At 71.5% G+C, this 50,254-nt stretch carries 54 protein-coding genes; 20 read left to right on the forward strand and 34 right to left on the reverse strand.

The window, feature by feature from the left end; translation table 11 throughout:
* Positions 1-78 precede the first annotated feature (78 nt).
* The 5 genes from MFF61_RS07780 to MFF61_RS07800 all read right to left on the reverse strand — a co-directional run bounded on the left by MFF61_RS07780 (position 79) and on the right by MFF61_RS07800 (position 6,214).
* The gene (locus tag MFF61_RS07780; protein ID WP_238234517.1) at positions 79-318 is read right to left on the reverse strand and encodes a hypothetical protein; all 240 of its coding nucleotides are present in this window, start codon (positions 316-318) and stop codon (positions 79-81) included.
* Between the two features lie 240 nt (positions 319-558).
* Entirely contained in the window at positions 559-3,321 is a 2,763-nt protein-coding gene (locus MFF61_RS07785) for an RHS repeat-associated core domain-containing protein (RefSeq protein ID WP_238234518.1), read from the reverse strand.
* A 98-nt stretch (positions 3,322-3,419) separates the two neighbouring features.
* On the reverse strand, positions 3,420-4,496 hold the full coding sequence (locus MFF61_RS07790) for an IS630 family transposase (RefSeq protein WP_238234519.1): 1,077 nt from the start codon (positions 4,494-4,496) through the stop codon (positions 3,420-3,422).
* 174 nt (positions 4,497-4,670) lie between these two features.
* The gene (locus MFF61_RS07795) at positions 4,671-5,423 is read right to left on the reverse strand and encodes an IS6 family transposase (RefSeq protein ID WP_238234520.1); all 753 of its coding nucleotides are present in this window, start codon (positions 5,421-5,423) and stop codon (positions 4,671-4,673) included.
* Positions 5,424-5,464: 41 nt separating this feature from the next.
* On the reverse strand, positions 5,465-6,214 hold the full coding sequence (locus tag MFF61_RS07800; RefSeq protein WP_238234521.1) for a GntR family transcriptional regulator: 750 nt from the start codon (positions 6,212-6,214) through the stop codon (positions 5,465-5,467).
* Between the two features lie 243 nt (positions 6,215-6,457).
* On the opposite strand from MFF61_RS07800, the gene MFF61_RS07805 reads away from it, so the two are divergent.
* From MFF61_RS07805 to MFF61_RS07815, 3 genes are all read left to right on the forward strand, one after another.
* Positions 6,458-7,219: a CDP-diacylglycerol diphosphatase gene (locus MFF61_RS07805; protein ID WP_238234522.1), complete on the forward strand. Its 762-nt coding sequence runs from the start codon at positions 6,458-6,460 to the stop codon at positions 7,217-7,219.
* 100 nt (positions 7,220-7,319) lie between these two features.
* On the forward strand, positions 7,320-7,595 hold the full coding sequence (locus tag MFF61_RS07810) for a hypothetical protein (protein ID WP_238234523.1): 276 nt from the start codon (positions 7,320-7,322) through the stop codon (positions 7,593-7,595).
* A gap of 249 nt (positions 7,596-7,844) precedes the next feature.
* Positions 7,845-8,108: a hypothetical protein gene (locus tag MFF61_RS07815; RefSeq protein WP_238234524.1), complete on the forward strand. Its 264-nt coding sequence runs from the start codon at positions 7,845-7,847 to the stop codon at positions 8,106-8,108.
* Between the two features lie 189 nt (positions 8,109-8,297).
* Here MFF61_RS07815 and MFF61_RS07820 read toward each other — a convergent pair whose 3' ends face one another.
* Together MFF61_RS07820 and MFF61_RS07825 are read right to left on the reverse strand one after the other, a co-directional pair.
* Positions 8,298-8,618, reverse strand: a complete 321-nt coding sequence (locus MFF61_RS07820; protein ID WP_238234525.1) for a GYD domain-containing protein — start codon at positions 8,616-8,618, stop codon at positions 8,298-8,300.
* Positions 8,619-8,736: 118 nt separating this feature from the next.
* The gene (locus MFF61_RS07825; RefSeq protein ID WP_238234526.1) at positions 8,737-9,186 is read right to left on the reverse strand and encodes a DUF1476 domain-containing protein; all 450 of its coding nucleotides are present in this window, start codon (positions 9,184-9,186) and stop codon (positions 8,737-8,739) included.
* 95 nt (positions 9,187-9,281) lie between these two features.
* Here MFF61_RS07825 and MFF61_RS07830 point away from each other — a divergent pair, with 95 nt between their 5' ends.
* On the forward strand, positions 9,282-9,554 hold the full coding sequence (locus MFF61_RS07830) for a DUF2312 domain-containing protein (protein WP_238234527.1): 273 nt from the start codon (positions 9,282-9,284) through the stop codon (positions 9,552-9,554).
* A gap of 25 nt (positions 9,555-9,579) precedes the next feature.
* Here MFF61_RS07830 and MFF61_RS07835 read toward each other — a convergent pair whose 3' ends face one another.
* A complete protein-coding gene (locus tag MFF61_RS07835; protein ID WP_238234528.1) occupies positions 9,580-10,323 on the reverse strand; it encodes a helix-turn-helix domain-containing protein in 744 nt (247 codons plus the stop codon).
* Between the two features lie 144 nt (positions 10,324-10,467).
* Between MFF61_RS07835 and MFF61_RS07840 the strand changes: the two genes are divergently transcribed.
* The gene (locus tag MFF61_RS07840) at positions 10,468-11,667 is read left to right on the forward strand and encodes an MFS transporter (protein WP_238234529.1); all 1,200 of its coding nucleotides are present in this window, start codon (positions 10,468-10,470) and stop codon (positions 11,665-11,667) included.
* Positions 11,668-11,683: 16 nt separating this feature from the next.
* On the opposite strand, the gene MFF61_RS07845 is transcribed toward MFF61_RS07840, so the two are convergent.
* The 3 genes from MFF61_RS07845 to hmpA all read right to left on the reverse strand — a co-directional run bounded on the left by MFF61_RS07845 (position 11,684) and on the right by hmpA (position 14,283).
* Positions 11,684-12,034, reverse strand: coding sequence for a cupin domain-containing protein (locus MFF61_RS07845; protein ID WP_238234530.1), 351 nt, complete (start codon positions 12,032-12,034; stop codon positions 11,684-11,686).
* Positions 12,035-12,094: 60 nt separating this feature from the next.
* Positions 12,095-12,934 (reverse strand): 3-hydroxyacyl-CoA dehydrogenase family protein, encoded by an 840-nt coding sequence (locus MFF61_RS07850; protein ID WP_238234531.1) that lies wholly within the window; start codon positions 12,932-12,934, stop codon positions 12,095-12,097.
* A gap of 107 nt (positions 12,935-13,041) precedes the next feature.
* Positions 13,042-14,283, reverse strand: a complete 1,242-nt coding sequence (gene hmpA, locus MFF61_RS07855) for an NO-inducible flavohemoprotein (protein ID WP_238234532.1) — start codon at positions 14,281-14,283, stop codon at positions 13,042-13,044.
* Positions 14,284-14,378: 95 nt separating this feature from the next.
* Here hmpA and MFF61_RS07860 point away from each other — a divergent pair, with 95 nt between their 5' ends.
* The gene (locus MFF61_RS07860; RefSeq protein ID WP_238234533.1) at positions 14,379-14,882 is read left to right on the forward strand and encodes an Rrf2 family transcriptional regulator; all 504 of its coding nucleotides are present in this window, start codon (positions 14,379-14,381) and stop codon (positions 14,880-14,882) included.
* A 3-nt stretch (positions 14,883-14,885) separates the two neighbouring features.
* Here MFF61_RS07860 and MFF61_RS07865 read toward each other — a convergent pair whose 3' ends face one another.
* Complete coding sequence (locus MFF61_RS07865; RefSeq protein ID WP_238234534.1) at positions 14,886-15,953, reverse strand: tlde1 domain-containing protein; 1,068 nt, start codon at positions 15,951-15,953, stop codon at positions 14,886-14,888.
* A 403-nt stretch (positions 15,954-16,356) separates the two neighbouring features.
* On the opposite strand from MFF61_RS07865, the gene MFF61_RS07870 reads away from it, so the two are divergent.
* Entirely contained in the window at positions 16,357-17,529 is a 1,173-nt protein-coding gene (locus MFF61_RS07870) for an alpha-hydroxy acid oxidase (RefSeq protein WP_238234567.1), read from the forward strand.
* 49 nt (positions 17,530-17,578) lie between these two features.
* Here the strand turns inward: MFF61_RS07870 and MFF61_RS07875 are convergent, their stop codons facing one another.
* Positions 17,579-17,818: a hypothetical protein gene (locus MFF61_RS07875; protein WP_238234535.1), complete on the reverse strand. Its 240-nt coding sequence runs from the start codon at positions 17,816-17,818 to the stop codon at positions 17,579-17,581.
* Between the two features lie 227 nt (positions 17,819-18,045).
* On the opposite strand from MFF61_RS07875, the gene MFF61_RS07880 reads away from it, so the two are divergent.
* Positions 18,046-18,189 (forward strand): hypothetical protein, encoded by a 144-nt coding sequence (locus MFF61_RS07880; protein ID WP_238234536.1) that lies wholly within the window; start codon positions 18,046-18,048, stop codon positions 18,187-18,189.
* A 211-nt stretch (positions 18,190-18,400) separates the two neighbouring features.
* On the opposite strand, the gene MFF61_RS07885 is transcribed toward MFF61_RS07880, so the two are convergent.
* From MFF61_RS07885 to MFF61_RS07900, 4 genes are all read right to left on the reverse strand, one after another.
* A complete protein-coding gene (locus MFF61_RS07885) occupies positions 18,401-18,928 on the reverse strand; it encodes a DUF4142 domain-containing protein (RefSeq protein ID WP_238234537.1) in 528 nt (175 codons plus the stop codon).
* 120 nt (positions 18,929-19,048) lie between these two features.
* Positions 19,049-19,432, reverse strand: a complete 384-nt coding sequence (locus tag MFF61_RS07890; protein WP_238234538.1) for a response regulator — start codon at positions 19,430-19,432, stop codon at positions 19,049-19,051.
* 82 nt (positions 19,433-19,514) lie between these two features.
* Entirely contained in the window at positions 19,515-20,111 is a 597-nt protein-coding gene (gene hpt, locus MFF61_RS07895) for a hypoxanthine phosphoribosyltransferase (protein WP_238234539.1), read from the reverse strand.
* Complete coding sequence (locus tag MFF61_RS07900) at positions 20,108-20,851, reverse strand: zinc-ribbon domain-containing protein (protein ID WP_238234540.1); 744 nt, start codon at positions 20,849-20,851, stop codon at positions 20,108-20,110. Before MFF61_RS07900 ends, hpt begins: the two co-directional genes overlap by 4 nt.
* Before the next feature lie 143 nt (positions 20,852-20,994).
* Between MFF61_RS07900 and ftsE the strand changes: the two genes are divergently transcribed.
* From ftsE to MFF61_RS07915, 3 genes are all read left to right on the forward strand, one after another.
* Entirely contained in the window at positions 20,995-21,714 is a 720-nt protein-coding gene (gene ftsE / locus MFF61_RS07905) for a cell division ATP-binding protein FtsE (protein WP_238234541.1), read from the forward strand.
* A 5-nt stretch (positions 21,715-21,719) separates the two neighbouring features.
* Positions 21,720-22,682: a cell division protein FtsX gene (locus tag MFF61_RS07910; RefSeq protein WP_238234568.1), complete on the forward strand. Its 963-nt coding sequence runs from the start codon at positions 21,720-21,722 to the stop codon at positions 22,680-22,682.
* Positions 22,683-22,837: 155 nt separating this feature from the next.
* Positions 22,838-23,584 (forward strand): YdcF family protein, encoded by a 747-nt coding sequence (locus tag MFF61_RS07915; protein WP_238234542.1) that lies wholly within the window; start codon positions 22,838-22,840, stop codon positions 23,582-23,584.
* A gap of 9 nt (positions 23,585-23,593) precedes the next feature.
* On the opposite strand, the gene MFF61_RS07920 is transcribed toward MFF61_RS07915, so the two are convergent.
* From MFF61_RS07920 to MFF61_RS07950, 7 genes are all read right to left on the reverse strand, one after another.
* On the reverse strand, positions 23,594-23,908 hold the full coding sequence (locus MFF61_RS07920) for a hypothetical protein (RefSeq protein WP_238234543.1): 315 nt from the start codon (positions 23,906-23,908) through the stop codon (positions 23,594-23,596).
* An 8-nt stretch (positions 23,909-23,916) separates the two neighbouring features.
* Positions 23,917-24,384 carry a PTS IIA-like nitrogen regulatory protein PtsN gene (ptsN, locus tag MFF61_RS07925; protein WP_238234544.1) on the reverse strand — a complete coding sequence of 156 codons (468 nt, stop codon included), beginning with the start codon at positions 24,382-24,384 and terminating at the stop codon, positions 23,917-23,919.
* Positions 24,385-24,468: 84 nt separating this feature from the next.
* Positions 24,469-25,056, reverse strand: coding sequence for a ribosome hibernation-promoting factor, HPF/YfiA family (gene hpf / locus MFF61_RS07930; protein ID WP_238234545.1), 588 nt, complete (start codon positions 25,054-25,056; stop codon positions 24,469-24,471).
* A 128-nt stretch (positions 25,057-25,184) separates the two neighbouring features.
* Positions 25,185-26,723, reverse strand: coding sequence for an RNA polymerase factor sigma-54 (gene rpoN / locus MFF61_RS07935; RefSeq protein WP_238234546.1), 1,539 nt, complete (start codon positions 26,721-26,723; stop codon positions 25,185-25,187).
* Positions 26,724-27,172: 449 nt separating this feature from the next.
* Positions 27,173-28,030: an LPS export ABC transporter ATP-binding protein gene (gene lptB, locus MFF61_RS07940; protein ID WP_238234547.1), complete on the reverse strand. Its 858-nt coding sequence runs from the start codon at positions 28,028-28,030 to the stop codon at positions 27,173-27,175.
* Between the two features lie 126 nt (positions 28,031-28,156).
* The gene (gene grpE / locus MFF61_RS07945) at positions 28,157-28,768 is read right to left on the reverse strand and encodes a nucleotide exchange factor GrpE (RefSeq protein WP_238234548.1); all 612 of its coding nucleotides are present in this window, start codon (positions 28,766-28,768) and stop codon (positions 28,157-28,159) included.
* Between the two features lie 95 nt (positions 28,769-28,863).
* Complete coding sequence (locus MFF61_RS07950; protein WP_238234549.1) at positions 28,864-31,626, reverse strand: [protein-PII] uridylyltransferase; 2,763 nt, start codon at positions 31,624-31,626, stop codon at positions 28,864-28,866.
* A 192-nt stretch (positions 31,627-31,818) separates the two neighbouring features.
* Here MFF61_RS07950 and MFF61_RS07955 point away from each other — a divergent pair, with 192 nt between their 5' ends.
* The 4 genes from MFF61_RS07955 to MFF61_RS07970 are packed head-to-tail and all read left to right on the forward strand — an operon-like array spanning position 31,819 to position 35,018.
* The gene (locus tag MFF61_RS07955; protein ID WP_238234550.1) at positions 31,819-32,793 is read left to right on the forward strand and encodes an aliphatic sulfonate ABC transporter substrate-binding protein; all 975 of its coding nucleotides are present in this window, start codon (positions 31,819-31,821) and stop codon (positions 32,791-32,793) included.
* Positions 32,794-32,848: 55 nt separating this feature from the next.
* Positions 32,849-33,679, forward strand: a complete 831-nt coding sequence (locus MFF61_RS07960) for an ABC transporter permease (RefSeq protein WP_238234551.1) — start codon at positions 32,849-32,851, stop codon at positions 33,677-33,679.
* Positions 33,679-34,455 (forward strand): ABC transporter ATP-binding protein, encoded by a 777-nt coding sequence (locus MFF61_RS07965; protein WP_238234552.1) that lies wholly within the window; start codon positions 33,679-33,681, stop codon positions 34,453-34,455. Before MFF61_RS07960 ends, MFF61_RS07965 begins: the two co-directional genes overlap by 1 nt.
* 53 nt (positions 34,456-34,508) lie before the next feature.
* Complete coding sequence (locus MFF61_RS07970) at positions 34,509-35,018, forward strand: OsmC family protein (RefSeq protein WP_238234553.1); 510 nt, start codon at positions 34,509-34,511, stop codon at positions 35,016-35,018.
* Here MFF61_RS07970 and MFF61_RS07975 read toward each other — a convergent pair.
* From MFF61_RS07975 to MFF61_RS07985, 3 genes are read right to left on the reverse strand one after another with little or no spacing between them, the layout of a single operon-like run.
* The gene (locus MFF61_RS07975) at positions 34,975-35,613 is read right to left on the reverse strand and encodes a GDSL-type esterase/lipase family protein (protein ID WP_238234554.1); all 639 of its coding nucleotides are present in this window, start codon (positions 35,611-35,613) and stop codon (positions 34,975-34,977) included. The two genes, MFF61_RS07970 and MFF61_RS07975, sit on opposite strands and share 44 nt — an antisense overlap.
* A complete protein-coding gene (locus tag MFF61_RS07980; protein ID WP_238234555.1) occupies positions 35,610-36,608 on the reverse strand; it encodes a hypothetical protein in 999 nt (332 codons plus the stop codon). The genes MFF61_RS07975 and MFF61_RS07980 overlap by 4 nt, the downstream gene beginning before the upstream one ends.
* Positions 36,595-37,968 carry an MBOAT family O-acyltransferase gene (locus MFF61_RS07985; RefSeq protein ID WP_238234556.1) on the reverse strand — a complete coding sequence of 458 codons (1,374 nt, stop codon included), beginning with the start codon at positions 37,966-37,968 and terminating at the stop codon, positions 36,595-36,597. Before MFF61_RS07985 ends, MFF61_RS07980 begins: the two co-directional genes overlap by 14 nt.
* 220 nt (positions 37,969-38,188) lie before the next feature.
* Between MFF61_RS07985 and MFF61_RS07990 the strand changes: the two genes are divergently transcribed.
* Together MFF61_RS07990 and MFF61_RS07995 are read left to right on the forward strand one after the other, a co-directional pair.
* Entirely contained in the window at positions 38,189-38,788 is a 600-nt protein-coding gene (locus tag MFF61_RS07990; protein WP_238234557.1) for a histidine phosphatase family protein, read from the forward strand.
* Entirely contained in the window at positions 38,785-39,540 is a 756-nt protein-coding gene (locus tag MFF61_RS07995; RefSeq protein ID WP_238234558.1) for a TIGR04290 family methyltransferase, read from the forward strand. Before MFF61_RS07990 ends, MFF61_RS07995 begins: the two co-directional genes overlap by 4 nt.
* 16 nt (positions 39,541-39,556) lie before the next feature.
* On the opposite strand, the gene ureG is transcribed toward MFF61_RS07995, so the two are convergent.
* The 7 genes from ureG to MFF61_RS08030 all read right to left on the reverse strand — a co-directional run bounded on the left by ureG (position 39,557) and on the right by MFF61_RS08030 (position 45,783).
* A complete protein-coding gene (gene ureG / locus MFF61_RS08000; RefSeq protein WP_238234559.1) occupies positions 39,557-40,171 on the reverse strand; it encodes an urease accessory protein UreG in 615 nt (204 codons plus the stop codon).
* 98 nt (positions 40,172-40,269) lie between these two features.
* Positions 40,270-40,995: an urease accessory protein UreF gene (locus MFF61_RS08005; RefSeq protein ID WP_238234569.1), complete on the reverse strand. Its 726-nt coding sequence runs from the start codon at positions 40,993-40,995 to the stop codon at positions 40,270-40,272.
* Entirely contained in the window at positions 40,988-41,524 is a 537-nt protein-coding gene (locus MFF61_RS08010; protein ID WP_238234570.1) for an urease accessory protein UreE, read from the reverse strand. The genes MFF61_RS08005 and MFF61_RS08010 overlap by 8 nt, the downstream gene beginning before the upstream one ends.
* A 123-nt stretch (positions 41,525-41,647) precedes the next feature.
* Positions 41,648-42,931: an amidase gene (locus MFF61_RS08015; RefSeq protein WP_238234560.1), complete on the reverse strand. Its 1,284-nt coding sequence runs from the start codon at positions 42,929-42,931 to the stop codon at positions 41,648-41,650.
* Positions 42,928-43,758, reverse strand: coding sequence for a hypothetical protein (locus MFF61_RS08020; RefSeq protein WP_238234561.1), 831 nt, complete (start codon positions 43,756-43,758; stop codon positions 42,928-42,930). Before MFF61_RS08020 ends, MFF61_RS08015 begins: the two co-directional genes overlap by 4 nt.
* A gap of 4 nt (positions 43,759-43,762) precedes the next feature.
* Entirely contained in the window at positions 43,763-44,443 is a 681-nt protein-coding gene (locus MFF61_RS08025) for a DUF2848 domain-containing protein (protein ID WP_238234562.1), read from the reverse strand.
* A 14-nt stretch (positions 44,444-44,457) separates the two neighbouring features.
* The gene (locus MFF61_RS08030; RefSeq protein ID WP_238234563.1) at positions 44,458-45,783 is read right to left on the reverse strand and encodes an MFS transporter; all 1,326 of its coding nucleotides are present in this window, start codon (positions 45,781-45,783) and stop codon (positions 44,458-44,460) included.
* A 139-nt stretch (positions 45,784-45,922) separates the two neighbouring features.
* Here MFF61_RS08030 and MFF61_RS08035 point away from each other — a divergent pair, with 139 nt between their 5' ends.
* The 3 genes from MFF61_RS08035 (at position 45,923) to MFF61_RS08045 (ending at position 49,788) form a co-directional block, all read left to right on the forward strand.
* Positions 45,923-46,579 (forward strand): GntR family transcriptional regulator, encoded by a 657-nt coding sequence (locus tag MFF61_RS08035; protein WP_238234564.1) that lies wholly within the window; start codon positions 45,923-45,925, stop codon positions 46,577-46,579.
* Between the two features lie 173 nt (positions 46,580-46,752).
* Complete coding sequence (locus MFF61_RS08040) at positions 46,753-47,676, forward strand: pseudouridine-5'-phosphate glycosidase (protein ID WP_238234565.1); 924 nt, start codon at positions 46,753-46,755, stop codon at positions 47,674-47,676.
* 312 nt (positions 47,677-47,988) lie between these two features.
* Complete coding sequence (locus MFF61_RS08045) at positions 47,989-49,788, forward strand: NAD(P)/FAD-dependent oxidoreductase (protein WP_238234566.1); 1,800 nt, start codon at positions 47,989-47,991, stop codon at positions 49,786-49,788.
* The last annotated feature ends 466 nt before the right edge of the window (positions 49,789-50,254 follow it).

Raw genomic sequence — 50,254 nt, forward strand, 5'->3', positions numbered from 1 at the left:
CGCCTATTATCAGACCGTTGCCGAAGATATCCCTTTGCAACGGTCTGATAATAGGCGATATTACATTTTTATAGAAATCTATTTATTTAACATTGGTTTTATTTCATAATCTATTTTTCCAATTATATCGGCAGAAAGTTCTCCGATTGCCAATTTTATTTTTAAATCATCAATCTGGCTAGCGATTTTCATTGGCTCTTCAAGTGCTTCGATTAGTTTTTGGAGAGAAATGTTAAGTTTTTCATATTCAGATTTTATGTTTTTCACTTTATTTCTCCTAATAATAACCGCCGCAACCAAAAGATTCCATGCATTCACGAATGCAGGCTCGCATTGCTCCTGGTGTACTAAACAATCCGTTCGCAAAAGACATTGCACATCCCTTCTGACATCCACGAAGCCTTTCCTTGCATTCCTTCTCAGACGGATCATGTAGACACTTGTTGTTATCTCGTGGGAGCGGCGTAAAGGGACCGCTAACCATGAGACCGTTTTTATCTTTATTTTGAATAGGATTTTGATTTGCATAAATATAAAAATTATTTCCGCTTCTTTTATTTACCGACAAGAAATTTTTTGACGTATTTTTTTTGGTAAAATAAATGTATTTCCCATTTCATGATCCTCGTATATTTTAGATAAATATCTTAAAAACCCCGTATTGTACGAGCCATCAATCGAAATTGAATTATCTTTCTTTTTCATTTCTAGATCAATTTTTTCATAAAAGCTTACCAATTGAGGCCCTTGACTCAGCCCGAATGGATCTGCCTGAGTGTACCGTCCTATCGTAGCATCGTAATGCCTGTTCCAATTGTAGGCTAATCCCGCCTCGAGCTGGAACCACTGCCCCGGGAAGCGCATCTGCAGCGCCGCGGGCCCCGTGACCGACGCCACCGTTCCGAACGGCTCGTACGCCGCTCGCCACTTCACCGCCTGCGTCGCATCCGTCATCAGCTCCGGACGGCCCAGGTGGTCCACGTGGACCCACAGCAAGGTCGGGTTCGTGCCGCCGGCCGAGTTGTCCACCACCGCCACTGGGATGTCGCCCACCCAGACGTACTCCCGGACCGCCGCGCCCGCACCGTTCGTCTCCACCAGCACCCGATCCCACACGTCGTGGATCAGGTGCGTCGTGCCCGACGGCGTCAGGTTCAGCGTCTGCCGCACCGACAGGCGGTTCCTGCCGTCGTAGGCGTAGTTCGCCCTCACCACGCCTCCGACCTGCACCTGCGCGATCCGCCCGGCGCCGCTGATCGTGTAGCTGTAGGCCGTGCCTGCGCGCGTGTCGCTCGTCAGGTTCCCGGCCGCGTCGTACAGGAACGAGCGCAGGGCCGTCCCGCCCTGGCTGACCGATCTCAGCCGGTTCGAACTGGTCGGATACGCGTAACTCTGGGTCGTGGTCGTGCCCGCGAGCGTCCTGGCTTCGCTCAGGCGGTTGCCGACCTTGTCGTAGCTCCAGCCCAGGGAGCCGTACGGACCCGTCGCGGTCAGCAGGCGGCCCGCGTCGTAGGCGAAGCGCTGGGTCTGGTTCGGATCGACGCTGTCGTTGTTCAGCGCCATCAGGTTGAGCCCGTCGCCGAACCAGTGATAGCGCGTGATCAAGCTCGGCCCGCCGGCCGCCGGGTCGAGGTACAGTGCGTCGAGCTTGTACTCCAGGCTCATCGTCGACCACGCGTTCAGGCCGTTGCCGAAGGCGAAGCCGCGCAGGGAGCCGAACGGGTAGTAGCCCACGTAGGAGGCGATCACCTGCTCGGGCGCGCTCCACGAGGCCTTCAGCGCCACGTAGGTGACCCGTCCCATGGCATCGTAGCCGTACGCGACGATCCGTCCCGACGGATAGGTCAGGAACCGCAGCCGGCCGGACCCGCTTTCCTCGTAGGAGTAGGCCACGGAGTGCGCATAGCTGCCGATCGTGCGCACCTCGCCCGTCACCCGGCCAACCGCGTCGTAGTAGAAGACGGAGGTGCCGGCCGCGTCCTGCATGCTGGTCAGCCGTCCCTTGGCGAGGGCTCCGGCGGAGGGCTCGTCGTAGCCGAAGCTCTCGTTCAGAGCCGCGGTGGGGTAGGAGCGGCTCTTTAGGCGGCCGGCATTGTCGTAGGTATAGGAGGTGGTGACGTTTCGCGCGTCCTTCCTAGAGATCATCAACCCGCGCGCGTCGTAGTCGTAGACGGTGATGCCGCGATCGGGCGAGGTCTCCTGGATCACCTCGCCGAAACCATTACGCACGTAAGTGGTCGCGAGGCTGCGTGGATCGGTGTAGGAGGTCTCCTCGTCCTTGCCGTTGTAGGCGTGCTGCACCACGCCGCCGTCGCGCTCGCTCTCGGTGGCGAGGCGGCCGAGCGCGTCGTACCCGTAAGCGAGAGTTTTGCTGCGCGGATCGGTGATCCCGGTGAGATTGCCGGTCTTGTCGTAGGCATACCTCCAGGTGCGCCCCTCGCCACCCACCTGCTTGATGAGGCGGCCGAGCTCGTCGAAGGTATTGGTCAGGCTGAACATCTCGGTAGTGCCGTCGGAGGCCGTGATGGTCTTGGCCGTGACGCCGCCCATGGCGTCACGGGTGTAGCCGACCGCTTCACCGAGATTGTTGGTGACCTTGGTGAGACGGCGGCTGTCGTCCCAGGTCAGCGTGTAGGCCGCGCCCGCGGGCTCGGTATAGGAGGCAAGGTCGCCCGCTGGGGTGTACGTCATGCTCCAGGTGGCTTGGGATGAGCCTGGATTGATGGTGATCGCGGTGAGGCGGCCCATGCCGTCGTAGGCGTAGGCGGTGACCACACCGTCGATGCCCGTGACTGCGGTGGGCTGACCGCGCGAGTTCCAGGCGGTGACGGTGGTCATCTGCCCCAGCTCGTTGGTGGAGGTCTGAAGGTATCCCGAGGCGTTGTAGGTATAGGAAGTGGTGTCTCCGGCTCCCGCGAGCGGTCCATCGGCGGAGGCTAGGAGGCCCCCTACGCCGTAGGCGTAGGTCCAGATGCGAGTGCGCCCGTTGGTGGAGAACGGGACGGTATAAGAAGTCGTGTCGGTCTGCTTCACTTGGGTGAGCTGACCGCTGCCGTTGTAGGTGAAGTCCGTCGTCAGGCCTGGCTCCACGGTCTGTGACGGAGCGTTGAAGGTCGGATGCCAAGTGATCGTCGTGGTGGAGGCCTGAGCCGTTCCCGAGCCGCGGGTGATCGAGGTCGGACGGCCGCTGACATCGCGCACGTAGGCGGTTACGCGTCCTTCTTCGTCTGTCTCCGACGCGATGAACTTGTTCGCGTCATAAGTCAAACCGCGCGCACCGGCGACACAGTTCGCGCTCGGTTGCCCATCAATCGATACCAATCGCACATCAGACTGTGTGTTTCGGCTAAAGCGGTACACCGCCGCCTTGCCTAGTGTCCTGCGCCTGAAGTTTATGACAAAGACAGATATTCTGTGTCTTAGTCGAGCGTTCGCAAGCAGAAGCGTTTGACGCTGGCCAGGATGGCGTCAGCTGACTTCACCCACCGGAACGGCTTCGGGTCGGCGTTCGTGGCCGCGATGAAGGCGCGGATGTCGCGTTCAAGATCCTCCACCGAGCAGTGCACCCCACGCCGGGTCGCCCGCTCCGTCAAAAGCCCGAACCACTGCTCGACCTGGTTGATCCACGAGGCGGAGGTCGGGGTGAAGTGCACGTGGTAGCGCGGGCGCTGCGCCAGCCAGTCCCGGATCAGCTTGGTCTTGTGCGTGGCCGAGTTGTCGAGCACCAGATGCACGTCGAGGTCGGCCGGCACCGCCGCCTCGATCTCGTCAAGGAAGTGGCGGAACACGCTGGCGCGGTGACGCGGGTAGCACTGCCCGATCACCGTGCCGGCCTTCACGTCGAGGGCGGCAAACAAGCTGGCGGTGCCGTGCCGGGCGTAGTCGTGGGTGCGCCGCTCCGCCTGGCCGGGCCGCAGCGGCAGCAGCGGCTGCGTGCGGTCGAGAGCCTGGACCTGGGACTTCTCGTCCACGCAGAGAACCAGGGCACGGGCGGGTGGAGCCAAGTAGAGCCCGACGATGTCGCGCACCTTCTCGGCAAACAGCGGGTCGGTCGAGAGCTTGAAGGTCTCGGACCGGTGCGGCTGCAGGCCGAACGCCCGCCACACACGCCCGACCGTGCTGCCCGACACCCCGCTGGCCTTGGCCATGCTGCGCCGGCTCCAGTGAGTGGCGCCCGCTGGCCGCTCGGACAGCGTGCGGTCGACGAGTTCGGCGACCTGTTCGTCGCCGATCCGGCGCGGTGCCCCTGACCGCGGCTCGTCGAGCAGCCCGTCCGTGCGTTCGCGGGCGAACCGTTCACGCCACTTGCCGACCGTGTGCTTGCCGGTGTTCAGCTCGGCCGCGATGATGGTGTTGCTCAGCCCGTCGGCGGCCCGCAGCACGATCCTGGCGCGCAGGGCGAGACCCTGTACTGTCTTGCGGCGGCGCGCCCAGCTCTCAAGCTCGGCTCGTTCCGCGGCGCTCAGGTCGACAGGGGTGGGCACGCGGTAGGCCATCGGCACCTCCCAGCATACCCACACTTTGTCACAAACTTCAGACGCAGGACACTAGAGCGTCTCTGCAAAGGGGTTCACAGGTGCGGGGCCAGCGCCCATGTGAGCGGGATGCGACGCTTTGGGGCTTGTCGCAAACTCGGCTGCAGGCCGCAGAAGGGCCTCTGCGATCCACTTTCATGCTTTGTTCGCGACGGGAAGTCCAAAGCGGGTGGCGAGGAGTTGGTTCTGCTCCCGGACGGTCCACGCCCCTGAGAACCCGAAGCCCTTGCGCAGCCACAGCATGGCCTCGAACCCCTGGATCGTGCGCCGTGCTGTGTGGAAGGAGCGGAACCCGCCCACCCGCGGCATCGCCCGCTTCACGCGGAAGTGGTCGCTCTCGATCCCTTGCTGCAGGTGCTTGGTGACGTGGTGGATCGGAGCGCGCGGCAGCAGGTCCTCCTTGCGGCTCTCAGCGATCGCCGGCGGGTAGGGGCCAGCGCCGTCGGTGCCGATGCGGTCGGGCGCGAGAAGCGGCTGATCCTGCAGCATCTTGCGGAAGAAGCGTTTGGCCGCGTCCAGGTCGCGGTTGGCCGTGAGCAGGAAGTCGACCGTCTGCCCGTGCTTGTCGATGGCCCGGTACAGGTAGCGCCACTGGCTCCGCACCTTGATATAGGTCTCGTCCACGCGCACGGACCCGCAGTGCGGCTTGCGGAACCGGCGCAGGCAGCGCTCGATGGCCGGCGCATAGGCGAGCACCCAGCGGTTGATGGTGGAGTGGTCCATCTCCATGCCCCTCTCCAGGAGCATCTCCTCGATGTCGCGGTAGCTGAGCGCGTAGCGCAGGTACCAGGAGACAGCCTGGACGATCAGGGTGGCTTCGAAGTGCCGGCCCCGGAAGTCGCCACGGGCTTGGCGCTTCAGCTTGAAGTCGAGAGCATTCAGGATCATGGGCCGGCTCCGGAGGGAGGCGGCAAGCTGGGCAGGTATGGCTAACGACCCGTGAACAGCGGCCCATCCGCGTTTGCGACAGGCCCCAATCCGGCGATGCCGCCGAGATCGGCGAGCAGGCCGTCGAGATGCGCGCTCATCGCGGCGCCGGCGCGGGCGGCGTCCCGCCCGCGGATCGCGGCGAGCACGGCCGCGTGCTCGTCGAGCACGCGCGCGAACCGGCCCGGCTGCGGCAGGGTGAGGCGGCGGAAGCGGTCGACCTGGATCTTCACCTGCTGGGTGAGCCGCCACAGGCCGGGATAGCCCGCCGCGACGGCCACCGCGGCGTGGAAATCCTCGTCGTGCTGGTGGAACGCCTCGCGGTCCTGCCTGCGCGCCGCCTCGCCGAGCGCCGCCATGCTGGCATCGAGCGCGGCGAGGTCGGGGGCGGCGGCGTTCTCGGCGGCGAGCCGCGCGCTCGCCTCCTCCAGGGCGCGGCGGATGACGATCACCTCCGGCAGGTCCCGGTACGGGATGCGCGCCACGTAGGTGCCGGCCTGAGGAAAGATCTCCACCAGCCCCTCGTCGGCGAGCCGCAGCACCGCCTCGTGCACCGGCGTGCGGCTGACGCCGTAGCGGGCGGCGATCTCCTTCTCGTTGATCGGCCGGCCCGGCAGCAGGGCCAGGGACGCGATCTCGGCGCGCAGCTCCTGGCGGATCACCGCCGCGGCGGAGGGCGCCCGGCCCGGCCGCGGCGCGGACGGGAAGCGGTTCGGCGCCTTGCGCATCGTCGGCGTGGAACGGCCCGGCATCGTTCTCGTCCCTCACCCGCCGGCGCTGGAGCGCGCCGGTCCCGGAGGGCCTCCCCGACCCGCACCGTAAACTGATATATTAGATTTGCAAGCGGTTCAGGCGTGCGGTTCAGGCGTGCGCTCCCGGCGCGCGCTGGCCGGCAGCCTCGTCCGGAGTGGACGGCGGCGGGGGTCGGGTGACAGGATGGCGCGGCGTGGCCGCCGGGGCGGAGATCGCGCGCCTGCACTCACCGGAGAGGCCGCGTGCCCGTCGACATCCGCGCCACGCTCCTGTCCGTGCCGGCCCTCGTCGTCCTCGCCGGCGCGGTCGAGGCGCTGCCGCGCGACGCGCTCTGGCTGGTGGTGCGCTCCTGCGTCGGCGCCGAGCGGCTGGTGGGCTCGCCCTTCCCGTGCGTGCGGGTGAGCCCGGGCAGCGCGGCCGATCCGGGCACCGCGCTGGTCCGGCCGCCCGGGGCGCGCAGCCACCTGCTCGTCGTGCCCACGACGCCCGTCTCCGGCCTTGAGGACCCGGTGCTGCAGGGGGAGCCGGGCCTCGCCTACTGGCGTGCCGCCCTGGAGGCCCGCCCGCTCGTCGTCGCGGCGCTGAAGGGCCGGCTGCCGCTGAACGACGTCGCGATGGCGGTGAACTCCAAGGGCGGCCGTTCGCAGGACCAGCTCCACATCCACCTCGATTGCGTGGATCCGGGCGTCCGTGCCGCGCTCGACGCCCATGCACGGGCGATCGGCGCCACCTGGACCCGGCTGCCCTTCGGGCTCAAGGGCGGACGCTACGACGGCCTGCGGGTCGACGCCGCGAAGGCGCGTGACTTCAACCCGTTCGCGGCCCTGTCCCGGCTCCCGCCGATCCGGGGCGGCCTGCGCGCGACGAGTCTCGCCGTCGTGGCCACGGCGGCGGACGACCCCCGTCCGGGCTTCATCGTGCTCGCCCGGCAGGCCCCGCGCGCCCACGCCGAGGCCCTCCTCGACCATGGCTGCGAGATCGCCTCGCCGGTTGCGGCACGGTGACGGCCGTCCCGGACGCGCTCGCCCTAACCGTAAAACCTCTTCCCAGTTCGCGCGCGCCGGTCGATGTCTTGTACTAAGGTACAAGAGATGGGAGGCGTCCATGAAGGCGCACGCGCCGCTCGGGCCGTCGTCGGATCCCGGCGACCTCGAGCCGCTTCAGACCATGCTCGCGCGTCTCGCCGATCTGGAGACGCAGTACGACCTCGCGCGGGGTCGCGTTCATGAGAGCCCCATCGACGAGGCGCTCAAGCACCGGGCCCTGGCCCGGCTCGACCTCCGCTACAGGGCCGAGCGCCAAACCCTCGTGCTGCAACTGGCCGAACTGCACGAGCGCCACATGAGCGGCCTGATGCGGCTGCGCCCGACCCGGCACTGAGCGTCCGGGCCGCGCGATGCGGGGCGCCCCTGGTCTGCGCGACGAGGCTCCTGTGCGCCGCGCGCTCCGCTCCGGGGCACGATGAACCGGCCTTGACTGCACCCGCGCGGCATTGATGCCGGCGTCGTCTCGGCTCAGCCCCATTCGGGACCGTCAGGCGGCGATATCGTTCCGATTTGGCACGGCCTGTGCCTGCCGATGGAAGAACTCGGCACACCACCGTGAGACGCCATCTTGGCCAGTGCTCGCATGTCGGACCTTGACCTCGACGGACCTGCCAGCTTGACGGTCTGGCAGTCCAGACCGGACTGCCTCAAGGCGGTGCTGCCGGTCGAGTTCGCGACGGTGCGCGAGGCGCTCGCGGCCGCGGCGGATGCGCTGACCGATCCGGAGGCGAGCCCGTGGATCATCACCGCGGGCGGCCTGATCCTCACGCCCGCATGGCTTGAGGACTATCTCGACGACGGGGCCGCGCCATCACCTCCCTCGCCAAGCATGTCCTGGCCCTCCTGAGGCCGAGGGCGCCCGCCAGGGGCGGCACCGGGACGGACCGTGCCGGCGGCATTCCATCCCTGGCCGGCGTGTGCGAGGCGTGCGGCGCCATGCCGGAGGACGAGGAGGAGCAGCGGGACGTCTACCGCATCGGTCTCTGCCGCGACTGCCTGGAGAAGGACGACGAGGCCGACTGAGCCGGCCCGGCCCTCAGCTCCGCCAGCGCGGCGCCCCCTCGTAGCCGAGGGAGGCCACGATCTGCCGGAAGGCGGCCTCCGGGAACGCCTTCAGCGTCTGGGTGCGGACATTGCCCAGCATGCCGAGCTGCAGGTTGAACCGCGCCGCGACCGCGTCGTCCGGCGCCTCGTAGACGGCAATGACGTCGTAGCCGCCCATCGTGAGGAAGACCTGCTGGAAGCGTCCGCCCATCGCGGCCAGCATCGCCTTGGCGGCGTCGAGCCGTTCGGGCGAATCCTTGGCTGCGCGTGCGCCCTGATCGGTCCAGTTCGCGAGCATGATGTAGGTGGTCATCGCCGGCCTCCGCGGGACAGAACGACCGGGCGCCAGTCTGCCACGTCGCGGTGCGGACGTCGATGAACGGAGTGGCCGTCAGCAGGGCCATCGGGGTCACCCGATGGCCCTGGGACCGTCAGGCCGCGGCCCGGCCTGCCATCCGGCGGGTCATGCGGGCGGCGACGAGGCCGGCGGTCCCCGCGGCCTGTGCGGTCGACCGCCTCATCTCGTCGCGCAGATCCGTCAGGGACACATCGACCCCGTTCGCCGCGAGGTCGGCCTGGACGCGCGCCAGCAGGGCCTCGTCGTCGACGCCGCCGATCATCGCGGCGATCAGCACCCGGGCATAGGCTTCGGAGGTCTGGTCGTTCACTCCGAGCTGTCGCACAGCATAAGCTGCCAGCGCCCGCACGGCGTAGCAGTGAGCGGCAAATCGCGCTTCTTCGTAGCGGGCGAATAAAAGCTCGGCGGCGCGCTCGCGCTCTTCAAAAGCTTTGATCATTCTTTCCTCCTTGGAGCGACAGACTTCAGGATCGCGACGAGGCTCGACAATGACATTTGTTAGCCTGGAGGGTGATTGACTCATGGCGCAGGGCTGCGGCGGGCCGCCGCTTGCCCGGCTTAACGCCTCGCTAAGCGCGATGCCCGACCTTGCGCGTCCGTTGTGAGGAAGGAGCAACCATGAGCGACACGGCCGGCATCCCGGGCGACCGGATCCGCACGATCATCGAGCGCGTGGAGAAGCTCGACGAGGAGATCAAGGACCTCAACGAGGCCAAGAAGGAGATCTTCCTCGAAGCCAAGAGCGACGGTCTCGACGTCAAGATCCTCAAGGAGATCATCAAGCTGCGCAAGCAGGACCAGGACGAGCGCGACGAGCACGAGACGCTGCTCGACGTCTACATGCGTGCCATGGATGCGCCGGTGCCGGTGCCGAGCGCGCAGGCCGCCTGAGCGCGGCCGCCGGGCTCCGGCGGCTTCAGGACCCGAGGGTGCGCCGCATGACGCCGTGCAGCACCTGCGGGTTGGCGTACCCGACCGCCGCCGCGACCGCCCGCGGCGCGGTCCCCTCGGCGGCGAGCGCCAGCGCCCGCGCCATCCGCGCCCGCGTCCGCCACGCGCCGAAGCTCAGGCCCGTCTCGGCCCGGAACCGCCGCGTCAGCGTGCGGCGGCTGGCTCCCGCGAGCCCCGCCCAGGCATCGAGGTCGCCTGGCGCGCGCGGATCGGCGACGATCTGCGCGCAGACGCGCCGCAGCCGCGGATCCTGCGGCATCGGCAGGGCCAGCGGCGTCTCGGGCGCCCGCATGATCTCGTCCAGCACCAGCGCGGCGAGCAGGCCGCCGCGCCCGGCCTCGTCGTACAGGACCGGCTCCTCGGCGATGGCCGCCAGCGCCGCCGCCAGCAGCCGCGAGACCCTCAGGACCCGGCACGGCGTCTGCGCCGCCTCCGTGCCGTCGACCGCGATGTAGGCCGAGGACATCGCGACTGGGCCGCACATCGTCACGTCGTGGAGCACGCCCGGGGGAATCCACAGGGCGTGGCCCGAGGGCACGACCCAGGTGCCGAGTGCGGTGCCGGCCACCATGAGCCCGGCCGTCGCGTAGAGCAGTTGCGCGCGCGGATGGCTGTGGAGGCCCGTCGTGCTGCCGGCCGGGTAGGTCTTGGGCATCACCGCCAGCCGGCGCGGCACGTCCTGGTAATCCGCCGCGCGCTCCGAGCGCATCGCCTCCTCCCTTGCCCCGCGCCTTGCCCCGCGCCATTGGCCCGATCGCACGCAGGTTCGACCCGACCGCGCGAACGGGTCAAGGTAGGATGCCGGCTGACGCGCATCCCGGGCGCCTGCCGAAGAATCTCCGAAGAGTCGCCGATGAGTCCCGACCGCCTCTCCCGCCGCACGCTGCTGTTCGTCAACATCGCGCATGCGCTCGATCACTTCGTGCTGCTGATCTATCCGACCGCGGTGATCGCCATCGCGGCCGAGACCGGCCTCGACTACGCGACGCTGATCGGGCTCGCCACCGGCGCCTTCGTGGCCTTCGGGCTCTGCTCGCTGCCGATGGGCTGGCTCGCCGACCGGTTCGGCCGCCGCACGCTGCTGGCGGTGTTCTTCCTCGGCTACGGCCTGTCCTGCCTGGGCGTCGCCTCGGCGGGAAGCCGCACCGCCTTCGCGGTGTGGCTCCTGGTGCTGGGCGTGGCCTCGGCGATCTATCACCCGGTCGGCTCGACCATGCTGGTGACGCATGCGCGCCGGCTGGGGCGCGACCTCGGCATCAACGGGGTCTGGGGCAATCTCGGCGCGGCCTCCGCCTCGGGCGTCACCGCCCTCGTGGCCGCCGCCCTGGGCTGGCGGGCGGCCTTCGTCCTGCCGGGCCTCGTCTGCCTCGCCGCCGGGGCGGCGTTCCTCGCCCTGGTGCCGGGCGACGGGGAGGGGTCGGGGCAGAAGGCGGGCGGCGCCCCGCTCATTCCGGTGGCACGCCCGCTCGCGCTCCTGGCGGTGTTCGGCATGGCGGTGGTGGCGGGCGGCATGACCTTCAACGTGACCACGATCGCGCTGCCCAAGGTGCTCGACGAGCGGCTCGGGCTCGACCTGCCCCTGGTGCTGACCGGCTCGCTCGCCACGCTGGTGTTCGGGTTCGGCGCGCTGACCCAGCTGCTGATGGGCCGCCTCGTCGACCGCTTCAGCCTGCCCACGATCTTCGTCGGTCTGGCGGCCCTGCAGCCGCTCGGCCTCGGGCTGGCCGCGGCGGCGGGCGGGCTGCCGCTCGTCGCCGGCCTCGTGCTGATCACCGCGGCGATCTACGGGCAGGTCGTCGTCAACGACGCGATGGTGGCGCGCTACGTCCCGCCCCGGCACCGGGCCAAGGCGTTCAGCGTGCGCTACTTCCTCGGCTTCACGGCGAGCGGGTTCGCGGTGCCGCTGATCGCGCTGCTGCACGGGATGGGCGGGTTCCGGCTGGTGCTCGCGGCGGCGGCCGGCTTCGGGGCCGTGGTGTTCGCCGCCGCGGTGGCGTTCCACGCCATCGCGCAGCAGGCTGCCCCCGCCCGGCCCGCCGCGCCCGCGGAGTGAGTGAGGCCGGCCGCGCTCAGATCTCGGTCTTGGCGGCGGCGGTCGCGGGATCGCCGGTGTTCGGCGTGCCGGCCGGCTCGATCAGCAGGAGGTGGACCTCCTCCTCCGCCACCGGGCGGTGCTCGACGCCCTTGGGCACGACGTAGAGGTCGCCGGGACCGAGATGCACGTCGCCGTCGCGCAGCTGGATCGTCAGCCGGCCCTTGAGGACCAAGAAGAGATCGTCCGTGTCGGGATGCGCGTGCCAGACGAACTCGCCCTTGACCTTGACCACCATGACGTCGTGGCCGTTGAAGCGGGTCACGATCTTGGGCGACCAGTGCTCGGAGAAGGCGGACAGCTTCTCCTCAAGGCGGATGGCGCGCATGCGGATCCCTCGACGGTGGAGGTTTGGAGGATCCAGCATAGCGCCGGATGCGGCCCCCCGTCAGCGCCGCCAGCCCGGCTTGCCGCGGCCCCCGACATACCCGGCCTTGACCCGCTGCTTCAGGAGCGGACGCGGCCGGAAGCGCTCGCCGTAGGCGTCCTGCAGGATCTCCTGGACCTGCAGGCAGAGGCTGGAGGTCGTGGCGTCCATCAGTTCGAACGGGCCGACCGGGTGGCCGAGGCCGAGCCGGCAGGCGGTGTCGATGTCGGCGGGCGTGGCCACCCCTTCCTCGACGAGACGCACCGCCTCGATCATGAAGGCGTGCAGCAGGCGGTTCACCGCGAAGCCGGCCACATCCTTGATCTCGATCGGCGTCTTGCCGATGGCGTGGCACAGGGCGAGGGTCGCCTCCACCACCTCGCGCGCGGTCTCGAAGGCCGGGATCACCTCCACGAGCTTCATGCGCGTCACGGGCGAGAAGTAGTGCGTGCCGAGGAAGCGCGGCCGGCGCGCCGGACTGACCTCGGCGGCGAGCACGCTGATCGGGATCGTCGAGGTGTTGGTGGCCAGGATGCAGTCCGGCCGGCAATGCGCGTCGAGGTCGCGAAACACCGCCGCCTTCACGCTCTGCTGCTCGAACACGGCTTCCGTGACGAAGCCGCAGGCGGCCATCCCCGACAGATCCGTGGTCGTGGACAGCCGGCCGAAGGCGGCGTCCCGCTCCGCGGCCGGCAGCGCCCCGCGCTGCACGCCCCGCTCGTAGACGCCCTGCAGCCGCTCCAGCGCTGCGGCCAGCGCCTCGGACGACCGGTCGGCCAGCACCACCGGGTGCCCGGCCAGCGCGAAGGTGAGGGCGATCTCCGACCCCATCAGGCCCGCCCCCACGACGCCTACTGTCATCGCACTCGTCACTGCGTCTCCTCCCGTCGGTCCGCGGCCGTCGTGCCGGCCGCCCGCTCACCTTAGCGCGGGAGGAGCGCGCGCGCCGCCCCGCGGCGCGCCGGAACTCAAGCCGCCTGCCGGGGCGCGTCAAGGAGATCGTCAGCCGGCCCGAAGAACTCGAACCGCACCCGGTCGTCCGGCACGCCGTGGCGCTGCAGCCCGTGCACGAGGGAGGCGAGGAAGGGCTTCGGCCCGCACAGGTAGTAGGTCGCCGCCGCGTGCGGCGTGTGCGCGACGAGCCAGTCCGCGGTGATCAGGCCCTGCGCGTCGTAATGGTCGCCCAGCCGGTCCTGCGCCTCCGGTTCGGCGTAGAAGGTCTTGAGGCGGATGGTGTCCCGGCCGGCCGCGAGCGAACGGGTGTGGTCACGCATCGCGTGCACGCGGCCGTTCAGGGCGCCGTGGACGAACCATGTCGGACGCGCCGGCGTGGTCGCGGTGATCGTCTCCAGCATGCTCACCAACGGGGTGAGGCCGACGCCGCCGCTGACCAGCACCACCGGCGTCTCGTCCGCCCGGTCGAGGACGAACTCGCCCGCCGGGGCCGAGACCTTCAACAGGGTTCCGGGACCCGCGTGATCGTGCAGCCAGGTCGAGACGAGGCCCGCCGGCTCGCCCGCCCGCTCCTCGCGCTTGACGGTGATGCGGTAGGCGCGGTCGTTCGGGGCGCAGGAGATCGAGTAGTTGCGCTTCAGCACGCCCTGGCCGGGCCGCGTGACGAGGAAGCCGAGATACTGGCCCGGCTCGTGCCGCAGCACCGGTCCGCCATCCGCCGGGACGAGCACGAACGAGCGGATCGTCTCGCTCTCGGGTGTTACGCTCTCCACCACGACGTCGCGCCAGCCGTTCCAGCCGCCGGGCCGCGAAGCCTGCGCGCGGTAGATCGCGGCCTCGCGCCCGATCAGCAGCTCGGCCAGGAACCAGTAGGCCTCACCCCAGGCGGCGGCGATCTCGGGCGTCGCCGCCTCGCCGAGCACATCGCCGATCGCGCCGAGCAGGGCATCCGCCACGAAGGGGTAGTGCTCGGGCAGGATGTTCAGGGCGACATGCTTCTGCGCGATGCGCTCGACGGCGCCGCCCAGCACCCCGAGGTTGTCGATGTTGCGGGCGTAGGCCAGCACCGCCTGGGCCAGCGCCTTGGGCTGCGATCCCGTCTCGCCGTGATGCGACTGGTTGAAGAGGTCGCGGATGTCCGGGTTCTCGAACAGGCGCTCGTACATGCGCCGGGTGATGGCGAGGCCGTGGGCGTCGAGCGCCGGGACGGTGGCCTTGATGAGCGCAATCGTGGCGGGGGTGAGCGGAGTGGGCATCGGCAGCTCTCAAAGGTGCATAGCGCATGCACCTTATAGAGGCCGCCTTTAAAAGATGCAACGAGAGTGTACCTTATAACGGTGATGGAGCCCGCATGCGCCTGACCCGCTACACCGACTACGCCCTGCGCACCCTGATCTATCTCGGCGTCCACGAGCCGCGGCAGAGTTCGATCGCCGAGATCGCGCGGGCCTACGGCATCTCGGAGAACCATCTGACCAAGGTGGTGCACCAGCTCGGCCGTCTCGGCCTCATCCGCACCATCCGCGGGCGCGGCGGGGGATTGCGGCTCGCCCGGCCGCCGGCCGAGATCGTGGTCGGGGCCGTGGTGCGTCAGACGGAGGAGGATCTCGCCCTCGTGGAGTGCTTCGGCGGCGGCGCCTGCGCCATCACCCCGTCCTGCCGCCTGAAGCGCGCCCTCGGCGAGGCGCTGGCGGCCTTCCTGGAGGTGCTCGACGGCGTCACGCTGGCGGACCTGGTGGAGGGACCGGTGCGGACGGACCTCGCCCGCCTGCTCGACATCCCGGGTCCTTCGCCGAGCCCCGCGCCGAGCCCCGCGCCGGGCCTTCCGCCCGGGGCCGCCCCGGCCGTGCCCTGACCCTCAGCCGCCGTTCGCGGCGGCCGGGCGGGTCAGCAGGCCGATCTGGCTGGGGGGCGGCCCATCCATCCCGTTCCCGGCCACGACCACGAGGCGGCGCACCTCGCCCCGCAGGAAGGCCTGGAGGAAGCGGTCGTAGTCGCGGAATGCCACGCAGCCGTTCGACTGGCCGCTCGGGCCGAGCATGTAGGTGTGGGCGAGCAGGCCGGTCCGGCCGTGAACCGCCCCGGGGCCGCCCACGGGGGTGAGGCGGATGGCGCGCACCCCGTGGAAGAGGGCCTCGCGCTCGGTGAGGTCGTAGATGCCGGGCGGCGTCGCGCCGTGCATGCGCACGTGCACGTGGCGCGGATCGTCCATCTTGGGGCCGAGACCCGAATGAGCCTCCAGCCGCTCGCCGTTCGGCAGCGTCACGGTGCGGGCGGTGATGTCGTAGACCGCGACGCCCCCGGACGGGTTCGCGCTCGCCGGCGGCAGGATGCGCCGCACCGGTCCCGGCTCGACGGGCCTGGGCTCCAGCGAGGCGTAGGACAGGGCGGTGTTCGACGCGGCCGGCAGGTCGAACAGCTTCTCGATGAAGGTGCGGGTGTCCTCGGGCGGCGGGGCGACCGCGGCCTGGCGCTGCGCGGCCCGGTCCGCCGCCCCGGGTCTGGCCGTCCGCGGCGCGCGGAATTCCGGCGGGCGCGGCACCGGCAGCGGCACGGCCTGGGGAAGGGGGGCGCTCTGCACGACGGGCGGTGTCTCGGGCTCGTCCGACGGAGCGGCGGGCGCCGGGCCCGGCACCGTCTCCACCGCGTCGAGGAGCGCGCTCCGCCAGCCCGCCTCGTCCGTGGCGGGCGCGGGAGCCCGATCCGCCACGACCTCGCGGGAGGCGGGCACCGCGGCGGCGACGGGCTCGGCGGGCGGCGGGCCGGCCTCGTGGGGAGCCGGGGGCTGCACCTCCGCGTACCGGGCGCCGAACGCGCCGGCACCCGTCAGGGCGGCGAGGCACAGAGCGAGCGGTGCCAGCCCGCGGCGGCGCGACGGGGCGCGTGCGCCCGACGAGGGAGAAGGTGCCGCATCCACGCCAGTCACGTATCGTCCTCCCGACCGACCCCCGCCGGATCGCTTCGCCTACGGAGGCAAGACGCCGCGCACGACGCGCCGAACAGCCCCGGTTCTCGGGTAGAAAAGGACTGGTGCGGATCGGCATTTGTGGGGCAGGAGCGTGGCCAATCCGAGAAGAGTGAGGCCTTTACTGCCAAGCTGAGCGTTGTTTATTGTCAAGCTTGGGTGTTGTTCTCGGTGATGAACCGCGACCGCGGAGGGCCGCCTGCAAAGGTTCGTCCGCCCGCGGGTCGGGGAGGGGTGGGCAAAGGCCGCTCGGGCGGAGTATGTCCTTGTCCCTTCGAGGTTCCTGAGCCCGGACCGCCGGGCCCTGCAGCGCGAGACCCCCATGAGTTCGACCCGTATGCCCTCGTCGCGGCCGCCGTCGCTGATGTCGCGGTTCTTCTCCGAGGCCCCCGTCACCTGCATCGAGGATCTGCGGCGGCTCGCCGAGCGGCGGGTGCCGCGCATGTTCTACGACTACGCGGATTCGGGCTCCTACACCGAGAGCACCTACCGGGCGAACCAGGACGACTTCGCGCCGATCAAGCTGCGCCAGCGCGTCGCCGTCGACATGACGAACCGCACGCTCGCGAGCGAGATGATCGGCCAGCCGGTGAGCATGCCGGTGGCACTCGCGCCCACCGGGCTGACGGGCATGCAGCACCCGGACGGGGAGATCCTGGCCGCCCGCGCTGCCGCCAAGGCGGGCGTGCCCTTCACGCTCTCCACCATGAGCATCTGCTCGATCGAGGACGTGGCCGAGAACACCGATCGTCCGTTCTGGTTCCAGCTCTACGTCATGCGCGACCGGGACTTCATCAACCGCCTGATCGACCGGGCCAAGGCGGCGGGCTGCTCGGCCCTGGTGCTCACCCTCGACCTGCAGATCCTCGGCCAGCGCCACAAGGACATCCGCAACGGGCTCTCGACGCCGCCCCGGATGACGCTGCCGAACATCCTCAACCTTGCGACCAAGCCGCGCTGGTGCCTCGGCATGCTGCAGACGCAGCGGCGCACCTTCCGCAACATCGTCGGCCACGCGAGCGGGGTGAGCGACCTCTCCTCCCTGTCCTCGTGGACCGCCGAGCAGTTCGATCCCCGGCTCAACTGGGACGACGTCAAGCGCATCCAGGACCGGTGGGGCGGGCCGCTGATCCTCAAGGGCATCCTCGATCCGGAGGATGCCGAACTCGCCGCCCGCAGCGGCGCCCAGGCCCTGATCGTGTCGAATCACGGTGGGCGCCAGCTCGACGGCGCCCCCTCCTCGATCGCTGCGCTGCCGGCCATCGCAGCCCAGGTCGGCGACCGGATCGAGGTGCTGATGGACGGCGGCATCCGCTCGGGGCAGGACGTCATCAAGGCACTCGCGCTCGGCGCCAAGGGCGTCTTCATCGGCCGCGCCTTCCTGTACGGGCTCGGGGCCGGGGGCGAGGCGGGCGTGACCCAGTGCCTCGACATCATCCGCAAGGAGCTCGACGTCACGATGGCGATGTGCGGCCTGCGCGACATCAAGGCGGTCACGGCCGACATCCTGGCGACGAAGCCCGGCGCGGCGGCCTGACGGCGCAAAGACCTCCCGCGGCGCGGGGACACGCCGCGGGACCGCAGTTCTACATCCGGCGCATCATCCGGCGGTGCATCATGTGCCGGTGCATCCGGTGCTCGCGCCGCATCTCGCGGCGCATCATCCGCTTGCGCATCATGTGCCGCTCCATCCGGGTCATCTGCGCGTAGGACGTCGGCATCGCGCCGAGGCCGAGACCGGCCGATTCCGCCGAGGCGGAGCCGGCACCGAGGGTGAGCCCTCCCAAAACCAGGGCCGCCGCCAAGCCGAGCATGCTCTTCTTCATTGTTGATGGTTCTCCGGTTCTCCTCCTGCGCGTGCAGGAGAATGCTTCACCCCGTGGATGAGCCCCCACACAAGCTTCCATCCAAGAGCGAGGTTCCACGAGGACGATCGTCCTCTTCGCGAGCCGTGCGCGGAGAATCTGCGGCCGAGCTTGGGACCTCTCGTCCTGCCACGCGTTGAGAGGGACCGACCCGCCCGACCGAGGTCGGCCACAACGGAGGGGGGACGATGGACGAAGGCATCCGGATCCAGGCCGATGCGGACGGCACCTTCAGCCTCCACAGCGACGACCGCCTGATCCTGCGCGGCCTCACCCGCGAGAAGGCCTATCGGCTCGCCTCCCGCCTCGGCGGCCTCTCCATCGCCTATTGAAGGATTGCGCCGCTGGCGCGGATCTTGAAAGCTCCCGCACGGCCAAAGGATCGGCCCCGTCGGGAGGCGAGATGCATCTTTTCGCGAGCGCAGTCGTGATCGTTGCCGTGCTGGTTGGGCTCGGCGTCCTGGGGCGGCACTCCGGCGGCTCGCCGCTGTCCTGATTCCCGGGCGGTCCTCCCGGCCGGAAGAACCGCCGCGGCCCGCACCCCTACTTCCCGAGATCCTGCGCCATCTTCAGGTGCTGGGCGAGCGCCGGCTCGGTCTTGCCGGCCCAGGCCTTCAGCTCCTCGTTGTCGCCGCCCTTGGCGTAGCGCTGGAACAGGTCGACCGCATCCTTGTGCGCCTTCACTTGGTCGCTGTGGTACTGCTTGGTGAAGTCGTCGCCGTTCAGGCTCTTGAGCTTGTCGAGCTTGCTCTGGTGGGTCGAATCCAGCGCCGTCGGAATCTCCGCCTTGACCTTTCCGGACTCGACCAGCGCCTTCAGCTCGCCCGAGGTCCGGCCGTGGTCCTGCAGCATCTGCGTGGCGAATTGCTTGGTCGCCGCGTCGGCCCGCTCCGCGGCGAGCTGGCTCGACTGCAGCTCGAACATGTCGCTGATGACGGCTTCCTTGACGAAATCCGCCGTCGAGGGGCTCACGCCCATGAGCGTGTTGAGCCCGCTGCGCTCGCCGAGCGACTGGGCGAGGGCCGGGCTGGCGAGCACCAGGCCCATGACGACGAAGGCATGACGTAGCATCGCGATCTCCCTTGCCGTGACGCGCCTCTCCGGCAGGAGCCGGGGGGTCCAAGGCAACCGGGGCTCGCGGCGAGGGTTCCTGGGCGGTGAGATTCTGGGCGGGGAGAGACGGAGCCGCGCTCAGCCCGCGCAGCGCGCCTCGGCGCTGAGGACGCGGCGCACGCTCGCGCGCATGTCGGCGAGCGTGAAGGGCTTGGTCAGCACGTCCGAGACGATGGCGTCGAGCCCGCGGGCGCGCTCGCGCTGATCCGCGAAGCCGGTCATCAGCATGATGGCGAGGTCCGGATAATCGCGCTTGGCGGCGAGCGCCAGCGCGATGCCGTCCATCAGCGGCATGCGGATGTCGGTGAGCATCAGGTCGAAGGCGCCCTCGGCCTCGACCAAGCGGTCGAGCCCGTCGCTGCCGTCGATGGCCGTGACCACGGCGTGGCCGTCCATCTCCAGGCCCCGCTTGAGAAAGCCCCGGATCGATTCCTCGTCGTCGACCAGAAGGATGTGCGCCATGCCCTTCGACTCTTCACCGCTCGGCTCTTCGCCGTGTCCGGCCCGGCTCCCCGCGCATGATGCGTCAAGCGTCGGCGACGGCCTAGGTTCCGAAGGACACAGGCGGCGAAGATTTGTGATCGAACAGGTCGGGCTCCCCGTCCCCGTAATCGACCAGTCCGACGAATGGCAATTGCCGGAAGGCGTGTGCGACATCCATGCCGTAACCCACCACGAACACGTCCGGGCAGACGAAGCCGACATGGTCGGCATCGATGGTCACGGCGCGCTTGCCCGGCTTCTCCAGAAGGACGCTGGTCAGCACCCGGCGGGCGCCGCGCGCCATCAGCAGATCCTTGGCGTAGACCAGGGTGCGGCCGGATTCGAGGATGTCGTCGATCAGCAGCACGTCGCGCCCGCGCACCTCGCTCTCGACGTCGCGCAGGATCGCCACCTGGCCGGAGGAGACCGTGGCGGCGCGGTAGCTCGACAGGTGGATGAACTCGACCTGGGGGCTGAGGCCCGCCCGGTGCAGCGCCCGGATCAGGTCGGCTGCGAACATGAAGCTGCCCTTGAGGACCGCGACGACGAGCAGGTCCTTGGGCGACTGGTCCGCGATGGCGCGCGCCATCTCCTCGTTGCGTTGCGCGATGGAGGCCTCGTCGAAGAGGACGCGGACGCGGGGCGTGGGGGAAGTCATCGGACCTCGGTCGAAGGGGCGGGGGTGGCGCCCAGGCTGACGGCAGACGGGCCGCTGTCAACCGCGGCAAAGCGCACGAGCACCCGGCGGCCCTTGGCCGGGGGGGCGGCGAGCTCCGCCCGAAACCGGGCGCTCTCCTCGGGTTCGAGCCGGGCGCGGGGGGCCTCCGCGGTCCAGCGGTAGATCACGTGGTCGTGCTCGTCGCGGATCTCAAGGGCGAGCGGCGGCACCGCCCGGGGGTGCGGAGAGGCGCTCACCACGTCGCCCTCCACCACGAGCCGGCCGCCCTCCGGCCCGTCCGGCGCCTGGAACGCCACCACGTCCCGCAGCTCGAGGCCGCGCAGGTTCACCGGCAGGCCGAGCCCGGCATAGAGCCGCGCGGTCTGGGGGGCGGCCCGCACCACGCCCTCGCGGGCGACGAGCGCCGCCGCCGGCAGGGCGGCGAGCAGCGCGAGGCCGAGCGCGAGGCCGGTCCGGGCCGGCAGCCGGAAGCGGATTCTCGGCCCGGCCGCGGCGGGCGGGACGACCGGCACCGGCGCGTCGACGGCGGTGAACACGGCCTCGCCGGGCGGCGCGAGATCGGGCGCGAGGTCGGGCGGCGGCGCCGCCGCGGGATCGGCCGGGCGGGCGACGAACCAGGGCTCGCGGCAGGCGGCGCAGCGCACCGTGCGGCCCTCGGGGCCGATCCGCTCCGGATCGAGCGTGTACTCGCTGGCGCAGGACGGACAGACGATGAGCATGGCGAATCACCTCGGGTGACGCCGGCGGGCCGTCGCTCCACTCCTCTCGCGACATCCTTAATGCGTGGTAAACCGAGACGCAGGGCCGCAACCCCCGCGCAAGATCCGGGGCGTTAGGCTTCCCGGCGAGCAACGAGGAGCGCATGGCGGCGGGAGCGTATCGGGTGACGGGGGAGAGCCTCCTGTCCGGGATGGAGGAGCCCGTCGTCCGGTTCGAGAACGTGGGCATGCGCTACGGCGTGGGCCCGGAGGTGCTGAGCGACATCAGCTTCACGATCGCCCCGCACTCGTTCCAGTTCCTCACCGGGCCGTCGGGTGCGGGCAAGACCACGCTGCTGCGCCTGATCCTGCTCTCGGCCCGGCCGAGCCGCGGCCTCGTCTCGGTGTTCGGCGAGGAGGTGAGCGGCATCTCCAGCAACGCGCTCACCGGCCTGCGGCGGCGCATGGGCGTGGTCTTCCAGGATTTCCGCCTGCTCGACCACCTCACCACCTACGAGAACGTGGCGCTGCCGCTGCGCGTCCAGGGCCGGTCCGAGACGAGCTACCGGGCCGAGGTGGTGGAACTCCTGCGCTGGGTGGGCCTGGGCGAGCGCATGCACGTGCTGCCGCCGCTCCTGTCGGGCGGCGAGAAGCAGCGCGCCGCCATCGCCCGCGCGCTGATCGCCCGGCCCGAACTGCTGCTGGCCGACGAGCCCACCGGCAACGTCGACCCGCAGCTCGGCCGCCGCCTGCTGCGCCTGTTCATCGAACTCAACCGGCTTGGAACATCCGTGCTGATCGCAACCCACGATTTCGCCCTCATGGACCTCGTCGACGCCCGCCGCCTCGTCCTCGGCGACCGGCGCCTGCGGATCGAGGAATGACGGGGATGTCCGAGGACGCGGCCGGGCGGAGGCCGCCCCCGGCCGACGCGTCGGCGTCCGGTTCGTCGACGTCCCTTCGCCGCAACGCCCCGCTGGTGCCCACCGACGGCAGCGCGAGCCGCGCGCTCGCGGCCGTGATCGCGATCCTGACCTTCCTGGCCGCCCTGTGCGCCGGCGCGGCGGAGATCGTGGCGTCGAGCGCGGTGCAGTGGCAGGGCGCGGTGGCCAACGAGGTGACGATCCAGGTCCGGCCGGCCCCCGGACGCGACGCCGACGCCGACGTGACCGTGGCGGTGGCGCTCGCCCGCGAGACCCCCGGCATCGCCGAGACGCGGGCACTCTCGAAGACCGAATCCGAGCGCCTGCTGGAGCCCTGGCTCGGCACCGGGCTCGACCTCGGCGACCTGCCGGTGCCGCGCCTCATCACGGTGCGGCTGGCAGCGAGCCCCGCCGCCGACCTGCCCGCCCTGCGCCGGCGCCTGACCGAGGCGCTGCCGGGCGTGGCGAGCCTCGACGACCACGCGCTGTGGATCTCGCGCCTCTCGACGATGGCGAACACCTTCGTGGGCGTCGGGGTGGGCGTGGTCGCGCTGGTGCTGCTCGCCACGGGGCTCGCCGTGACCTTCGCGACGCGCGGCGCGATGGCGGGCAACCGCGAGGTGGTGGAGGTGCTGCATTTCGTGGGCGCCGACGACGATTTCATCGCCCGGGAGTTCCAGCGGCGCTTCTTCCGCCTCGGCCTGCGGGGTGGGGCGATCGGGGCGGGGGCGGCGCTCGCGGCGCTCGCGCTCGCCGCCGGCCTCGCTCGGCTCTGGCGGGCGAGCCCGGCGGGCGACGAGATCGAGGCGCTGTTCGGCGGGTTCGAGATCGGCTGGCGCGGCTATGCCAGCGTGGTGCTGATCGGCGTCGTCGCCTCGATCGTCACCGGCATCGTCTCGCGCGTGACGGTGCGCCGCTTCCTCGATTGAGCGAACTGACGCAGGGGGAACGCGTTGTCACCCGTAACCATCTCTCCGGCGAAACCGTTGTGCAGGGACTGCCGTCGCGGCCGGCCCTGCCTCCGGTCCGCCGCAATCGGCACTATGGTCGAGCCGTCGGGGCGGCCTCGCGGATGAGGCGTAGGATGAAGGCGCGCAACGCCGATGTGGTCGGGTGGAGCTGGGCCGGGTCGGCACCGGCCGGTCGGCCGCCGCCGCCGCGGCCCTGGCGGCGGCTCGCCGTCGTGCTCGTCTCCCTCGGCCTTGCGGGTGCGGCCGGTCTCGGGATCGGCTTCCTGGCCTTCGTGGCCGGCGTCGCCCGCACCGAGCGCCAGCCGATGGCCCGGGCCGACGCGATCGTGGCTCTGACGGGCGGCGCCCAGCGCATCGGCGACGCCATCGATCTCCTGGCCGCCGGCTACGGCCGGCGCCTCCTCATCACCGGCGTGAACGAGCGCACGAGCCGCGAGGAGATCGCCCGGCTCAATCCCGGCCAGCAGCACCTGATCGCCTGCTGCGTCGACCTCGACTACCGGGCCCGCAACACCATCGGCAACGCCATCGAGACCCGGCGCTGGATGCGCGAGCACGGCTTCCGCACCGTCGCGGTGGTGACCTCGAACTACCACATGCCGCGAACCCTGGTGGAGCTCGACCACGCGCTGGCGGAGAGCGACCGGGTGGTGCCTCATCCGGTGGTCCACGACGGCTTCGATCCGGATACGTGGTGGCGCCACCCGTCCTCCGCCCGGCTGCTGGCCTCGGAATACGTGAAGTTCCTGGTGGCCTGGGTTCGCACGCGCTTCGAGAGCGATCCGGAGAGCTCCCGCGCCGCCATCCTGATGAGCCGCGGCCGTCCCGTGAAGGTGGTGGCCGAGCCGTTGATGCGCTGAAGCGCGCCCTCAGCGGCAGCGGCTGCGCACCAGGGCCGCGAACTCGCGCTCGGAGCCCTGGACCTGCGCCAGGCGCTCGCTGCGCTCCGCGCCGGTCAGGCAGCGCCCGTACACGACCGCCGCGCGCCGCATCGTGTCGACGTGCTGGCGCCAGCCGCGGCAGCGGTCCGCCTCGCTGTCGCCCAGGCTCTCCAGGCGTTCGATCGCCATCTTCTGGGAGGATTGCGCGACCAGGAGATCGCGCGCGCAGGTGCCGTCCGTGGCCCGTGCGGCGGCAGGCGCCAGCGCGAGCAGGAGGGCGGCGAGACGGATCGGCCGAAGCATCGGGGGAATCAGGCGGCCTGCGGGGCGGGGGAATGGGTCAGGAGCGCGTAGAGCGCGTCGCCGTCGCGCGCCGCCCGGATGCGGTCGATGATGCCGGGCTCGCGCAGCACCCGCGCCACCCGCGCGAGCGCCTTCAGGTGGTCCGCGCCCGCCCCCTCGGGGGCGAGCAGCAGGAAGACGATGTCCACCGGCTGGCCGTCCAGCGCCTCGAAATCCACCGGGCGCTCCAGGCGCGCCACAAGGCCGAACAGCTGGGTCAGGCCGGCCAGCTTGCCGTGCGGGATCGCCACGCCCTCGCCGATGCCGGTGGAGCCGAGGCGCTCGCGCTGCAGCAGGGTCTCGAAGATCTCGCGCTCGTCGAGGCCCGGCAGGTGCTTGGCGGCGTGGTGGGCCAGCTCCTGCAGGACCTGCTTCTTGCCCTGCGCACGCAGCGCCGGGAGGACGGCCTCCGGCTTGAGGAATTCCAGCAATGGCATCGGGACCGCTGCCTCATCGACGGGACGGTAGGCGCCCGTTCCCTCTCCAGGACCGGAGGCAAGCCGTGGGCCGGTTCAGCCCGCTCACGGTGTGCCGCGTTCCGGCGGATCGATCCAGCCGATCGCGCCGTCCGTCCGACGATATACGACGTTGACCCGCTCGGTTCCAGCGTGAACGAAGACGAGCACGGGGGCGCCGGTCAGGTCGAGTTCCACCACCGCCTCGCTCACCGAGCGGCGGTGCAGGGTGCGGGTGCTCTCGGCGATCACCGGCGGGTGGGCGCCGGTATCCTCCTCGGGCGCCTCGAACACCGCATAGGCGGCCTCGACGGCAGCGTCCGGCTCCCCGCGGCGGGCCGCGCCGTTGGCGCCGGCCGCATGGGTCTTCAGGCGATGCTTGTAGCGGCGCAGGCGCCGCTCGATGCGGTCGGCGGTCTGCTCGAAGCTCGCATGGGGGTCGTGGGCGCTGGCGGACGCCTCCAGGGTGATGCCGGAGGTGAGGTGCAGCACGCAGTCGGTGCGGTAGGCCCCGCCGTCCCGGCCGATCGCCACGTGGCCCGAATAGGCGCCGTCGAAGTACTTGGCGAGGGTGGCGGCCATCCGCTCCTCCACCCGGGACCGGAGTGCCTCCCCCAGATCGACGCCGCGACCCGACACGCGCAATCCTGCCATGAACGTCCTCCGGCCATTCTCACGGCGGCCCGGCGGATGGCGTCCGCCTTAAGGGCCGATGCTTGAAGAGCTAAGAATCGGGGCGCGCGAAGTCAACGCGAGGCCCGCGACGCAGCGGCAGCCGCGCCTCAGCGCGCCAGGGCGGCGCGTTCGCGGCGGCGCTCGATCGAGGAGGGAATGCGCAGCGATTCCCGGTACTTCGCCACCGTGCGCCGGGCGATGTCGACGCCCTCGTGGCGCAGCCGCTGCACCAGGGCGTCGTCCGAGAGCACGTCGTCGGCCTCGCCGTCGATGAGCTGCTTGATGCGGTGGCGCACCGCCTCCGAGGAATGCGCCGCCGCGCCCGCCGCCCCGGGGATCGCGGCGGTGAAGAAGTACTTCATCTCGAACGTGCCGCGGCTCGTGCCGATCGACTTGTTCGAGGTCACGCGCGAGACGGTGGATTCGTGCATCCCGATCGCGTCCGCCACGGTCTTCAGATTCAGCGGGCGCAGATGCGCGACGCCGTTGAGGAAGAAGCCGTCCTGCTGGCGCACGATCTCGCTCGCCACCTTCAGGATGGTGCGGGCGCGCTGCTCCAGGCTGCGGGTGAGCCAGTTGGCGGTCTGCAGGCATTCCGACAGGAAGGCCTTGTCGGTGTCGGATTTCGCCCCGCGCGCGACGGTGGCGTAGTAGCTCTGGTTGACGAGGACCCGGGGCAGCGCCTCGCTGTTCAGCTCCACCAGCCAGGAGCCGTCCGGGGCGGGGCGCACGAACACGTCCGGCACCAGCACCTCGACCGGGCCGCTGCCGAAGGCGCGGCCGGGCTTGGGATCGAGCTGGCGCAGCTCCGCCAGCATGTCGGCGAGATCCTCGTCGTCGACCCCGCACAGCTTGCGCAGGGCCGCGAGATCGCGCTTGGCGACGAGGTCGAGCCGGGAGACCAGCGCCTGCATGGCCGGGTCGAAGCGGTCGCGCTCGCGCAGCTGGATGCTCAGGCACTCGGCGAGGTCGCGGCCGCCGACGCCCGACGGGTCGAAGCCCTGGACCAGCCCGAGCACGCGCCCGACGAGGTCGAGCCCGACGCCGAGCCGCTCGGCGACCGTCGCCGGATCCTCCCGCAGGTAGCCCGCCTCGTCGATCGCATCGATCAGGAAGCCGCCGACCAGCCGCTCGACGGGATCGCGGGTCGCGAGGTCGAGCTGGCCCGCGAGATGGTCGCGCAGCGACGATTCGGCGGTAAGCGTGGCCTCGAAATCGGGCGCCTCGCCGTCGAAGCTGCCGCCCGCATTGCCCCAGGGGGCGGGGGTGAGCGAGAGGCTGTCGCCGCCCGGCGCCTCGCGCGCGGCCGGTCCCTCGTCCGGGAAGACGTTGTCGAGGCGGGTGCCGAGATCGCTCTCGATCTCGCCCCGGCTCGGGTTCAGGTCCTGCGCGAGCCAGGGCTCGGCCGAGGGTTCGCCGCCATCCCCGTCGCCGTCCCCGCCGAACTCCTCGGCGGGGGCAGGCGCCTCGCCGCGGGGCTCCTCGACCTCGGCCCGCTCCAGGAGCGGATTGCGCTCCAGCTCCGCGTCCACGTAGGCGGCGAGGTCGAGGTGGGAAAGCTGCAGCAGCTTGATCGCCTGCAGGAGTTGCGGCGTCATCACCAGGGCTTGGCCCTGGCGCATCTCCAGCCGTTGCAGCAGTCCCATCAGCCAGCCCCGACCTGCGGCCCCGCTCTCGACAGGAGCCGGCACGATTTTTGCTTCGATTCGTCAAAGGTGGTTTAAACCGAAGTCGGACATCCGTCAAAGCAGACGTTCGACCCGCGGCGGGAGCGCCCGTATCAGAGCACCGGGCCGCCCCTCTGTCGAGACGCTGCGTCAGATGGCGCCCAGTGCCGGCACAGAAAAAACCCGTGAACGGATCGCAATGCCGTAACGGTTCGTTGACGTTCGCGCGGCCGATGCCTGTTGCTCCCCCATCAGTCCGACAGCCTCCTCTGCCGATGTTGCGCCGAAGCCTCGGCGATCGCGCATTCTTTGGGGCCGGACCGGGGATGCGGCGTGCCACGCGCGGCGTCGGGCGCGATCCGGGCGGTCGTGTGACGGCGGATGTCGGGGGCGTGTGACGATGCCGGACGGATCGTCCGGACATCGGATCAGAGGCGGAAATCCTCGCCGAGATAGAGACGCCGCACGTCGTCGTTGGCGACGATCTCCGCGGGCGTTCCTTCGGTCAGGATGCGCCCGGAATGCACGATGTAGGCCCGGTCGATCAGGCCCAGCGTCTCGCGCACGTTGTGGTCGGTGATCAGCACCCCGATGCCGCGGCCCTTCAGGTGCATCACCAGATCCTGGATGTCGCCCACCGCGATCGGGTCGATGCCCGCGAAGGGTTCGTCGAGGAGCATGAAGGAGGGCGAGGAGGCGAGCGCGCGGGCGATCTCCAGGCGGCGGCGCTCGCCGCCCGAGAGCGCGATGGCGGGCGACTTGCGCAGCCGCGTGATGGTGAATTCCTCCAGCAGGGCATCGAGGCGGCGCTCGCGGGCCTTGCGGTCCGGCTCCACCACCTCCAGCACTGCCCGGATGTTGTCCTCCACGTTGAGGCCGCGGAAGATCGACGCCTCCTGGGGCAGGTAGCCGATGCCGAGGCGGGCGCGCTGGTACATCGGCAGACCGGTGATCTCCTGCCCGTCGAGGCTGATCAGCCCGCGATCGGCCGAGACGAGGCCGGTGATCATGTAGAAGATCGTGGTCTTGCCGGCCCCATTGGGGCCGAGCAGGCCGACGGCCTCGCCGTTTCGGACGAAGAGGCCGGCATCGTGCACGACGGTGCGGGCGCCGTAGCTCTTCTTGAGGCCCTGCACCGCCAGGATGCCGGGGCCGCCCAGTCCCGCCTCCGCGTGATCCGCATCGCCGGACGTCCGCTCCCGCCCCGCGCGGCCGAACAGCCGCGCCAAGCGTGAACGGGCGGGGGCCGCCTGGGCCCGCAGCGGCAGGACGGAGGAGGATCTCACCGGGGCGCTCTCTCGGCTTCGACCGTCCCGGCCCCTCCGCCCCGAGTGGCCAAGCCGATGCTCAAGACACGCGTGTTAGCGAAGGCGCCGGCTTGCCGCAACGCGGCGGTCTGCCGAGGCCCCGCCTCACGCCTCGGCCGGCTTGTCGGACGCGGTCCTGGCCTCCTTCGGGCCGCCCTTGGCGACGCCGACGAGGGCCGGGCGCAGCACCCGCTCGCCGATCACGTAACCGGTCTGGACCACCTGCACGACGGTGCCGCTGGCCACGTCGGGGTTCGGCACCTCGAACATCGCCTGGTGCAGGTTCGGGTCGAAGCGCTGGCCCTGCGGCTCCACCGGGCGCACGCCGTGGCGCTCCAGGGTCTTGACCAAGTCGCGCTCGGTGAGCTCGATGCCGTCCACAAGCGCCTTGAGGGAGCCTTCCGCCGCCGCGCGGCTCTCGGCCGGCACGCTGTCGAGGGCGCGCCGCACGTTGTCGGCGACGTTCAGCATGTCGCGGGCGAAGTTCGTCACCGCATAGGTGCGCGCATCCGCGACCTCGCGCTCGGTGCGCCGGCGCAGGTTCTCCATGTCGGCGAGCGTGCGCAGCAGCTTGTCCTTCAGGTCGCGCTTCTCGGCTTCGAGCGCGGCCACCGCGTCCGCGGCCTGGGGTTCGGGCGCGCCGGCCGCATCCTGGGCCGGGTCCGGCGCCCCGTCGGGCAGCGGTCGCGCGGCAGTCTCCGTGTCGTTCGGCGTCATCATCGGTCCACAACGAGGATCGGGGAGGCGCTGATATCAGGTCTGGGGCGGCCGAAATCAAGTTGCGCCGGCAGGAGCGGTCTCACCGGCAGGGATTACTCGCCGGCCTTGCGCGCGGGCCGGCGCCCGGCGCCCTCGCCCTCGAACACCGCCATCACGGCCCGGCGGATCGTCGCCTGCCGGTCGGGCTGGGTGATCTTCGTGCCGGTGAGGTCGGTGACGTAGAAGACGTCCACCGCCCGCTCGCCGAAGGTGGCGACATGGGCCGAGGTGATGTTGAGGTTGAGCCGGCTCAGCGCCGTGGTCAGCTCGTAGAGCAGGCCGGGCCGGTCGAGGCCGGAGATCTCCAGCACGGTCTCGCGGGCCGAGAGCGCGTTGTCGATCGAGAGGTCGGGGGCGACCTGGAAGGTGCGGGGCCGGTCCTTGCGCGGGTGGCGGTCGGCCACGAGGTCGGCGATGCGGATCTCGCCCTTGAGCGCCCGCTCGATGGCGGAGGCGATGCGCGCGGCGCGGCGCATCTCGTCCTCGTCCTGGTCGAAGGCGCGCGACAGCACGATCGTGTCGAGCACGAACCCGTCGGCGGTGGTGAAGATCTGCGCATCCACGATGTTGCCGCCCGCCGCCGCGCAGGCTCCCGTGAGGATCGCGAGCAGCCGCGGGTGGTCGGGCGAGTAGACCGTGAGTTCGGTGATGCCGCGCGAGGCGTCGGTTTCGCAGCGGGTCGCGACGGTGCGCCCCTCCGCCACCGCCTCGCGCATGAAGCGGGCGTTGCGCACCTGGCGCACCGCGTCGACCTTGAGCCAGTAGGGCGGGTAGTGGCGGGCCGCGTAGGCGTCGAACTCCTCCGCCGTCCAGTCGGCGAGCTGCTCGCGCAGCCGCATCTGGATCAGCCGCACCCGGTCGGTGCGGGCGATCTCCGAGTGGCCGCCCGAGAGCACGACCTCGGTCTCGTAGTACAGGGTGCGCAGCAGCGTCGCCTTCCAGGCGGTCCACACGCCCGGGCCCACCGCCTTGATGTCCGCGATGGTGAGCACGAGCAGGAGCTTCAGCCGCTCCAGGCTCTGCACCACGCCCGCGAAGGTCTCGATGGTCTTGGGGTCGGAGAGGTCGCGGCTCTGCGCGGTCATTGACATCAGGAGGTGGTGCTCGACGAGCCACGCCACCGTGGCGGTCTCGGCCGCGTCGAGCCCGAAGCGCGGCCCGAGCTTGCGGGCCACCGCCGCCCCCGCGATCGAGTGGTCCTCCTTCCGGCCCTTGGCGATGTCGTGCAGGAAGACCGCCACGGTGAGCGCGCGGCGGTTGCGGATCGAGCCGATGACGCGATGGGCCAGCGGGTGCTCGTCCTTGGCCTCGCCGCTCTCGATCTTGGCCAGCACGCCGAGCGAGCGGATCAGGTGCTCGTCCACCGTGAAGTGGTGGTACATGTTGAACTGCATCATCGCGACGATGCGGCCGAAATCCGGCACGAAGCGCCCCAGCACCCCGGTCTCGTTCATGTGCCGCAGCACCGTCTCGGGGGCGTTCTGCGAGGTCAGCAGGTCGAGGAAGAGGCGGTTGGCCTCGCGGTCGACCCGCACCAGCGGGCCGATCAGGCTGAGCGAGCGCGTGGCGAGCCGGCTCGCATCCGGGTGGATGGCGAGGTCGTGCCGGTCCGAGAGCCAGAACAGCCGGATCAGGTTGACCGGGTCGCGCTCGAAGGCGTCCTCCCGGCTCACCCCGAGCCGGCCGTTGTCGAGGCGGAAATCGTCCGATTCGAGGTCGGGCGCCCGGAAGCGCTCGCGGAAGCGCCCGAACCAGCGGTTGAGCACCGGCGGGCGTTTGGTGTGGCGCGCCTCCATCTCGGCGCAGACGATGGCGGTGAGGTCGCCCACGTCCTTGGCGATCAGGAAGTAGGATTTCATGAACCGCTCGACGGCGGTGAGGCCGCCCCGGGGGGCGTAGCCGAGCCGCTCGGCGATGCGCGGCTGGAGCCCGAAGGAGAGCCGCTCCTCGGCCCGGCCCGTGGCGAAGTGCACGTGGCAGCGCACCCGCCACAGGAACTCCTCGCAGCGCTCGAACAGCCGCAATTCCTCGGGCGTGAACAGGCCCGCCCCGACGAGGTCCTCGGTCTCCGTGACCCGGAACGTGTACTTGGCGATCCAGAACAGGGTGTTGAGGTCGCGCAACCCCCCCTTGCCGTCCTTGACGTTCGGTTCGACGAGGTAGCGCGAGGCGCCGCTCTTGGCGACGCGGGCGTCGCGCTCCCGGAGCTTGGCCTCCACGAACTCGGCCGCGGTGCCCTGCACCACCTCGGCGTCGAAGCGCGCCGCGAGTTCGTCGAACAGCGCCCGCTCGCCGAACAGGAAGCGGGCTTCGAGAAGCGCCGTGCGGATGGTCATGTCCGCCCGGCCCTCGCGCAGGCACTCGGCCACCGAGCGGGTGGCGTGGCCGACCTTCAGCTTGAGGTCCCACAGGACGTAGAGGATCGCCTCGACGACGCTCTCGCCCCAGGCGGTCTGCTTGTAGGGCAGCAGGAACAGGAGATCGATATCGGAGCCCGGCGCCAGCGTGCCGCGGCCGTAGCCGCCGGTCGCCACCACGGCGATCTGCTCGCCCGCGGTCGGATTGTCGGCCCGGTAGAGGCGCTTGACCACCGCCGCGTAGATCGTCTGGATGACCGCGTCCATCAGCCCGCACAGCTCGCGCGCGCAGGCCATGCCGTCGCGGTGGCGCCGCAGGTTCTCCTCGGCCGCCGCCCGCCCCTCCTCGATGATGCGCTTCAGCTCCGGCACCATGCGCTCGCGCAGGCGGGTCGGATCGCTGGTGGTCTGGTCGATGCCGGCGAGGAGCCGGGCGAGGTCGGCGGCGGTGTCGGGCATGGGATCCCGGGGGAAGGGGTGTCGTCAGGCGAAGGATCCCGACGGGCGTTGTGTATCCGTTGCGTCTCCCGCAATCCACAGGGCCGAATCGGCGCATCCGGAATGGCGGACCCTTTGTTTGACAAAAAGAACAGCCTCGCCTAGAGGCGAAGCCGGCTTCCGGGCCCATGCCCGATCAGGGAGAGTGACACGATGCGCATCCGTCGCCGCGCGCTGTTTTGCGCTCTGGCCGGCCTTGCCGGCCTGTTGACTCTGCGGGCTCCGGCCATGGCCCAGGCCGCCAAGGAGGTCCGGGTCGACTGGGCCACCTACAACCCGGTGAGCCTCGTCCTGAAGGAGAAGGGCCTCTTGGAGAAGGCGCTCGCGGGCGAGGGCGTCACGGTGCGCTGGGTGCAGTCGCTCGGCTCCAACAAGGCGCTCGAATTCCTCAACGCCGGCTCCCTCGACTTCGGCTCGACCGCGGGCGCGGCCGCGCTCCTGGCGCGGATCAACGGCAACCCGATCAAGGCGATCTACGTCTATTCGCGGCCGGAATGGACCGCGCTGGTGACCCGCCCGAACACCGGCATCGCCGCCGTGAAGGATCTCAAGGGCCGGCGCATCGCCGTCACCCGCGGCACGGATCCGCACATCTTCCTGATCCGCGCGCTCCAGGGCGCGGGCCTCACCGAGCGCGACGTCAAGCTCGTCCTGCTCCAGCACCCGGACGGGCGCACCGCCCTCGACCGCGGCGACGTCGATGCCTGGGCGGGCCTCGACCCGCTCATGGCCGCGGCCGAGATCGAGAACGGGGCCGTCCTCTTCCACCGCAACGCCGCCGCCAACACCTGGGGCGTCCTCAACGTGCGCGAGGACTTCGCCAAGGCGAATCCGGATCTGACCGCCAAGGTCCTGGCCGCCTACGAGGAGGCCCGCGCCATCGCGGTCAAGCAGCCCGACGAGCTGAAGCGGATCCTCGGCGCGGCGACGAAGCTGCCCGAGCCGGTGGTAGCCCGCCAGCTGGAGCGCACCGACCTGTCGCATTCGGCCATCGGCCCGCTCCAGGCCGAGACGATCCTGGCCGCCGGCAAGGCCCTGCAGGAGGCCGGCGTGATCCCGGCCGGGACGGATGTCGAGGCCGCGGTGACCGGCCTGATCGACCGCCGCTTCACCACGGCCTCGCGCTAAGGCGACCCGCGACGCGGATTCCGCGCGTTCGACGACCGACACGGTGACGGCCCCCATGGACGCGACTCCGCATCCCGGCCTCGCGACGGCCGAGACCGCCCCGGCGCCCGCCCGCCACCGGGCGGGCGGCGGCTGGCTCGTCGGCCTCCTCCTGCCCCTCGGCCTCGCGTGCGGCTGGGAACTCGCCGTGCGGGCGGGGCTCGCGCAAGGGCGCCTCGTGCCGCCGCCGAGCCGCATCCTCGACACCCTCCGCGCGCTCGCCGTCACCGGCGAACTCTGGACCCACGTGCTCGCGAGCCTCACGCGCGTCGCGGCCGGCTTCGCCTTCGGGGCGGTCGCCGGCATCGCGCTCGGCGCCGTCACCGGCACCCTGCCGCTGGCGCGCCGGTTGCTCGACCCGAGCCTGCAGGCGCTGCGCGCCATCCCGTCGATCGCCTGGGTGCCGCTGTTCATCCTGTGGTTCGGCATCTTCGAGGCCTCGAAGATCACGCTGATCGCGGTCGGCGTGTTCTTCCCGGTCTATCTCGGGGTCGCGGGGGCCATCGCGTCGGTCGACCGCAAGCTCGTGGAGGTCGGACGGGTCTTCCGGCTGTCGCGGCCGGCGCTCGCCCGGCGCATCCTGCTGCCGGCCGTGCTGCCCGCCACCCTGGTGGCGTTGCGCACGGGCCTGGGCCTCGGCTTCATGTTCGTGGCGGCGGCCGAGCTCCTCGGCGCCTCGGAAGGGCTGGGCTACCTCCTCCTCGACGGCCAGCAGCTCGGCAAGCCGGAGCAGATCGTGGCCGCCATCATCGCCTTTGCGGCGGTCGGCAAGCTCTGCGACGCCGCCCTCGTGGCCCTGACGCGCCCGCTGGTGCGCTGGCAGGACACGGTGCGGGAGGCCCTGTGATGCTCGTCCTCGACCGGCTCTCCAAGACCTACGCGGACGGCACGCGGGCGCTCCAGGACATCTCGCTCTCGGTGCGCGGCGCCGAGATCGTGGCGCTGGTGGGCGGCTCGGGCTGCGGCAAGACCACGCTGCTGCGCCTCGTCGCCGGCCTCGACGTCGCGACGGGCGGGCGCATCAGCCTCGACGGGGAGGCGATCACCGCGCCGCATCCGGGCGTCGGCATCGTCTTCCAGGAGCCGCGCCTGCTGCCCTGGCTCACGGTGGCGGGGAACGCCGCCTTCGGGCTCGACGCCCTGCCGGCGCGCGAGCGGCGCGAGCGGGTGGCCCACGCTCTCGACCGGGTCGGGCTCGCCGACCATGCGGGGCGCTGGCCGCGGGAATTGTCGGGCGGGCAGCAGCAGCGGGTCGCCATCGCCCGCGCCTTCGTGGCCGCCCCCAAGGTGCTGCTCCTCGACGAGCCCTTCTCGGCCCTCGACGCCTTCACGCGCGCCGACCTGCACCGCCACCTCCTGGCGCTGTGGGCCGAGAGCCGGCCGACCGTGCTGATCGTCACCCACGACGTCGCCGAGGCGGTGGCGCTCGCCGACCGGGCGGTGGTGCTGCGCCCCAAGCCGGGCCGGATCGACGACACCGTGCCGCTGCCCCTGAGCCGCCCGCGCCAGCCGACCTCCCCCGGCAGCGAGGCGGCGGTGCGCGCCATCCTGGCGAGCCTCGACCGCTCGCTGCGCCCCCCGGGAGAGACGCCCGAGCGGGCGGATGCCGCGCTCTGGTGGTGATCCCCGCGCGCCGGTGCTAAGGCGCCCGACGCTTCACCAAGCGAGGAAACGACATGGACGCCACCGCCCTTCGCGCCCTGCAGGCCCCGATCAAGGACCGCTACCGCTCCGATCCCGACGCCGCGGTGATCACCCTGCGGGCCCAGGGCTCCCTCGACGAATCCGGCATCGCCTGCAAGGTCGAGACCGGCCGGGCGCTCGCGGTGGCGGGCCTGCACCCGGCGAGCGGCGGCTCGGGCGCCGAACTCTGCTCGGGCGACATGCTGCTCGAAGCCCTCGTCGCCTGCGCGGGCGTGACCCTGAAGGCCGTCGCCACCGCGCTGGAGATCCCCATCGGCAAGGGCGTGGTGAAGGCCGAGGGCGACCTCGACTTCCGCGGCACGCTCGGGGTCGACAAGGAGGCGCCCGTGGGCTTCCGCGCGATCCGCCTCACCTTCGAGGTCGAGAGCGACGCGCCCCAGGAGAAGATCGACCAGCTCCTCAAGCTGACCGAGCGCTACTGCGTGGTCTTTCAGACCCTCAATCACCGCCCGGCGCTGGACGTGACCCTGACCCGGGGCTGAGCAGCCCCGCGAGCGCGCGGCCCATCACCGCATAGCCCGCGGCGTTGAGGTGGAGGCGGTCCGCCATCAGGTGGCGCGCCGCCGCTCCCTCCGTGCCGAGGAGCGCGTCGGCGTCGAGGAGCCGGTCGCCCTCGCGGCCGGTGAGGCCTGCGAGCCCCGCGTTGAGGCGATCGCGGTCGGTGGCGGGCCGGCCCGGGACGGGGGCGCGCCACGGCAGCGTGACGCGCACCAGCCCGGCCCCCGGCCAGAGCCGCCGCAGGTCGTCGCCCACGGCCGCGAGGCCGGCCAGGATCTCGGCGACCGGATCGCCGTCGCGCAGGTTGTTGGTGCCGACCCAGACCAGCGCCGCGCGGGGGCGCAGAGGCCCGAGATCGACCGCCCGCAGGCGCCATCGCGTGGTCTGGATGCGGTCCCCCGGCAGGCCGAAGTTGAAGGCGCCCGCCGGCAGACGATCCGGGGGCCAGCCGGCGGCGAGCGAATCGCCCACCAGCACGAGGTCCGCCCGCGCTGGCACGGCGGCCGCGAGCCGCGCATGGCGCCGCAGCGCGGAGGGTTTCGCCGGCGGCGCGAGCCCGAGGGCCCGAGGCTCTGTCACGGCGTGCCGGCCGCCCGGCGCAGGCCGAGCCGTTCGAGCACGAGGCGGCCGATCAGCGGCGTGTAGTGCAGGTTGTCGAGCCACGCCGCCGTCGAGCCCCGGGCGGGATCGAAGGGATAGCGGGTGCCGAGGTCGGAGAGGTCCAGGATCCGGACCCCGTGCCGGGCGCCCACCGCCGCCACCGCCTCCCGCCAGCGGGCGAAGTCGTCCATGAGCCCGAGATCGGCGAGCACCCGCCGCTGCGCCTCGTTCACCGGCGACAGGAAGGCGTCGACCTTCACGTGGCGCAAGTGCTCCAGCACGCGGTCGAGGCTCGCCAGGGTGTCGGGCCGGAACGGCGCGGTGCTGTGCCGGCGCGCGGCGTCGTTCTCGCGGGTGAGCGCGGGCGGCAGCGGCGGCGTCACCCGGAAGCCCGCATAGGTCCAGGCGCCCGGATCCTCGCTGCCCTCGACGGCTTCGAGCCGGCTGTCCGCGATGGCGTAGCGGCCGAGCACGCTGCCCATCAGCGCGGTGAGCCGGCCGGTCGCCGTGGCGAGCGAGGGGTCGAGGTGCACCGGCACGCGGGGGCGCGAGAACATGTAGTAGTCGAGCCCGAGCACCGCCCGGATGACCTCCCGCCGCGAGGCCACCACGGCCGCGACCACGGCCAGTTCGTCCGCGATGATCGCCGAGATGCCCGCGTTGTAGACCGTTGCGGCCGGCACCGCCTCGACGTCGTCCGGATCGAGCCCGTGATAGGTGGTGGAACTGCCGATGAGCACGAGGCCGTAGGACCGGGTGAGGGCCTGGAGCACCTTGGCGCGGCGGGTCTGGCGGTCGATGAGGCGGTTGCCGCCCTCGGTCGCCGCGCGCCAGGGCGGGTCGGTGCGGAAGACCCAGTAGGCGTCGAACCACACCACCCGCGCGGCCACCGGCGCGAGGAGGAGCGCGAGCGTCAGCACGGTCGCGGCGAGGAAGCGGCCCGGCCCGAGGCCCCCGGTCTCAGAAGCGCGCATAGATGAAGGCCTGGTTGGCGTCGTTGCCGACCTGAAGCAGGACCGCGGCCAGGACGAGGGCGGCGGCGGCCGCCGTCCGGCCGGTGAGGGGCAGCCGCGCCGCCGCATCGTGGGCGGTGGGTCCGACGAGGGCGAGCACCAGGCCGAGGAGGGCGAGCGGCCAGAACTCCGCCGCGGCCCCGGCCTCGGCGGCGCCGAGCCCCAGGAGCCCGCGATAGACCGTGAGCATCGCGGCGAAGTCGGGCGCCCGGAAGGGCACCCAGGCGAGGGCGACGAACGTGAAGGTGCAGGCCCAGCCGAGCCAGTCCGGCAGGGCGAGGTTCGCGCGCCGCCACAGGACGTGGAGCGCGAGCGCGGCGCCGTGGATCACGCCCCAGGCCACGAAGGTGAGGCCCGCGCCGTGCCACAGGCCGCCGAGCGTCATGGTGGCCAGCAGCGCACCGACCTGCCGCGGCAGGCCGTGCCGGCTGCCGCCGAAGGGGATGTAGAGGTAGTCGCGCAGGAAGAACGACAGCGTGATGTGCCAGCGCCGCCAGAAATCCTGGATCGAGGTCGCCCGGTAGGGACTGCGGAAGTTCTCCGGCAGCCGCACGCCGAACATCAGGGCGAGCCCGAGCGCCATGTCGGTGTAGCCGGAGAAGTCGAAGTAGAGCTGCAGGGTGTAGCCGAGCGTCGCCTGCAGGGCGGCGCTCGCGCTCAGGTCCTGCCCCGCCGCGGCCTGCGCCCAGAGCGGATCGACGATGGCCCCGAGCCCGTCGCCGAGAAACACCTTCTTGGCGAGGCCGGCGGCGAGCAGCAGCAGACCGCGCGCCACCCCCTCGTCGAGGACCGGCGGCAGGGTGCGCCAGGAGGGAGCGATCTCGGCCGCGCGCACCAGCGGGCCGGCGATCACCTTGGGAAAGAACGCCACGGTGAGCGCGTAGTCGAGGAGGCGCATCGGCCGCGCCGTGCCGCGCACGAGGTCGACCAGGTAGGCGATGTGCTGGAAGGTGAAGAACGAGATGCCGAGCGGCAGGATCCAGTCCGGCCGCGACAGGCCGGCGCCCGACACCGCGTCGATCAGGTCGGCGAAGAAGCCGAGATACTTGAACAGGGCGAGCAGCCCGAGATCGAGGCCGAGGGTCAGGGCGACGATCGCCCGGCGCTTGGTGCGCCAGTAGGCCTCCCCCGCCAGCCAGTTGAGCACCACCGAGCCGGCCAGCAGCGGCAGCGCCCGCAAGTCCCACCACGCGTAGTAGGCCGCCGACAGGCCGACGAGGAGCGGCAGCCGCCAGCCCGGCGCCCGTGCAAGGCAGAGCGCATGCAGCCCGAGCGCGAGCGGCAGGAAGAGCAGGAGGAACGCGAGGGAGTTGAAGGGCATCCGGCGCTCCGAAGCTCCGCCGCGCATCTGCGGCCGCGCCGGCGCCCGGGTCAATCCACCCGGACGGGTGCGCCGGAGCCGCCCCGCATCTCCGACGGGGGAGGCGGCCGGGCGCCGCCGCCCCGTGCAGATGCTCCCCGGGAGCATGGCCGGCAGGCATGGCCGCCGCCCGCGCGGCGCCTATCTGGTGGCGGACGCCCGCCCGGAGACGCGCCGACGCATGACGACGACCTTCTATCTCGTGCGGCATGCCGCCCACGGCCATCTCGGCCGGACCCTGTGCGGCCGGATGCCGGGGGTGAGCCTCGGCGAGGAGGGGCGGGCGCAGGCGGAGGCGCTGGCGGGACGGCTCGCGCGCGAGGACCTCGCGGCGATCTACGCGAGCCCGCTGGAGCGGGCGCAGGAGACCGCCTCGCCGCTCGCCGCCCGCACCGGCCTTCCGCTGCAAACCCTGCCGGCGCTGAACGAGATCGATTTCGGCGAATGGTCGGGCCGCAGCTTCGAGGAGCTGCACGGCGATCCGCGCTGGGACGGCTGGAACACGGCCCGCCACGTCACCCGCCCGCCCGGCGGCGAGACCATCCTGGAGGCGCAGGCCCGTGCGGTGCGGGGCCTGGAGGAGTTGCGCCGCGCCCACGGCGAGGCCCGCCTCGCGCTGGTGAGCCACGCGGACGTGATCAAGCTCGTCCTCGCCTACGCGCTCGGCCTCGCGGCGGACGCGATGGGGCGCTTCGAGGTCAGCCCCGCCTCGGTGAGCGTGCTGGTGCTCGGGGATTGGGGCGCCAAGGTCGAGAGCCTCAACGAGCGGGTGGCGGCATGAGCGCGGCGGACGACCTGCGGGACCGGGCCGCTGCCCTCGGCCGCTGGTTCCACAACATCGAGATCGCCCCCGGCGTGTTCACGGCGCCCGACCACTTCCTGGGCGACTACCCTCAGGTGAAGTGGCGCGGCTTCGCGCACGCGATCCCCCAGGACCTCACCGGCCGGAGCGTGCTCGACATCGGCTGCAACGGCGGCTTCTACGCCATCGAGATGAAGCGGCGGGGCGCGGCCCGCGTGGTCGGCCTCGACGAGGATCCGCACTACCTCGCGCAAGGCCGCTTCGCCGCCGAGGCGCTCGGGGCCGAGATCGAGTTCCGGCAGGGCTCGGTCTACGACGTGGCGGCGCTGGGGGAGCGCTTCGACGTGGTGCTGTTCATGGGCGTGCTCTACCACCTGCGCCACCCGCTGCTGGCGCTGGACCTGATCCATGCGCATGCCTGTGCGGATCTCCTGGTGTTCCAGTCGATGCAGCGCGGCGCCAAGACCGTCTCGCCCGTCGAGGCCGATTACGATTTCTTCGAGACGGAGCCGTTCGACCGGCCGGACTACCCGAAGCTCCACTTCATCGAGCAGCGCTACGCGGGCGACCCGACGAACTGGTGGGCGCCCAACCGCGCCTGCACCGAGGCGATGCTGCGCGCGGCGGGCTTCGCCATCACGGCCCATCCCGAGGAGGAGGTCTATCTCTGCCGCCGGGTCGAGGCGCCCGCCTTGGCGGGCCCGGTCTACCCGGCGAGGCCGGCGGGATAGGGGCCGTCCGGCAGCCCTACAGCCCCCCCGTCTCCACCACGAACCGGGCCACCTCCTCCACGCCCTTGCCCTCGCGCAGGCTGGTGAAGACGTAGGGCCGCCGCCCGCGCATCCGCTTCGTGTCGTCCTCCATCACGCCGAGATCGGCCCCGACCAGGGGGGCGAGGTCGGTCTTGTTGATGACGAGGAGGTCGGAGCGGGTGATGCCTGGGCCGCCCTTGCGCGGGATCTTCTCGCCGCCCGCCACGTCGATGACGTAGAGCGTGAGGTCCGCGAGTTCGGGCGAGAACGTCGCCGCGAGGTTGTCGCCCCCCGATTCGATCAGGATCAGGTCGAGGGCGGGGAAGCGGCGGCGCATCTCGGCCACCGCCGCGAGGTTGATCGAGGCGTCCTCGCGGATGGCGGTGTGCGGGCAGCCGCCGGTCTCCACGCCCATGATCCGCTCCTCCGGCAGCGCGCCCGCCACCGTGAGGAGGCGCGCGTCCTCCTTGGTGTAGATGTCGTTGGTGATGGCGCAGAGGTCGTAGCGGGCGCGCAGGGCCTTGCAGAGCCCCTCCATCAGCGCGGTCTTGCCCGACCCGACCGGGCCGCCGATGCCGACCCGCAGGGGGCCGTTCGCGGGGTTCGTCATCACGCGTGGATCTCCGGCGCAGCCCAGGGCGAGGGATCCCCCTCGGACGAGGGGGGCCCGGGCGTCAGGCCCCAGGTCTGCCAGCCGCCCCGAAAAACTCAAGACCGGAAGAGGCGGCTGTACTGCGTCTCGTGCCGGAAGCTGCCGAGGTCGAGCCGCACCGTGGCGGCCCCGAGCGCGTCCAGGGGGGCCTCGTCGGCCTCTGCGGCCACCGCCGCGATGCCGGGGCCGAGGGCCGCCACCACGCGCGTGCCGGCGCTCTGGCCCACGGGCGAGAGGCGCAGGGCCGCCGAGACGAGGTTCTGCAGGAAGGCCGCGAGGTAGCCGGTGAGGAGCGTGCGGCGGGCGAGGCCGTGCGCGCCGGCCGCGAGCCCCACCGCCACCGGGTAGGCCACCGGTCCCGGCAGATGCGCGGCGAGCGCCGTCAGGCGGGGCGTCGGCCAAGCCGCGCAGGTCGCATCGAGGAAGGAGCGGCCCTGCTGGCTCGTCTCCAGATGGAGTTCGCGCGAGGGCGCGAGCGCGAGGGCGAGGTCGTTGAGGGCGGCTGCCGCCGGCCCGTCGCCCTGCGCGCCGGCCGCATGGGCGTGGGCGGCCAGGATGGCGTCGTTGCGCGCCGCCCCATGCGCCAGAACGTCGCCGAGCCATGCCCGCAGGCTCGCCTCGTCGCGCACGTCGCCGGTCTCGGCCGCCCATTCGAGCCCGTGCGAGTAGGCGTAGGCGCCGACCGGGTAGCCCGGCGAGAGCCAGGTGAGCAGCAGCAGCGCATCCCGCGCCGGCAACGCCTCCGGCGTCGGCTGCGACTTCGACGCCTCGCCCTCAGCCATGCCGGTGGCCGTGGTGGTGCGCGTGGCCGTGGTGGTGGTCGTGCCCGTGGCCGTGATGCGCGTGCCCGTGATGCGCGTCACCCTGCTGCGCGTGGCCGCCCGCATAGGCGCCGCCCTCGGGGCGGAACGGGCGCACGACCGGCCTCGCCGTGCCGCCCAGGCCCTCCACCATCGCGGCGAGCACGTGGTCGTGGGCGATCCACACCGCGTCCTCGCCGATCTCGGCCGGGATGTGCCGGTTGCCGATATGCCAGATCAGCCGCTTGAGGGCGCGGGGGTCGGGGGCCCGGATCTCCAGCAGGCGCTCGGGCGCCGCCTCGACCCAGACGAGCCGCCCGTCCTCCAGCCGCAGGGCGTCGCCGTCCTCCAGCATCGCCGGCTCGGGCAGGTCGAGCAGGAAGGCGAGGCCGCCGAGCCCTTCGAGGGCGATCCGGCGCCGGTGCCGGTCGCCGTGGTCGAGAACGATGCGGTCGACGATCTCGCCGGGGCCGAGATCGGCCCGGCGGATCACGCGGGTGGCGCGCGGCAGGGGAGGGGAGGCGGTCACGCGAGAAAAATCCCTTCACGCCGGCCGGGGAGGCCGGGCGGTTCACGCCCCGACATACCGCAAGGACGGTGCCGCCGGGATGGGCCGCCTCAGCGGACCTGCGCCTCAGCAGACCTGCGCCTCGACGGCCGCGGCGATCTCCAGCAGGCGCCGGTCCTGGCCGTGGCGGGCGAGCAGCATCAGCCCGACCGGCCGCGCCTGTCCGGGGAGAGGCAGGGAGATGCCGGTCAGGTCGAACAGGTTGCCCACCATGGTGTTGCGCAGCATCAGGAGGTTGGTGCGCGTGAAGGCGTCGTCCTCCGCCACCGCGGCGATCGGCACCGCCGGGATCGCGGTGGCCGGCAGCGCCATCACGTCGACGTCGGCGAGGCGCTCGTCGGCGGCGCGGATCAGCCCGGCGCGGGCGCGCATCATCCGGATGTAGGTGCCCGCCGCCACCGGGCGCCCGCGCGCGATGCGGGCGTGCACCCGCGGATCGAACGAGGCCTCCTCGGCGTCGATCCAGTCGGCATGGACCTCCGCGGCCTCGATCGCCGCGAGGGGGGCGGCCGCGGTCGCCTCGGCCATGCGGCCCATCAGGTCGTCGAAGGGCAGGTCGCCGATGCGCGCGCCGGCCGCCCCGAGCCGGCCGAGCGCCGCCTCGAAGGCCTGCGCCACGGCCGGGTCGGTCTCGGTGAAGAGCAGGCCGCGCGGCACGCCGATGCGCAGGTCGCGCAGGCCCAGCGGGCGCAGCGGCACGAACTCCTCGCCGGCCAGCACCGCATCGGTCTCGGCGCAGGCCGCCACGGTGCGGGCGAGCGGGCCGATCGAGTCGAGCGAGGGCGAGAGCGGGAAGGCGCCGTCGAGCGGCACGCGCCGGGCGGTCGGCTTGAAGCCGACGACCCCGTTCAGGGCCGCCGGGATGCGCACCGAGCCGCCGGTGTCGGTGCCGATGGCGATGTCGCTGGTCCCGAGCGCCGCCGAGACGCCCGCGCCCGAGGACGAGCCGCCCGGCACGAGGCTCGGATCCGCGGCGTTGCCCGGCGTGCCCCAATGCGGGTTGAGACCGAGCCCCGAGAAGGCGAACTCGGACATGTTGGTCTTGCCGATGATGACCGCGCCGGCCCGGCGCAGGCGCGCCACCACGGGTGCGTCGCGCTCCGCCGGCGCCGCCTTGCGGCGGATCGCCGAGCCCGCGGTGGTGGGCTCGCCCGCGACGTCGAACAGGTCCTTGATCGACACGATGGCGCCGTCGAGCGGGCCGAGCGAGAGGCCGGCCCGGCGCCGCGCATCCGCCGCGTCGGCCGCCACCCGGGCGGCCTCGGGGTAGAGCAGGGTGAAGACGTGGCGGCTTGCCGGCTCCCCGATCAGGGCGAGGCGGCGTTCGAGGTCGTCGCGGATGGCGGTCATGGTCGTGTCTCCACGGGTGAGCGGGGTGGGCGGCCGATCAGCAGGACGGTGCCGTTCCAGCTGGCATTGATCAGGAGGGCGAGCGAGAGGCCGAAGACGGGTCCGAGCCGCTCGACGGTGAGCGCGAGGGCCGCGAGCGCCGCCACGAAGCCGAGGAGCCCGGGCAGGCTGAGGACGAGCACCGTCGCGCTCGCCGGCCCACCGAGGCGCGGATGCAGGATCACCGCCAGGCTGACCATCACGACGGGCGCGAAGGCCAGGAGGCCGGCAAGGCCCGGCCCGGCCACGCGGCCGGCCACCACCACGGCGGCGACGAGCAGCATGACGATGCCGGCGCGCATCGCGACGTCCCGCCCGCGCCCGCCGCGCGCCGGCACCGCCGCCGCCTCGCGCAGGGGCCGGGCGGCTGCGATGCAGCCCAGGATGACGAGCGCCGCCGCGGCCGCAGACGTGGCGAGCCCCGTGACGCCCGCGCGCAGGAGGGACGCGGCGGCGAGCCAGACCGCGAGCGCGGCCCCCACCGAGACGGCGAGGCCGTGCCGGCGGGCGAGCGCCGCGTAGGCGAGGATGAACAGGGCCGTCGCCGCGATGGCCGGCAGGCTCGCGACGGCGCTGTCGCGCAGGAAGTCCGGCGGGTGGTCGAGGGCGAGGAAGACGTAGGCGGGACCCGCCGAGAGCGGCAGCGTGGCGATCATCGCGCCGGCCAGGGAGCCGGCGCGCTCGACCGCGTAGGAGGCGAGCACCACCACCGCGGCGCTCGCCAGCATCTTGGCGGCGAGCGCCGCCCAGAAGGCGGGGGCGAAGCCCGTCACGAGGCCGCCCGCCACGGCGTCAGGCCACCACCGGCAGCGTCACCACGTCGTAGCCGTGGGCGAGGCGGCGGCCGAGCACCGGGTCCTCCAGCTCCATCTCGAAGCGCGAGGCCGGGCGGATGCCGCCGATGGCGCCGAGCGTGCCGCCGAACATCACCGTGCCGGGGGGCAGGTCCGGCCCGCCGGGGCGGCGCTGCATCAGGTCGCGCGGGGGGCGCAGGGCCGAGAGCCGGCCCTCTTGATAGAGCACCCGCTCGCCGTCGATGGTCGCGAAGGCGCGCAGGATCAGCTCGTCCCAGTGCGCCTCCACCTCGTCGAGGCGCCACAGCCCGGTGCCGACCGGCTTGCCGCAGAGCTGCTTGGAGAGCGCGATGCCGATGGTCTCGGCCTTGCGGTCGGTGTGGTCGGAGCCGAGCCCGAGCCAGAGCCCGTCCGCGAGCGAGACCAGCACCGGCTCGGCCTCCCCCGAGGTGTCCGGCCCGAGCACCGTCAGGCGCGGGGCCTGGGTCAGGGTCTCGGCCGCCACCCGGTAGTAGACCGGCACCGAGGAGGGGCGCGGCACGCCGATCGCCGCGAGTTCCTCGATGTGGTGGCGGATGGCGGCCTCGTCGCGGCCCGCCCAGCCGCCGATCACCACCGCCTCGGGATCGAGCGCGATCCGGTCCTGACGCCCGTAAGCGCTGCGCGCGAAGGTCAGCATCGTGTCGTTCCCCTTCAGGAGGCGGCGGGCGCGAGCGTCGTCTCGGCCCTCTCGTGCCAGCGGGCGAAGCCGAAGACCAGGAGGGCGGCCAGGAATTCGAGGCCGGCCACGAAGTAGAGGCCGTTCGAGGCCGAGCCGGTGAGGCTCGTCGAGACCCCGACCATGTACGGCGCCACGAAGCCCGCGAGGTTGCCGATCGAGTTGATCGCCGCGATGGCGCCCGCCGCCGCGGTGCCGGCCAGGAAGGTCTGCGGCAGCGCCCAGAACACCGGGAAGGCCGCCAGGATGCCGATGGCCGCGACCGTGAGCGCCGCGAGCGCCAGCGCCGCCTGCCCGATCAGCGCGCCGGTGGCCACAAGGCCCGCCGCCGCGATTAGGCTCGCCGCCGCGCAGTGCAGCCGCCGCTCGCCGGACCGGTCGGAATGCGCCCCGTTCCACACCATCGCGATCGTGCCGGCGATGAACGGGATCGCGGCCAGGAACCCGATGGTGATGGCGTCGCGCACGCCCATCTCCTTGATGATCGAGGGCGTCCAGAACGCGATGGTGGCGTTGCCGCTGACGATGCAGAAGTAGATCAGGGCGCAGAGCCAGACCCGGCCGTCCTTCAAGGCGGCCTTGAAGCTCGCCTCCTTGCCGGCGGCGCGGCTCTCGGCGGCGACGCGCGCGCTCATCGCGGCCGCGACCCGCGGGGAGAGCCAGCGGGCATCCTGCGGCCGGTCCGGCAGCAGGGCGAGCACCGCGATGCCGGCGAGCACCGAGGGGATGCCCTCCAGGATGAACAGCCACTGCCAGTTGGCGAGGCCGCCGACGCCCCCCATCGTGCCCATGATCAGACCCGCGATCGGCCCGCCGATGATGCCCGCGATGGCGAACGAGGTCATGAACAGGCCGTTGATGCGCGAGCGGCGCGCGGTCGGGAACCAATAGGTGAGATACAGGACGACGCCCGGGAAGAACCCGGCCTCGAACACGCCGATCAGGAAGCGCACGGCGTAGAAGGCCCATTCCGACTGCACGAAGGCGAGGCTCATCGAGGCGAGCCCCCACAGCAGGGTGATCCGCGCCAGGGTCTTGCGGGCGCCGATGCGCTCCAGAAGCAGGTTGCTCGGCACCTCGAACAGGAAGTAGCCGATGAAGAAGATGCCGGCCCCGAAGCCGTAGACCGCCTCGCTGAACTTGAGGTCGGAGAGCATCTGCAGCTTGGCGAAGCCGACGTTCACCCGGTCGATCCAGGCCAGGATGAACAGGAAGACGAGGAACGGGATCAGCCGCAGGGTCGCCCTGCGATAGCCCTCGTCCAGTTCGGCCGCGCTCACCTCGTGTTCCACCCTGTCCATCGTACGTCTCCCGCGGTCCGCAACGGCCGCATCGCGTCTTGCCTCGCAAGTACCATGCCTGTGAAATTTCACAAGGCGTGCTATGGCTCGCGAGAAGCCGGCCCGGCCAGGGTCGCCGGCGGCGGCTGCGGCGGTGGTGATGCGAATGCGTGCAACGGAGCGCCCAAACGATACGCAGAACGAGCGCGCCTACCGGCGCCTGAAGGACGACATCCTGGCGCTGCGCCTCAAGCCCGGGGACGCGGTCAACGAGGCGGCGCTCTGCGCCGAGTTCGGCATCGGCCGCACCCCCGTGAACAAGGCCCTGCACCGGCTGATGCACGAGGGGCTGGTGCGTATCCTGCCCCGCAAGGGCGTGCTGGTGCAGCCGCTCTCGATGGACGAGTTCGCGCATCTCATCGAAGTGCGCCGCCTGACCGAGCCGCCCTGCGCGGCGCTTGCGGCCGAGCGGATCACCGAGGCGGATCTCGCGCGGCTCGACGCGCTGCTGGCCGAGGCCCCGGCCGGCCCGGTGGCCGAACTCGGGCCGATCCTCGACGCCGACCGGCGCTTCCATGCGGTGATCGCGGAGGCGAGCGGCAACCGCGTGCTCGCCGAGGTGCTGGCCGGCCTGCACGGCCGCTCGGTGCGGTTCTGGGCCTTGTCGCTCGCCACCGGCCAGCACCTCGCCGAGGTGGCCGAGGAGCACGCCGCGATCCGCGACGCGCTGCGCGACCGCCACCCGGAGCGGGCCGCGGCCGCGATGGCGGCGCACATCGATTCCTTCGCCCGGACGCTGGCCTCGCGGCTCGCCTGAGGGGGCCCGGGCGAGACCTCGGCCCGAACGGGCCCGCGCTGAACACCGGGCCGAGCGCGCTGCCCGACACCTTCCGGTCCCGCTCACCAAGGACTCGGCACGCCCTGAAGCGGCCCTCGCGCGGACGGGCGGAATCTGCCATGGCCTATGGCGGCCAACCCGCGAGGCCCGCCATGCTCCACGCGCCGATCGATCTCGCCCCGGAGGTGCGCGCCGCGCGCGAGGCGGGCGCGCCCGTGGTGGCGCTCGAATCCACCATCGTCACGCACGGCATGCCCCACCCGCAGAACGTCGCGACCGCCCGCGCGGTCGAGGCCGAGGTGCGCCGGAACGGAGCCGTGCCGGCCACGATCGCGGTAGTGGCGGGGCGCCTGCGGATCGGGCTGCCGGACGAGGTGCTCGACTGGCTTGGCACGGCGCCGGACGTGCTGAAGCTCAGCCGCGCCGACCTGCCCTACGCGGTGGCGGCGGGGAAGCACGGCTCGACCACGGTGGCCGCCACCATGATCTGCGCCCATCTCGCCGGGATCCGGGTCTTCGCCACGGGCGGGATCGGCGGCGTGCACCGGGGCGTCGAGGCGACGCTCGACATCTCGGCCGACCTCGACGAACTCGCCCGCACGCCGGTCGCCGTGGTCTGCGCCGGCGCCAAGGCCATCCTCGACCTGCCGCGCACCCTCGAATACCTCGAAACCCGCGGCGTGCCGGTGGTGGCCTACGGCACCGACCGCTTCCCGGCCTTCTGGAGCCGCGACAGCGGACTTCCCGCGCCGCTCCGGCTCGACACGCCGGAGGCGCTGGCGGCCCTGATCCGGGCCAAGGACGCGCTCGGGCTCGCGGGCGGTGTTTTGGTGGCCAACCCGGTGCCGGAGGCCGACGAGATCCCGGCCGCCGAGATCGCCCCCCGGATCGAGGCCGCCCTCGCGCAGGCCCGGGAGGCGGGCATCGCCGCCAAGGCGGTCACGCCCTTCCTGCTCGCCCGCATGCTCGAACTCACGGGCGGGCGCAGCCTCGCGACCAACATCGCGCTCGTGCGCAACAATGCGGCGCTCGCGGCCCGCATGGCGGTGGCGCTGCGGCAGGCCGGGCTGCCGTAAGGGAGCTGCCTCAAGGGAGTTGCCTCAAGGGAGCTGCCCCAGGGGACTTGCGTCCGGCCGACCCGCCGACCCATGATCCGCCCGGGGAAGGCGCGTCGGTCTCGGGGCGATCGCACCACGAGCCGAGGCCGGCTGCACCGGACCCGTGCGCCCGCGGCGAGGACGCCGCAGGATCGCCCCGGACCGAGGCGCCGTGCCGCCCCGCCTCCGCCGGGACCGACCAACGAGGCGGTGCGCGCGGGGCGGCCGGGACCGTCGCCGCGCCCGTGCGACCCGGGCCGTGGAGCCCGGCGCCGGATCCGGAGGACGCCCATGCTCGACAGAACCCCCGCCGCCCGAGTCGAGGCGGTGCTCAAGCGCCTCGACGCCGCCCTGCAGGCCGGCGACGTGGACGAGGCCGTCACCCTGTTCTCCGGCGCGTGCTACTGGCGCGACCTCGTCGCCTTCACCTGGAACATCAAGACGGTGGAGGGCCGCGACGGGGTGCGCGATCTCCTCACCCACTGCCTGGCCCACGTGCGGCCGCGCGACTGGCGGCTCGCCGAAGGCGAGGTGCCCACCGAGGCCGATGGCGTGACGCAGGCCTGGTTCGCCTTCGACACCGAGGTCGCCCGCGGCTACGGGCTGGTGCGGCTGAAGGGCGACCTGATCTGGACCCTGCTGACCACGATGATCGAGCTGAAGGGCCACGAGGAGCAGGCCGGCTTCACGCGCCCGCTCGGCGCCCGCCACGGGGTCCATCCCGGCGCCAAGAGCTGGAAGGAGCAGCGCGAGGAGGAGGCCGCCCGCCTCGGCCACACCGAGCAGCCCGCCGTGCTGATCATCGGCGGCGGCCAGGGCGGCATCGCGCTCGGCGCCCGGCTCCGGCAGCTCCGGGTGCCGACCCTGATCGTCGAGAGGAACGAGCGGCCGGGTGACAGCTGGCGCAAGCGCTACAAGTCGCTCTGCCTGCACGATCCGGTCTGGTACGACCACCTGCCCTACATCGACTTCCCGAAGAACTGGCCGGTCTTCGCGCCCAAGGACAAGATCGGCGACTGGCTGGAGATGTACGCCAAGGTCATGGAGCTGAACTACTGGGGCGGCACGACGGCCAAGCGCGCCGCCTACGACGAGACCGCGAAGGAATGGGCGGTGGTGGTGGAGCGCGACGGGCGCGAGATCACCCTGCGCCCCAGGCAGCTCGTCTTTGCCACCGGTATGTCGGGCAAGCCCAACATCCCGGACTTCCCGGGGATGGAGCGGTTCCGGGGCGAGCAGCACCATTCCTCGCAGCACCCGGGCCCGGACGCCTATGTGGGGAAGACCGTGGTGGTGGTCGGCTCGAACAACTCCGCCCACGACATCTGCGCCGCGCTCTACGAGGCGGGCGTCGACGTCACGATGCTGCAGCGCTCCTCGACCCACGTCGTGCGCTCGGATTCGCTGATGGAGTACGGGCTCGGCGACCTCTATTCCGAGCGCGCAGTCGCGGCCGGCATGACCACCGCCAAGGCCGATCTGATCTTCGCCTCGCTGCCCTACCGCATCCTTCACGAGTTCCAGAAGCCGGTCTACGACAAGATCCGGGAGGTCGATGCCGACTTCTACCGCGACCTCGACGCCGCCGGGTTCCGGCTCGATTTCGGGGCGGACGAGTCCGGACTGTTCATGAAGTACCTGCGCCGCGGCTCGGGCTACTACATCGACGTCGGGGCGTCCCAGCTCATCATCGACCGCAAGATCAAGCTCGTCGGCGGGCAGGTGAAGGAGATCACCGAGGCCGGCATGCGCCTGGAGGACGGCCGCGAGATCCCGGCGGACGTGATCGTCTACGCCACCGGCTACGGCTCGATGAATGGCTGGGTCGCCGACCTCGTCAGCCGCGAGGTCGCCGACACGGTCGGCAAGGTCTGGGGCCTCGGCTCCGACACCCCGAAGGATCCGGGGCCGTGGGAGGGCGAGCAGCGCAACATGTGGAAGCCGACCCGGCAGGAGGCGCTGTGGTTCCACGGCGGCAACCTGCACCAGTCGCGCCACTACTCCCACGTCCTCGCCCTGCAGCTCAAGGCGCGCCACGAGGGCATCCCGACGCCGGTCTACGGCCTGCAGGAGGTGCACCACACCCGCTGACCGCGCCCTTGAAAGGCCGATTGCCATCACCATCTGAGATCGGCCAGAGCGAACGGCGGGATCGGATCAGTCGATCACGATCCCGCCTCTTGAATCGGCGACGATCATCACCATATCGGGACTGTCGGTGACGGCGCCTCGGTGCCCGCTGATCTTCACGGACACGCAGACGAGCCGATGGGCCTCGGTTTCGACCTGGCCCGGGCCGCTCAGGCGACCCGCCGATCCGGCAGCGCCGATTGCGTGTTGACAGCCCGGAGCGGCGGGCCTATACGCCCCTCCACCGACGCGGCGGCCAGCACTTCCGGCCCCGGCGTCAGTCTTCCAGAGAAGACGAGCGGCAGAGCCGAGTAGAGCCTCGGGACTGCGGGCGTGTCTTATCAGGGTGTAGCCTGCTCCGGCAGGTGGTTCTTTGACAAGTTGATCTGAGAAAGAGAAGCGTGGGCGGCGTTGTCCTTGCGGCTGG

Source organism: Methylobacterium isbiliense, from assembly GCF_022179325.1.
GTDB lineage: Bacteria > Pseudomonadota > Alphaproteobacteria > Rhizobiales > Beijerinckiaceae > Methylobacterium > Methylobacterium isbiliense.

Excerpts from the sequence above, each read along its gene's own strand:
- MFF61_RS07950 (WP_238234549.1), bottom strand. The coding sequence starts at position 31,626 with ATGCCCGACACCGCCGCCGACCTCGCCCGGCTCCTCGCCGGCATCGAC.
- MFF61_RS07970 (WP_238234553.1), top strand. The coding sequence starts at position 34,509 with ATGGACGCCACCGCCCTTCGCGCCCTGCAGGCCCCGATCAAGGACCGC.
- MFF61_RS08045 (WP_238234566.1), top strand. The coding sequence starts at position 47,989 with ATGCTCGACAGAACCCCCGCCGCCCGAGTCGAGGCGGTGCTCAAGCGC.
- MFF61_RS07840 (WP_238234529.1), top strand. The coding sequence starts at position 10,468 with ATGAGTCCCGACCGCCTCTCCCGCCGCACGCTGCTGTTCGTCAACATC.
- MFF61_RS07790 (WP_238234519.1), bottom strand. The coding sequence starts at position 4,496 with ATGGCCTACCGCGTGCCCACCCCTGTCGACCTGAGCGCCGCGGAACGA.
- MFF61_RS07995 (WP_238234558.1), top strand. The coding sequence starts at position 38,785 with ATGAGCGCGGCGGACGACCTGCGGGACCGGGCCGCTGCCCTCGGCCGC.
- MFF61_RS07965 (WP_238234552.1), top strand. The coding sequence starts at position 33,679 with ATGCTCGTCCTCGACCGGCTCTCCAAGACCTACGCGGACGGCACGCGG.
- hmpA (WP_238234532.1), bottom strand. The coding sequence starts at position 14,283 with ATGCCCACTCCGCTCACCCCCGCCACGATTGCGCTCATCAAGGCCACC.
- MFF61_RS07835 (WP_238234528.1), bottom strand. The coding sequence starts at position 10,323 with ATGCGCTCGGAGCGCGCGGCGGATTACCAGGACGTGCCGCGCCGGCTG.
- MFF61_RS08040 (WP_238234565.1), top strand. The coding sequence starts at position 46,753 with ATGCTCCACGCGCCGATCGATCTCGCCCCGGAGGTGCGCGCCGCGCGC.
- ptsN (WP_238234544.1), bottom strand. The coding sequence starts at position 24,384 with ATGCCATTGCTGGAATTCCTCAAGCCGGAGGCCGTCCTCCCGGCGCTG.
- MFF61_RS07810 (WP_238234523.1), top strand. The coding sequence starts at position 7,320 with ATGAAGGCGCACGCGCCGCTCGGGCCGTCGTCGGATCCCGGCGACCTC.
- MFF61_RS07850 (WP_238234531.1), bottom strand. The coding sequence starts at position 12,934 with ATGACAGTAGGCGTCGTGGGGGCGGGCCTGATGGGGTCGGAGATCGCC.
- MFF61_RS08030 (WP_238234563.1), bottom strand. The coding sequence starts at position 45,783 with ATGGACAGGGTGGAACACGAGGTGAGCGCGGCCGAACTGGACGAGGGC.
- MFF61_RS07920 (WP_238234543.1), bottom strand. The coding sequence starts at position 23,908 with ATGCTTCGGCCGATCCGTCTCGCCGCCCTCCTGCTCGCGCTGGCGCCT.
- MFF61_RS07915 (WP_238234542.1), top strand. The coding sequence starts at position 22,838 with ATGAAGGCGCGCAACGCCGATGTGGTCGGGTGGAGCTGGGCCGGGTCG.
- MFF61_RS07980 (WP_238234555.1), bottom strand. The coding sequence starts at position 36,608 with ATGCGCGCTTCTGAGACCGGGGGCCTCGGGCCGGGCCGCTTCCTCGCC.
- MFF61_RS07990 (WP_238234557.1), top strand. The coding sequence starts at position 38,189 with ATGACGACGACCTTCTATCTCGTGCGGCATGCCGCCCACGGCCATCTC.
- MFF61_RS07885 (WP_238234537.1), bottom strand. The coding sequence starts at position 18,928 with ATGCTACGTCATGCCTTCGTCGTCATGGGCCTGGTGCTCGCCAGCCCG.
- hpt (WP_238234539.1), bottom strand. The coding sequence starts at position 20,111 with ATGACTTCCCCCACGCCCCGCGTCCGCGTCCTCTTCGACGAGGCCTCC.
- MFF61_RS07800 (WP_238234521.1), bottom strand. The coding sequence starts at position 6,214 with ATGCCGGGCCGTTCCACGCCGACGATGCGCAAGGCGCCGAACCGCTTC.
- MFF61_RS07870 (WP_238234567.1), top strand. The coding sequence starts at position 16,357 with ATGTCGCGGTTCTTCTCCGAGGCCCCCGTCACCTGCATCGAGGATCTG.
- MFF61_RS07845 (WP_238234530.1), bottom strand. The coding sequence starts at position 12,034 with ATGCGCGCCATCCGCCTTGAGGAGAAGCTGTCCGCCTTCTCCGAGCAC.
- MFF61_RS07890 (WP_238234538.1), bottom strand. The coding sequence starts at position 19,432 with ATGGCGCACATCCTTCTGGTCGACGACGAGGAATCGATCCGGGGCTTT.
- ftsE (WP_238234541.1), top strand. The coding sequence starts at position 20,995 with ATGGCGGCGGGAGCGTATCGGGTGACGGGGGAGAGCCTCCTGTCCGGG.
- MFF61_RS07875 (WP_238234535.1), bottom strand. The coding sequence starts at position 17,818 with ATGAAGAAGAGCATGCTCGGCTTGGCGGCGGCCCTGGTTTTGGGAGGG.
- hpf (WP_238234545.1), bottom strand. The coding sequence starts at position 25,056 with ATGGCAGGATTGCGCGTGTCGGGTCGCGGCGTCGATCTGGGGGAGGCA.
- MFF61_RS07815 (WP_238234524.1), top strand. The coding sequence starts at position 7,845 with ATGTCGGACCTTGACCTCGACGGACCTGCCAGCTTGACGGTCTGGCAG.
- MFF61_RS07825 (WP_238234526.1), bottom strand. The coding sequence starts at position 9,186 with ATGAGTCAATCACCCTCCAGGCTAACAAATGTCATTGTCGAGCCTCGT.
- MFF61_RS07900 (WP_238234540.1), bottom strand. The coding sequence starts at position 20,851 with ATGCTCATCGTCTGTCCGTCCTGCGCCAGCGAGTACACGCTCGATCCG.
- MFF61_RS07860 (WP_238234533.1), top strand. The coding sequence starts at position 14,379 with ATGCGCCTGACCCGCTACACCGACTACGCCCTGCGCACCCTGATCTAT.
- MFF61_RS07960 (WP_238234551.1), top strand. The coding sequence starts at position 32,849 with ATGGACGCGACTCCGCATCCCGGCCTCGCGACGGCCGAGACCGCCCCG.
- MFF61_RS07830 (WP_238234527.1), top strand. The coding sequence starts at position 9,282 with ATGAGCGACACGGCCGGCATCCCGGGCGACCGGATCCGCACGATCATC.
- MFF61_RS07820 (WP_238234525.1), bottom strand. The coding sequence starts at position 8,618 with ATGACCACCTACATCATGCTCGCGAACTGGACCGATCAGGGCGCACGC.
- MFF61_RS08025 (WP_238234562.1), bottom strand. The coding sequence starts at position 44,443 with ATGCTGACCTTCGCGCGCAGCGCTTACGGGCGTCAGGACCGGATCGCG.
- MFF61_RS07910 (WP_238234568.1), top strand. The coding sequence starts at position 21,720 with ATGTCCGAGGACGCGGCCGGGCGGAGGCCGCCCCCGGCCGACGCGTCG.
- MFF61_RS08035 (WP_238234564.1), top strand. The coding sequence starts at position 45,923 with ATGCGAATGCGTGCAACGGAGCGCCCAAACGATACGCAGAACGAGCGC.
- rpoN (WP_238234546.1), bottom strand. The coding sequence starts at position 26,723 with ATGGGACTGCTGCAACGGCTGGAGATGCGCCAGGGCCAAGCCCTGGTG.
- MFF61_RS07955 (WP_238234550.1), top strand. The coding sequence starts at position 31,819 with ATGCGCATCCGTCGCCGCGCGCTGTTTTGCGCTCTGGCCGGCCTTGCC.
- MFF61_RS07795 (WP_238234520.1), bottom strand. The coding sequence starts at position 5,423 with ATGATCCTGAATGCTCTCGACTTCAAGCTGAAGCGCCAAGCCCGTGGC.
- MFF61_RS07880 (WP_238234536.1), top strand. The coding sequence starts at position 18,046 with ATGGACGAAGGCATCCGGATCCAGGCCGATGCGGACGGCACCTTCAGC.
- grpE (WP_238234548.1), bottom strand. The coding sequence starts at position 28,768 with ATGACGCCGAACGACACGGAGACTGCCGCGCGACCGCTGCCCGACGGG.
- MFF61_RS08015 (WP_238234560.1), bottom strand. The coding sequence starts at position 42,931 with ATGACCGCCATCCGCGACGACCTCGAACGCCGCCTCGCCCTGATCGGG.
- ureG (WP_238234559.1), bottom strand. The coding sequence starts at position 40,171 with ATGACGAACCCCGCGAACGGCCCCCTGCGGGTCGGCATCGGCGGCCCG.
- MFF61_RS07985 (WP_238234556.1), bottom strand. The coding sequence starts at position 37,968 with ATGCCCTTCAACTCCCTCGCGTTCCTCCTGCTCTTCCTGCCGCTCGCG.
- MFF61_RS08005 (WP_238234569.1), bottom strand. The coding sequence starts at position 40,995 with ATGGCTGAGGGCGAGGCGTCGAAGTCGCAGCCGACGCCGGAGGCGTTG.